Raw genomic sequence first — 57,671 nt, 5'->3', positions numbered from 1 at the left:
CCGCGACCTCTTCCAGCGCCCGTGCCGGGCCGGAGACCATCGACACCGCCACCGTGCGGTTCAACGCCACCACCGGTGACGGCCACACCGAGAGCAGCTCGTCGTACAGGATCACGATCTGTGGCCAGTCCGTACGGTCGTAGGACGGCGCCTCGGCGTAGAGCGAGGCGATCGCCGCCTGCAGGACGTAGCGGCCCGGTCGCCCACCGCGCAGCCCGTCCACGATCAGGTCGTGCGCCTCGGCCATCGCGGAGCGGTCCCAGAGCGATCGATCCTGGTCCTCCAGCTGCAGCAGACGGCCGTTCGCGTCGACCCTAGTGGCCCGCCGGGCGTCCGTGACCAGCAGCAGGGCGAGCAGCCCCCGCACCTCCAGCTCGTCGGGCATCAGCTCCCGGAGCATCCGGGTCAGCCGCAGCGACTGGTCCACCAGATCCGTACGCACCAACGCCGCGCCGGACGGTGCGGTGTGCCCGGCGGTGAACAGCAGATGGATCACGCCGAGCACCGCGCGCAGCCGGTCCGGCAGTTCACTCGCTCCGGGGAGCCGGAAGGGGATCCGCGCAGCCGAGATCTTCTTCTTCGCCCGGGTCATCCGGGCGGCCATCGTCGAATCCGACACCAGAAGAGCCCGGGCGATATCGATGGTCGCCACACCGCACACCAGTCGCAACGTGAGTCCCAGCTGCGCCTCCTGCGCCAACGCCGGATGGCAGCACATGAAGATCAGCCGCAACCGCTCGTCCGGTACCAAGTCCTCCGGCTCGACGGAGGACGATTCGTCGACAGCCACCTCATGTTGTGCCTCCTCGGCTTCCACCAACAGCGGGAGTTTCGAGCGGAACGTGCGCTCGCGCCGCACCGCGTCCATCGCGCGGCGCTTGGCCGCGGTGGTGAGCCAGGCCGCCGGTTCGTCCGGGATCCCGTCGCGGCCCCAGCTCGCCAGGGCCGCGGCGTACGCCTCCTGCACGCACTCCTCGGCCAGGTCCAGGTCGCGTGCGACGCGCGCCGTCGCGGCGAGCACCATGGCCCACCCGCGACGGTGCGCGTCCGCGACCGCCGTCTCCACGTCTGCCGGGGGCGTCATGCCGTAGCGGACCGATCCGCGATGAAGCCGCCGTCTACGGGCCGCACTTCGACACCGCCGCCCTGCCGGGTGGCCGGATTGGCATGGGCGATCTTCAGAGCGGCGTCCAGGTCGGGTGCCTCGATGACGGCGAAGCCCGCGATGACCTCCTTGGCATCGACGAACGGACCGTCCGTCACCACGTCGCCGTGGATCGAAGTAGCCGTGTCGGCGGCGGGCTGCAGGGCGAATGCCGCGACCAGGGCCCCGGACTTCACCAAGTCCTCGAAGTGGCGGTCATGGGCCTCACGCGCCCCGGGAATGACCTCGGCTTCGTCAGCGTGGGCCTTCGCGTAGATCAGGATCGCGTACTGAGCCATGGTGGCTGTCCTTTCAGGTGGTTGTTGCCTCACGCCCCTACGTCGAACGGCCGGCCCGGATTCGACAGCACTCCTCGCACATTCTTCGGCCGATACCCCGCTACGTAACAATCACCCAAGGAGACGCACCGGGACGAGTGGACGGTTGGACCGCGTCGCCGTCGACGCGACCGCTCTCTCGGACAACGGGCTCTGGGAGACCTTCTGCGACGACGTGTTGATCGGGGACAATGCGGTCGGGCTCGCCTTTCAGGTCGCGAACGGCAGGCTGTGCTCGGACGGCCTGGACTTGGCGATCTTCCTGATCTCCCGGTGTTCGGGCAAGGTGAAGGTCGTTGGGGCCGCCGCCTTCGTACTTCGGGCAGAGCGAGTCGATGCCGTCGGCGGTGAGGTTGTGAAGCATGTCCCGGACCCGCACACGTTCAGCCCCTTGGTCATTCTGACCGTCCGCCGCTGCCCGGCGCAGCGACCGGGCGCTACCTCACCACAGGGCGAACGTTGCCGAGTGTCCTGCGCCGGAGATCCGTTGGCAGAAGCGGGCGAGTGAGTCGAGGATCTCTTCGGCTGTTTTGGTCCAGGTGAACGGGGTCGGGTTCTCGTTCCACTGTTTGACCCAGGCTCGGATGTCGGCTTCGAGGGAGCGCACGCTTTTGTGTGCGCCGCGGCGGATCTTCTGGTCTGCGAGGAAGCCGAACCATCGCTCGACCTGGTTGATCCAGGAGGAGCCGGTGGGGGTGAAGTGCAGGTGGAACCGCGGGTGTTTGGCAAGCCATGCCTTGATGGCCGGGGTCTTGTGGGTGCCGTAGTTGTCGCAGATCAGATGAACTTGCAGGTGCTCAGGGACCTCACTGTCGATCTTGATGAGGAACTTCTTGAACTCCGCGGCCCGATGCCGGCGGTGCAGGGATGTGATGACTTCGCCGGTCGCGACATCGAAGGCCGCGAACAAGGTGGTCAGGCCGTTACGGACATAGTCGTGAGTGCGGCGTTCAGGCATGCCGGGCATCATCGGCAGGACGGGCTGCGAGCGGTCCAGGGCCTGGATCTGGGACTTCTCGTCCACCGACAGGACCACCGCACCCTCTGGCGGATTGAAATACAGGCCCACCACGTCGTAGACCTTCTCCACGAACAGCGGATCCGTCGACAGCTTGAACGTGTCGCTCAGGTGCGGCTTGAGCTGGAACCTGCGCCAGATCCGGCCCACCGTGGACTTTGACAGGCCGCTGCGGTCCGCCATCGAGGAACGCGACCAGTGCGTGGCGTTCTTCGGAATCTCCTCCAGCGTGCTGACCACGACGGCCTCCACCTGGTCGACGCTGATGGTGGGCGGCCGGCCCGGCCGGGTTTCGTCCACCAGCCCGTCCAGGCGGGCGGCCAGAAACCGGCGACGCCACTTGCGGACCGTGTCCGCCGCGATGTGTAACTCGCGTGCCACCACAACAATCGGCGGGACATCAGAACCATCACATGCCAACACGATGCGAGCCCGTAAAGCCACTGCCTGCGCAGATGACGCCCTACGGGCCCAGCGCTCCAACACCACACGCTCATCAGGCGACAACAACAACGGTTCCAGCTTCGGACCGCGACGTGGCACCGGAACATCCGCAGAAGCACTCATAAACAAATTAACGACGGATCTCCGGCGCAGGACACTAGTACTCCAGTGTGACTTCGTGATTGACGGAGGATCGTGCTGGTCAGTGAGCCGTTGCGTCGAGACGAAGCCGTGCGGGGATGACGGGGCGCTCGCCGGGTCCGAGGTTGCGATTGGCGTTCCCTGGGGTCCGGGGCGCTTCGAAGGAGAACCCGAGTTCGGCCAGGAACCCTGTGCCTGGCTGCCAGCCTTCAACTGCCGAAGCAACCACTTGGGTGTAGTCCTGTGCGGCGAGTTCACGGAGGAGGGCGGAGGCCACCAGACGGCCCAGCCCCTGGCGCCGATATGCAGGGTGGATGAGGAACAGGCCGAGCGAGCAACCGTCTGGCGTCGGATACCGGAGCACGGCGTCGATCACGCCGACGATTCGGCCGTCGACGGTGATGACGATGAGAGCCTTGTCCTGGAAGGCCGCACCCTCAGGCAAGGCGTAGTACAGGCTTTGGACATCGCCGGGCGCGGCAGGTTGGCTCGTGGTGGCCGTGAACCAGTCTTCAGCCCCGTCGAACAGTGCGAGCACGTCCTGCTCGTCAGCCGGTTCCAGATCTCTGATTTGGACTTTTCGGTCACCGAGTGCAAGGTCCAGCAACATGGCGGCAGCCTAATTCCAGCGTCGCCGTCTGCGCTGGGCCCGGTGGCAACAGGAACGGCCACCGCGTGATCATCGGGGGTTGTGTGGGCTCCTGAAGATCGTGCGGTGGCCGCTGGCCATAGCGTAGACCCTGCCCGCTGGCGGGCGATGTTCGACCAGGTCACGGCCAGAATCGCGGGCCACTTCCGGAGAGTCGAACCCCGCGCCACCGCCCGCGCCTATCTCCTTGGACTGCTCTCCGGCGTCGAGCGCAAAAACTGCTGGCGCCTGGCCGAACACGCCGGCCACGCCCGCCCGGGACCGATGCAACGCCTGCTGCGAAGCGCCCGCTGGGACGCCGCCGCGATGCGCGACGACGTCCGTACCTACGTCCAGGAACACCTCGGCGCCGACGAAGGCGTGCTCATCGTCGACGAAACCGGCTTCCTGAAGAAGGGCCGCGCCTCCGCGGGAGTGCAGCGGCAGTACACCGGCACGGCAGGACGGATCGAGAACAGCCAGGTCGGCGTCTTCCTCGCCTACGCCTCCAGCTGCGGACGGGCCCTGATCGACCGTCGCCTCTACCTGCCCGAACACACCTGGTGCCACGACCAAGAACGCCGGACCCAGGCCGGCATCCCCGACGAGCTGGAGTTCGCGACCAAGCCCCGCCTGGCCGCCCAGACGATCGCCGCGGCTCTCGACGCCGGGGTCACCGCCTCCTGGGTCACCGGCGACGAGGCCTACGGCCAGGACCCGCACCTGCGCGCGGTCCTGGAGGCCCGCAAGGTCGGCTACGTCCTCGCGGTCGCATGCACCACGAGGGTACGCATCAACCACGGCCGCACTCCGGTCCAGGCACAGGTCGTTGCCGATCGGCTGCCTGCCTCTGCCTGGCACCGGCAATCCGCGGGAGCAGGCGCGAAAGGCCCGCGCTACTACGACTGGGTCTGGATCCACATCGGCGAGGACGATCACCGCTACCTGCTCATCCGCCGCAACCCCAGCACCCGTGAACTGGCCTTCTACCTATGCTGGTCACCGACCCCGGTGGCGCTGTCCGAGCTGGTCCGCGTCGCCGGCATCCGCTGGAGCATAGAGGAATGCTTCCAGGCCGCCAAAGGCCAGACCGGCCTGGACCACTACCAGGTCAGGCACTGGACCGCCTGGCACCGGCACATCACCCTCGGCATGCTCGCCCTCGCCTTCCTCGCCGCAGTCGCCGCTGTCGCGGCTCCACGTCGCCCTGCCGACGCCAACCGCCACGCCCGCAAAAGCGACCCGATCAGCCTGACCGTCCCGGAGATCCGCCACCTACTCGCAGCGATCCTCAGGCCACTACTGCCCTCACCCGGTCTCCTGCTGCACTGGTCGGCCTGGCGGAGACAGCATCAAGCAACTGCACGCCGCAGCCACTACCGACGACGACTCCTCAAACACATAGATCACGAAGTCGCACTGGAGTACTAGTGCGGCACTAAAGGGAGACCGACGGCGCCGGCGAACTCGTGCGTGAAGACGGCCATAACGTCGTCGGTTCCGAGGTGGGAACGCCCGTCCGGTGGCCACTGGGCCGGACGGCCCGCGACAAGCCACACTGTGGCAGCAGGCGCACGAAGCTTGACAGCGACCGGCAATCGGAGTCCACCGTCACCCTCGGACCAGAGGATGTCGGCACCCATGAGCGGAACCCCGACGAGCCCTGACCAGGGGGGATGGTCCGTCACAACCACGGCTGTCGTCCCTCCGGGCTGTCCGATCATGGTCATCGGAGGGTTGTCAGGTTTTGCCTCACCGGCTTGGGGCTTGAGCCCTCGCGTGCTGGGTATCGCAGGCGCATGCAGGTATGGGGAAAGGCCGTGTGGACGGAACCCCAGGTGGAGACTTTTCTGCGGGGCGTGTCGCGGCGGATGCTGGCGAGAGATGCGCCGCACCCGTGGTGGATCCCGCGGCGCCTGCTGACCGTGGTGTCGGCAGACGTCGACACCACGGCCGGTGTCGGGGCGGTGTGGATCGTGTGGCGTCCGAAGTCACCGCGCACGCGTGAGCACATTGCGCTCCTGGAGTGGTATGCCGACAAGTGGCGGTACGTGGGGGGCGGCAGCGGCTCCGGAGACGATCCTGTCAACGTCGATGTGCTCGACGTTCGCAACGGCGGGGGCGTTCTCAGCCTCACCCGCAGCATTGACCCTCCACGCTCCATCACCGCAGCCCCATGGATCAGTTGCGTCAAAGTGAGCCTCGGGCGGGACGTGGGTCACGTTCTCATCGGTGCCCGCCGGATCGACAATCCCGAGCACCGCGAACTCATCGCTGTCTGGACGTCCCCCTACATCAGCCGCGGAGCCCGTCCCGCCATCGTGGCCCTGGGACGCGACGGCGCCGAGCTCTCCCGCATTGGCCCCCATGACAGCCTGGACACTCATACCTGGGCGCGGTTGAGGGAGGAGCTGTAACCAGCCTGCTCGCTGGGTCTTTGTCAGGACGTGACCACTGTCCTGCGCGGCGAGCATGGGCATGATGCCGAGGAACTGGCCCTGGAAGCCGGCCGCGTACGTGCCGGTGACGATCGCGATGCCCTCGGCCGCGCAGAGTGCGCCGAAGACGCGGCCTCGGGCGCATGCCGATCTCCTTCCGGTGATCGGCCAGTTGGCCGGGCGGGTGCCGTAGCGTCCGGTTGGACAGGCCGATCGGCGACGGACAGTTGAGCACGGAGTTCGTGGCGGACACGGGTGCTCCTGGTCGAGAACCGTCGACCAGGAGCTTCGTTGTTCCGTGAGGCGTATGAGGAGGCAGGCGGGGTGCTGGCCGAGGCCGCGAGCGAGCGGCTGCACTGGCAGGTCCGGGACGGGCTGGCGTTCTCAGAAGACGTGCGGTTGGCGGCGCGTCCATGGCGGGAGGCAGGGAGGACAGAGCTGACGACACGGGCCGTGGAGGAGCGGCTGGATGCCTATGTCACCGGCCTGATGGACACGCTGGGCTGAGCCAGGGCGGTCCGGGGCGCGCCCCGGACTCATCGTGCACCGAAAGGCCAAGGCGTACGGCATTACACCCGCGCGGTGTCAGGGCAGACCAGGCTTCACGAGACTTTCACCAGGTCGTCATACTGTGCCCATGAGCACACCCGCCAGACCGCAGGTCCCCACTCAGCCTCCTCTCTCACCGTCGCCGTCCGCGGCCGGATCCCTCCCCGCCGACCGGGCGCAGCCCCGGCGGAAGTGGTGGATCGCCCCGTTGGTCGGGGTGCTGGTGGCGCTTGCGGTCCAACTCGTCGCCGCCCTCCTGCTGCTGGTGTCCCCCATGGCGTTGGACTCGTGCACCGCAGCCAACCCCTGCGGAAGCACGGAGGCCGCGATCGGCACTGCCCTGGTGCTGCTCCTGCTGGCGGTGCTCTCCCTGGGCGTGCCGTGGTACCCGGCGAAGAGGAAGAGCCTCGGCGTGGGAATCGCGGTGAGCCTGATCCCGCTGGGCCTCACGCTGGCGTCCATCGGCACGCTGCTCTTCGGGATCGGGTTCGGCTGACACGACGGCCGCGCGACCGGGCGGCCCGAATCGCGAAACACCCCACGGAGCCGGCCCGAGCCCGCGCGCTCCGTGGGGTGTTCGACACTTCCGCGCCGGGCAGCCCCGGCCCGCCGCCCGACTGACCGATCAGGGCGCTCGGCGGCACGCGTTGAAGCCGCTCCGGCGCGATCCCGTGGTCGGCGTCGCGGACCGTCCGCCGAGTCCGCGCAGCGTCCTGCGATGCGGGCGAGAGCTGAACGTGGTGACGAGCGGGCCGGCGTGGTGTAGAGAGGTGCCACAGTCGACTCTACGAGCGCGGCGAAGTTCTCACGGCATGCCTGACCGTGGAGAGCACATCAGGTGCCTGACACTGCCGACCGCTCACGATCACCTGCCGGGAGGCTCCGATGGAGTTAACGCTGCGAGACGTGAGAGACACCGACCTGCCCGTCTTCTTCTCTCAGACGAACGACCCCGAAGGGCTTCGGATGGCGGCGTTCACCGCCAAGGACCCATCGGACACCGCGCTGTTCCACGCTCACTGGGCACGGAACCGACAGGACCCAGCGATCATTATGCGCACCGTGGTTGGCGACAGCGACGAGGTCGTCGGGCACGTTGCCGTGTTCGGACCTCCCGAGGAACGCGAGGTCACGTACTGGATCGGGCGGCAGTACTGGGGGCGGGGAGCGGCAACTGCCGCGCTGCGCGAGCTTCTTGTGATCGCGGCGGAGCGCCCGGTGCACGCCCGCGCCGCGGCGGACAACCTCGCCTCGATCCAGGTCCTGAAGAAGTGCGGGTTCGTGGTGACCGGCAGCGCGCGGGACTTCGCGAACGCACGAGGCGAGGAAGTCGACGAAGTCCTCCTCACCTTGGTCGACTGAGCCCACACCGCCCACCCGCTCAAGCCGTGTGCCGTGCCCGACGCCGAGTGGAGATCTGGAACCATGCGATCGGCGGCCGCGCCGACTCAACGGTGTGGTCACCGGCGCGTCGGCCGCGCTCTGCGGGAGGCGGGCACCGGCCGCACAGGTGCGGGTCTTCCGTCTCCGCGGCTCCGTCATGGCGCCGCTTCCTCCCTTCTGGCCTCTGGGCCACACCCTCGGGCTCGTCGGCCACCCCGGCGGCCGAGGTCGCTTCTGGCGTGGCAGAGTGTGCGTGTGCCAACCACTGATGCCGTCCGTGCCACCGACGCCTTCGACGTCTCCCGTGCCGTGGACAGGACCGATGCGGCCCACGAAGAGCCCGGCCACCTCATCGACCTGCGGAGCGACACCGTCACCCGGCCCGGCGAGGCGATGCGCCGGGCGATGGCCGAGGCCGAGGTGGGTGACGACGTCTTCGGTGACGATCCCACCGTCAACGCGCTCCAGGAGCGGATCGCCGGGCTGCTCGGATTCGAGTCCGCGCTGTTCGTCCCCTCGGGGACGCAGAGCAATCTGTGCGCGCTGCTGACCCACTGCGGCCGAGGGGACGAGTACATCGCCGGCCAGATGGCCCACCTGTACCGGTGGGAGGGCGGCGGCGCCGCCGTGCTCGGAGGCATTCAGCCCCAGCCGCTGGCGCATCGGGCGGACGGGACGCTGGACCCGCTGGACATCGCGGCGGCGGTGAAGGCGGACGACCCGCACTTCGCGCGCACGCGGCTGCTCTGCCTGGAAAACACCATCGGTGGCCGGGCCGTGTCACTGGACTACCTGAAGACCGCCACACAGGTCGCCCGCGACCACGAACTCGCCACGCACCTTGACGGGGCGCGGCTGTTCAACGCCGCGGCGGCCGGCGGGGGCGACCCGTACGAGCAGGCACGGCTGATCGCCGGCCACTTCGACAGTGTCTCCGTCTGCTTCAGCAAGGGCCTGGGCGCGCCGGTCGGCTCGGCGCTCGTGGGGTCACGGGAGTTCGTGGCCGGTGCCCGGCGCTGGCGCAAGGTTCTGGGTGGCGGAATGCGGCAGGCCGGCGTGCTGGCGGCCGCGGCTCTGTACGCGCTCGACCACCATGTGACACGGCTCGCGGACGACCATGCGCACGCCGCGCTGTTCGCCGAGGGCCTGAAGGACGTGGAGGGTCTGACCGTCGAGCCCAGCGGGACCAACATGGTCTTCGCGAGGTCCGCTCCCGGCATCGAGGCGGACGAGGTGCGCGACCGGCTGGCGCGTCGTGGCCTGCTGTGTGCGGGATACCCGGGCCGGCTGCGCTTCGTGTTCCACCTGGACGTGACGCGCGCCGACGCGGAACGCGCGGTGCGGATCGTACGCGAGACCATGGCCGAGACAGTAAGTCGCTGAGCCTGCAGGGACGTTGGTCCTACGTTCGTCACGCCTCTCCGCACGGATGCCCGCACCGGAGAAGCGCACTCACGGCCGAAGAGGCTCGCCGAAGCACGGTGGGCCTACCGGCGATCCTGCCCTGGCGGGGGAGCCCAGGGCCGAAGCTGATCCTCGCCCTGCGTGTCGCGGACCGGCCGCCCGGATGCCGGGCAGGTGCCGCACGTGGTGAGAGTCGGACGGGCTCTCGACGTGAGCGGCGAAGTCAAGGCACGGCTGGGTGGGTCCTTTGGGGACATCACCACAGCCCGCGCCACCGAGGCGCGTAGCGGGCTTTCGTCAGTCCACCGGCCAGGTGTGGACCGGCGCGTTGAGGTGCATGTAGTCGATGTACTGGCGCGTCATGCGCCGCAGGGCCTCGTGACGGCCGCAGTGCTCCGACGCTTCGAAGCGGTGCAGCATCTCCTTCTGCCAGACCGCGCCGTTGCGCGCGGTGACGCACCGCTGCTCGATGATGCCGAGCAGCGGTTCCCGCCATGCGGCGTCCATGCCCGAGCGCTCCAGGCCCTCGTGCGCCAGCGGCAGCAGCCGGCGCAGGACGAGTTCGGGCACCGGCACCTCACCTGTTCCGGGCCAGTACAGGAGGGCGTCGATGCCGTTCCGCGCCGCGGCGTGCAGGTTGTCCTCGGCGGCCGAGAAGGACATCCGGGACCACACCGGCCGGTCCTCGTGCACCAGTGCCCGGGTGAGGCCGTAGTAGAAGGCGCCGTTGGCGAGGGTGTCGGCGACCGTCGGGCCCGCGGGCAGCACGCGGTTCTCCACTCTCAGGTGCGGTCTGCCCTGGGCGACGGCGTAGACCGGACGGTTCCATCGGTAGATCGTGCCGTTGTGCAGGGTGAGTTCGGCCAGGTCCGGTGTGTCGCCGCGGTCCAGCGTCTGTGTGGGGTCCTGGTCCTCGCACAGGGGCAGCAGTGCCGGAAAGTAGCGGAGGTTCTCCTCGAAGAGATCGAAGACGCTGGTGATCCACCGCTCCCCGAACCAGACCCGGGGCCGTACTCCCTGCGCCTTGATCTCCTGCGGGCGGGTGTCCGTAGCCTGCTCGAAGAGCGGGATGCGCGTCTCGTGCGCCAGCTCCTTGCCGAACAGGAACGGCGAGTTGGCCGCCAGCGCGACCTGGACCCCGGCGATCGCCTGCGCCGCGTTCCAGTAGTCGGCGAACTCCTCCGGAGACACCTGGAGATGGAACTGCGTGCTCGTGCACGCGGCCTCCGGCGTGATGGTCTCCGCGTAGGTCCGCAGCCGGTCGACTCCGTCCACCTCGATGAGCAGATCCTCGCCGCGCGCCGCGAAGACCTGCTCGTTGATCAGCTGGTAGCGGGCGTTCTCCGACAGGGCCTTCGGGCCGACGTCCGTCTCCCGCAGGGTGGGCAGGATGCCGATCATGATCAGATGGACACCGATCGTCCTGGCGCGCTCGTCGGCGTGGTTCAGGGCGGCGCGGATCTCCTCCTCCCAGGCGTCGGGGCCACCCGAGATCAGCTGGCGGGGCGGAACGTTGATCTCCAGGTTGAACCGGCCCAGCTCGGTGTCCCAGGCGGGATCCGCGATGGCGTCGAGCACGTCGGCGTTCCGCATCGTCGGCTCGCCCTCGGCATCGGTCAGGTTCAGCTCGATCTCCAGGCCCACCTGAGGGCGCTCCGCGTCGAACCGTGACTCGCGCAGCATCTGCGCGAAGGCGTCGAGACATTCCTGCATCTTGATCCGGTACCGGCGACGGTCCTCGCGAGTGAAGACCAGTGCCGGAACGTCGCGTCCCATCGGCCCTCCTGGGTGGCCCCACGAATACCTCTTCCCTCCAGCGTCGCACCACTGGGCGGGTCTGACCATGCGGGACGGGCTCCACGCCGTGGCCGGGGTCGGCGACGGCCACGGTGTAGAGCCCCGGCCACGGTGTAGAGCCCCGTGGCCGGCGACCGGGGCCAGAGACCGGGGGTCCGCCTCAGCCGTCCCCGGCCCGTGTCCGGCGTCCGGTCATCGCCACCGCGGTGATCGCGCAGAGTCCGTATACGGCGCACAGCTGCCAGACCGCCGCGGAGCCGGTCCGTGTTTTGGTGGTCAGTCCGGCCCGGGAGCGACCGAGGGCGTGATCGTCCGGTGCGTCCGGGCGGTGGATCCCCGGAATATCCCGTCCCCGCCCAGGCTCCCGTCCAGCCGGGCAGGTCTCTCGTCCACTACGGGCAGTCGTAGCGGTGGGTGAAGGGACGCCCCGGGCAGATGTGGCACTCGAAGAGGTACACACCACCCAGGTCACCCAGTACCAGGCCCGGCCCCTCGAAAGGCGTGTGGCTCTCTTCGACCGGGGTCCAGGCATGCCGGGACACGGAGTCGGCTTCGGTGCTCGCCACTGTCAGCAGGTGTTCCATGCGATTCCCGCATCCGGTGCATTCCGGCCACTCTGGGTCCTGGCACCAGCCGGGGTATCCGACCAGCTTTGTGCCGGGCGCGGTGGAGAGGTGGCTCTGGTAATCCCAGCCCGTCTCGTCCTCCAGTGCCAGGAATCGGAACTCCAACTCGTCCCACATGTCGTCATGCGGGTCCCAGTAGGGGTACTCCTTCACCAGCTCCGGATGTACTACGCAAGGACGTGCGACGTAGTTCTCCCACCTCTCAGCTGGGCTCGGCGGTGCCTCCAGCGATTTCCGGACCGATCCGGCCGTCCGCCATCTGACGTGCGGAACGACCCAGCGATGGCCGCTGTGTTTTCTTGGGCACCACAGGACTTGGAGCAGATCGCATCCGTCGGGAAACGGGACGATGTCAGGAACGCCGGCGCGATAGATCTGCACGACCGGCACCATCGGCGCCCCTTCGTGCTCGGGACACAGCGGCCACGCTTCCTCGGCAGGCCACAACAGAGGGCCGCCCACCGAGCTGTCCCGGCAGGTCGGTTCGCCCGCGCGAGGGTGAAGCCTCACGGTCTCCCTCAGCAGGGGCACCAACTCGGGAAACAGTTTCTCGACGTCCACCGGGCGCGGCGGCGTATGGCGGGTCACGTCGACAGACTACGAGAGGACGGCCACGCGCGAGACGGACGCTGAGGGCGACGACGGGGTGACCCGACGAGCGCCGGTGGACCAGGTGTCCGAGCGCTCACGAGGGCGGTTCCGTCCCGGCCTGCTCGCTCACCATGTACCGCGCGTACCAGTCCGGCCAGTCCGGGTCCTCCGCGCCCAGGCGCGCCTCGTGCTCACCGTGCGCCGCCGCGGCCCGACGCAGTGCGCTCGCCAGGTCCTCGGCCGAGGCGAACGAGGTGGTCGCGGGGTCCAGCCGTCCCGGAAGCCGTTTGGTGATCTCCTGTAGGAACCAGCCGTTGCCGTCCGGGTCACTGAACGACAGGAAGGAGCCGTAACTGCCGCGTTGAGGATCAGGGCCGGACACCCGGGCATCCGTGCCGGCGTGGTGGAAGACGCCGCCGGCGTCGTGAAACACGTCGCTCGGGTCGGCGCCGCCCCGTCTCAGCTCGTCGCGGGCGGCCTCGATGTCGTCGACGACCAGGTGCAGTCCGCGAGCTGAGCCCGGGGCCTGATCGGTGACGGATCTGCCGAAGATGACCGAAGCCGGGGAACCCGGAGGGGTCATCTGCACCACCCGGAAGTCCCCGTCGGTGGCGACGTCCGCGTCGAGTCTCCAACCCAGCGCCGTGTAGAAGTCCTTGGCCCGGTCGACGTCGGACACCGGCACCACGACGACCTCGAGTTTCATGTCCATGGCTTGCTCCTCTCGTCTCGGACCCGGACGGGACACCGGCGACGACCTGATCCGCGAGCGGCGTCGGACCGCCCTCGACGGCCGACCGCGGTTTGGGCCTGGGGCGGTGAACGGTCAGTGCGCGACGAGCTGTTGGCCGCCGTCGATGTCGTATGTGGCGCCGGTGAGGGCGCCGTTGGCCATGATGTGCAGTGCGAGGGCGGCGACATCCTCAGGTCCGACCACCCGGCCTATGGGCAGCGTCTTCCTCAACTCCTCGCGCCGCGCGTCGAGTTGGTCACCGAGGAGGGAGGCCGACAGCGGTGTGTCCACGAATCCGGCCGCGATGAGGTTGACCCGGACAGGGGCGACCTCCAGTGCCAGGTTGGCTGTCAGAGCCGGGAGTGCCGCGGTGAGAGCGCCCGTCACGGCCATTCCGAGCGCGGGCCGCCGGCCGCCGGTGCCTCCGATGAACAGCAGTGTTCCCCCGGCTCTGACCTTCCCCCGGCTCGCCCGCGCCACCGCCAGCATCATCGCGATACGCCCGCCGAAGTCGTACCCGGCCCTGGCCAGGTCGAGTTCGGCGATGGGGGTGTACGACGGGCTGCCCGCCGTGACCATCACGTGGTCGACCTGCCCGGGCAGCTCTGCGATGAAGCGCTCCAGGCGTTCGACGTCCCGGGCGTCGAACGTGGCCGTGCTCAGCGGGTTCAGTTCGGCCGCTGCTCGCTCGAGGCGTCCGGCGTCACGCGCCACGAGAACCAGGTCGCCGCCGGCCGCACGCACCTGTCGCGCGGTCTCCAGACCGATGCCCGCGCTGCCTCCCACCACCACGACCGTCTGCCCGGCGAATCCTCCACGGGCTCCACCGGCTTCTCCATCGGTCCCACTCACAGGGGGTCACCACCCTCAGAACACGGATTCCGTACGTTCCCCGCTCGCGTCTACGAAACACGATCCCCGCTCGCGCCCGCGAACGTCGGCTTCGGCCCCTGCCAACGGAGGTGATGGAAGGCGCCCGACGAGGTGGTGGAAGGCACCAGCCGGCTCGATCAGGTGCGCACCGCGCTCGCCACACCCCTGGGCTGGGCGTTTTCGCCGGCCGCGTCATGCCCCATGCCCTCCGGCGCGGACCGCCGATTCGACCTTCAGTCTGTCACCCGTTCGACTGGACGGCATCCGCGCCGCGGGTCGAGAGGCGATACCTCGGGCGGTCCGCCGCGTCGCCGGGGTCCGCGGGTTCTTTGCCGCGGCCGTGGACCCCTGTGTCAGGGCCGCATCTCGTAGGCGCCGGACAGCGCCTCGACCTGGGACCAGACACGGGCCAAGCGCTCCGGGTCGGAGACCGGGCGGCGGATGTGGGCCAGTGCCCAGGCCGCCTGGGCCTCGGTGGCGGCGGCCTTGCCGTGCAGATCGGTGGCGTAGCCGGAGAAGTCGCGGACCAGGACGGCGAAGATCTCGTCCAGCAGGTCCTCGTCCAGGCCGGTCAACTCGGCCTGCTCCAGCACCAGTTGCCCGTAGACCACCAGGGCGAAGAGGTGGCCGAGGGCGAGGGAGAAGTCGAGGTCCCGCAGCTGGGCCTTGTCCGGGGCGTGCCGGGAGAGCAGCTCGCACAGCCCGTCGGCCTGCTCGCGGAAGCGGGCCACGTTGGGCAGCGCGGCGAACCGGTCGTAGGCGATGCGCCAGTCCTGGAAACGGATGGCACCCAGGCCGCGCGCCGGGCCCTGCGCGAACAGGAACGTGTCGTCGGCCGCGTCGAGGCGGGTGGGCACGGGCGCGTAATCGGCGGGCTGGAAAAGGTAGTTGCCCATGAACTTCTGGATGAGGGCGAGGTTGACGTGGACCGTGCCCTCCAGCTTGGGCAGGCCGCGGATGTCCCGGCACGCCTTGTCGAAGTAGGTGTCCTTCTCGAAGCCCTTGGCCGCGATGACGTCCCACAGCAGGTCGATGACCTTCTCGCTCTCGGTGGTGACCTTCATCTTGGTCATCGGGTTGAAGAGCAGGTACCGGCGGTCGTCGGGACCGGCCGAGCGGAAGTAGTCGGCGGCCCGGTCGCTGAAGAGCTTCATGGCGGCCAGTCGGACGTAGGCGTCGGTGAACTCGCGGCGCACGTGCGGGAAGTCGGTGACCGGGTTGCCGTACAGGGTGCGGTTGTGGGCGTGGGTGACCGCCTCGTACATGGCGTGCTCGCAGATGCCGACGCCCACCGTGCACAGGTTGAACTTGCCGATGTTGACCGTGTTGAGAGCGGCGTCGAAGGCCGCCTGGCCGGTGTGCATCACGTCCTCGGCGCGCACCGGGTAGTCCTCCAGGCGGAACTCGCTGACGAACATCTGGGAGTTCACGACGTTCTGTGCCAGGTGGTAGTCCGGGTGCCGGCTGTCGGCCGCGAAGAAGACGTAGCCCTCGGGGCCCTCGATGTCGGAGCGGCGGCCGAAGACGGAGACGAGTCCGGCGACGTTGCCGTTGCCGATGTAGTACTTGGAGCCGTTGGCGCGGAAGCCCCCCTCGCCGTCGGGGGTGAGGACCATGTCCGTCCGGTAGATGTCGGCGCCGTGGCTCTTCTCGGACAGGGCGAAGGCCATCACGTGCCCCTCGGAGAGCAGTTGCGCCGCACGGGCGCGCGTCTCGGGGTTCGGGCTCTGCCACACCGGGCCGAGGCCGAGGATGGTGACCTGCCAGGTGTACCAGTAGTTGAGACCGTAGAAGCCGAAGATCTCGTTCAGGGCGGCGTTGCGGGCGGTGTCCCAGCGCTTGTTGCCGTCGCCCGCGGCATCGGCGGACGGAGTGAGGAAGGTGGCGAAGAGGCCCTCCTTGGCGGCGAACTCCAGGAAGTCCGCGTACCAGGTACGGTCGATGTAGTCGCGCAGCAGTGCCTTCTTGCCGCGGGTCTCGAACCAGTCGACGGTGGCTCTCAGCAGGCGGCGGGTCTCCGGGTCGAAGTGCGCCGGGTCATAGGTGCGCGGGTTGAAGAGCAAGCTGTCCGACATGGCAAGTTTCCTTCTCGAATACGGGGTTGGGGCATCCGCCGGTGGTCCGGCGCAGGCGGGGGACATGATCGAACCACGCGAACTCCGTCAGCTCGTACGCGATGGCGCGCCGCAGCACTGCGCGCGGCAGCGGGCGGCCCACGTCCAGCGTCTCGGGATCGGGGAGGTCTCAGCGATCGGCCGGCTGGAGCGGTGTCGGGCCGTGGCCGGTCGATACGACCCGCAGGGTGCGGGGTTGCCGCTCGTGCCGACGACCTCGGAGCTGGTGGCCAGGTTCACCCACACCATGATGCCCTGATCGTGAGCACGACACTGAACTGCCACTCCTCCAACCTCATCGCGGTCTCCCGAACGCCGGTACGCCAGTACGCCCTTCGTCCATCTTGTATCGAGCAGTTGACACAAGGTTTCGACCAGGGCATCTTGTACCCACTGCTTGATACAAGATGATCCGGGGGATCTCCGTATGCTCGACCCCGTCCCGCTCCAGTCCCGGTTCCTCGACCACGCCGACCACTACGCCCGCTGGTCCGGTCTGGCCATCGGCATCGTGGCCGCACAGCAGTTGGTCACGATGGACAGCGACGACATCACGATGCCCCTCGTGTTCGCCATCACCGCGTTCGGCCTGTGCGCGGTGGGCGGAGTACTGCTCGGCGACGCGTTGACCCTGCGTCCCCAGGAGGCGGTACGCACCGCGAGCCTCGCCCCGCGCCTGATCCGAGACCAAGTGCCGCCCCGTATGGCGCCCTTGCTCCTTCTGCAGGCGGCATCTCTCGTCACCCTGCTGCTGATGGGTGCGGTCACGGCCTCCTCCGACTTCGACCGGACCGGCAGAGCGGGGCGTGTCATCACGATCACCTGCGAAGGGATGCGCACATCCCTCGGTCCCTGGCCCGGCCTGTACTACAGCGGCCCGATGGTCGCCGCCCTCGCGGTCGGAACCCCCGTCTGCGTCTGGGCCCTGCGCCGCATCGCCCACGGCCCGGGCGACGACCAGCAGCGCCGCGACCGCGCGTGGGCGATCACCGGAGCCTGGGGGCTGCTGGTGTCGAGCCAGGTGCTGCTCGTCGTACTGATGCTCTTCGTCGCGCTCACGGACAGGGCTTGCGCCGGCCCCCTGGGCGCCGCCACCATCGTCGCGATCTGCCCTCTGGGCCTGCTGGGCCTGTTCACCTTCGGATGGTCCCTGGTCACCGTGGTCGTGCCCCGGGCGGTCGACGACGAGGCAGCCGACGACGGGGCTTTCGACGATGAGTGATCCCGCCGTCCGTGTCGACACCACCAGCCAGGTACCGCCGTACGAGCAGATCCGCGCCCAACTGGCCGCGCTGATCCGCACCGGCCGGCTGGCCGAGGGCGAGCGCCTGCCGACCGTGCGCCAGCTCGCCGCCGACCTCGGTCTTGCGCCGGGCACCGTGGCCCGCGCCTACCGCGAACTGGAGAGCACCGAGCTGATCCGCACCCGCCGAGGGGCGGGCACCCGGGTCGCGGCGCTCCCGTCCGAGTCGCACGCGCACGATGCCGACCAACTCGCGACTTTGGTACGGGACTTCACGTCCGCCGCCCGAGCGCTCGGCGCCGGCACCGAGGACATCCTGACCGCCGTCCGCGACACCCTGGCGCCCGGGCCCTCCTCCTCGACGGCCGCCGACAGCGGTGCGGGTGGCCCCAAGGCGCCAGGCGTCTTCATCGCCGACGGTGACCTGAGCGACCACAGCGAGGGAGACGACGTCACGGCGAACTCGAGGCCGCCATCCCAGAGTTAGGCCGACCGCGTCATCGCGGTGGGCGAAACAGCTGCTGCCCGGCCGGGCAGCAGCTGCCGGACCGGACGGGCTCTGGGTTCTGTCGATCACTGCGTATCGGTCGACCGTTTGCGGCTGACCACAATGAGTCCTGCTCCCGCGATGACCATTCCCCCGGCGGCTGCGGTGCCGACGAGACCGAGAGTGGTGAGTCCCGTTTCGGCGAGGGTCGGTGTGGGGGACTGCGTGCGGGCGGCGTCGCGAATGAGATCGGTGATGGCGTCGGGGTGGGAGATCATCACGCTGTGGGAGGCGGCGATCTCGACGGTGTGGGAGCCGGCGCGCTTGGCTTGGAAGCGCTCCAGGTCGGGCGCTATGGCTTTGTCGTTGGTGGCGACGGCGGCCCAGGACGGGATGGTCCTCCACGCGGCGGAAGTCGCTTTGTCGGTGAAGGCCGTGGCTGAGACGGGACGTTGGGCTGCGGCCGCCACCGATGTGGCCATCTGCGGGAGGTCCGCGGCAGCGACGGCGCGGAACTTGTCCGGGGAGACGTAGAGATCTGTTCCTCTGGAGCCGTCCGCGTTCTCGAACGGCACCGGTACCAAGGCGGGGTTGAGCTCGCTGCCTGGGAATTCGGCGGCGAGTCGGCCGACGACCTCGCCCCTGTCGGGCATGAAGGCGGCGACATACACGAGTGCCTTGACATGGGGGTTGCCGGCCGCCGCCTCGCTGATCACCGCGCCGCCGTACGAGTGGCCGACCAGGACGATGGGGCCCTTGACGCTCCGTAGAACGCCGGCGATGTAGGCGGAGTCGGTAGGCAGACCACGCAGCGGATTGGCGGGAGCGATGACACGGTAGCCCTCGCCCTGCAGGCGTGCCACGACGCCGTTCCAACTGGACGCGTCGACGAACGCGCCGTGCACCAGCACGACGGTCGGTTTGCCACCGGCAGCACCAGTACCGCTGCTGGGGGACGTGGCCCCTCCGTCGGCGACGGCCGGCGCCGACGCCGACAAAGCTGCCGCGGTCACCAACGCGGCAACGGCTGCGGCCGTGTGTATTCGGCGCCGACGAGGCCGCGGCACAGGGGACGACGTCATGGTTGCTCTCCTTCGGAGGACGGACGGGATGCTCGTCAGCCTGTCCGCCCTGTGCCGAGCGCGCATTCGCGGCGAACCACCTGAGCGAATTGCCTCGCCCAATCAGGTCGACTCGATAGATTTCCGGTTCGGCGATGGGTCACCCACTGAGGTCAGCCGCTTGGGCCCAGGAGCCCTTGCCCGACCTCCAGCAACACTCGGCCGGGAAGCCACGCGCCGTCCGCTGCCGGCCGGTAACGGTGGCGGACGGCCAGCGGCGGCGGCCGCCGCTCAAAGCTGGCGAATGACGTCATCACCAGCGAGGGGGCGGTGACAAGGCCACCGTGACCCTCACCGCGTGAGCCCATCCCGGAGCACCGCGCAAAGCACCTGACGTGAAGGGACAATGGGCAAAGGGGCAGCCTGCTGGGATCGGTCCTCAGCTGTCTCGACATGCGTGATCGGGTCGGTGTTGGTGTGCTGGTAGCGAGGGGTCGGTGCAACCGGGTCCGAGCCGGCGGCGGGCAGGACTGTTCTGGCCCTGCTCTGGCCCCACCGTGGAGCTTTCCGCCGGGGAGAGCCGGTCATGGTCGGCGTTGGCGCCGAGCCGCTGGGCAGCAGACCCGCTCAGCTGGTCACGCGCTGTGTGACGAACCGAGGCCGCTCACCACCTCCCGTGAACCAATTCCCGTGAACCTCCAGGAGTCCGTTGATCGCCGACTGCCGCTGAAGCCCATCGACGAGCGCCGTCCTGTAGGTGGACAGGGCAGGTGTGTCACTCCGGCGAAGCCGCACCGACTTCGGCCGGCACACGCGCGAACGTCTCAGACGAGGGAGACACAATGTCCGTGTCCATCGATGTCTTCAACAGTGGCTACAAGCCCATTCCCAATCCACCCGGGTGGACCGCACCGCAGCAGGCCACATGGCCGGCCACCACGGCGACCCTCATCGCCGGGAGCACGGACGCCTTGCTGGTCGACGCCCTGATCACCACGTCCGAGGGCGAGCGGCTGGCCGCCTGGGTACAGGCCTCGGGCAAGAACCTCTCGACGGTCTACATCACTCACGGGCACCCGGACCACTTCTTCGGCGCCGGGCCCACACTGGCGGCGTTTCCTCGGGCACGGTTGGTGGCCCTCCCCGAGGTGGTGAGCGACGCGCAGCGGTCAGCCCGATCGCTGGACAACTGGCGAGTGTGGCTCGGGGGGCAGTTCGACGAGAAGGCAGCCATTCCCACGCCCCTCACCGCCAGCGAACTGGAGATCGACGGCCATGTCGTACGCCCGCTCGCCCTCGGGCGGAGCGACGGTGTCCTCAACAGCGTGGTCCATGTTCCGGACCTGGCCACGGTCGTCTCCGGCGACGTCGCCTACAACAACATCCACATGTGGCTGTGGCGCTCCACACCGGAAACCCGAACCGAGTGGCTGGCCACGCTCGACGCTCTCGCGGCTCTCCGACCGGAAACAATCATCGCCGGTCACAGGGACCCGGACGCACCCGACGACGACGCACAACGCGTTCTCGACCAGAGTCGGCACTACATCGAGGACTTCGACAAGGCGGTGGCCGCCGGCGGTTCCGTCGCTGACCTTGTCGGCCGGATGATGGAACGGTACGCAGCGTATGGCAACCCCTACACACTGCTGGCCGCCGCTGCGAGCCAGTTCGACAATTCCTGAGCTCTTCAGGTTGGCGTCGGTCGGTGTGAGGTGATGGCCGGTCCGGTCTCGGTGAGGCAGCCGTCGATCAGCTCGGGATGGTGCTGGACGTGGGCAAGCCCTCGGCGGACGGCGAGGCGGTCGGTGGCGGACGCGGGTGCCGGCCAGGTCATCGACGTCAGCCAGTAGTCCCGTACGGCGAGGGTATCCGGCGGACCGCTCACCGCCGCTGTCCGCCTCGCTCGTGCCCGCATGCGGGCGGCACCGGACGTCGGGGGAGTGACCGGGTGGCTCGAACGCTGTTCGGAGCGCGTGACGCGGCACACACGTTCTCCGCGGCGGCCCGCGTACCAGCCACTTCACCCGGTTCACGGGTGGTGACCGACTGTCAGAACGGCCAATTCCGCATTTAGTACCCGGGGTTACATCTGTGGGGCCGGTCGGACTTGCTACTGTGTTACTCGTTGGTAGCAATCCGTAGGGGGCCACGGGGAGCCGGCGCGAGCATCGCCGCCGCTTCCCGGGCGGATTGGTCGAGAAGGACGTTCTGGCAAGGGGGCCAGGCGGACACGGCATCCGCGCGTACCTATGACGCGGCCTCTGAATTCCCGTCTTCTCGCTCACTTATCCGAACAGGTGAGACTCGTCTTATGGCTCGTTCCCTGGTCGATCTGCTGACCACGCACGCCTCCCGACAGCCCGACCGGACCGCCTACCGGTACCTCGTCACGGGTGACTGCGACGGAGAGATCCAGGACATCTCCTACGGGCGGCTCGCCGAGCGGTCCCGGGCCGTCGCGGCCTGGCTGCAGGAGCGCGGCCTGGCCGGTTCCCGCGCCATGCTGCTGTATCCGCCCGGCATCGAGTTCGTCATCGGTTATCTCGGCTGTCTTTCGGCCGGGGTCGTCGCCGTGCCTGGCCTGCCCCCGCAGGGGCGGTCGCAGAACCACCGCGCCCTACTCCGGATGAAGCGCCTGATCGCCGACGCGGACGCCAAGGTGATCCTGGGCGGCCGCGAGGTGATCGCGGCCCTCGCCACCATGTCGGAACACCTGCCGGAACTGGCCGAGATCACCTGCGTCGTCACCGAGGACATCCCCGACGCGGCGGCAGGCTCCTGGCGCGAACCCGACCTCACCGCCGACTCCGTCGCCTTCCTCCAGTACACCTCCGGGTCCACCTCCGCCCCGCGCGGGGTGATGGTGACCCACGGGAACCTGCTGGACAACGAGCGGGTCATCACGGAACGGATGGGCCACACTCCCGACGTGATCGAGGAGTACGACCATGAACTCTTCGTCAGCTGGCTGCCCGTCTACCACGACATGGGCCTCATCGGCCCGGTCCTGAACGCGGTCTACCTCGGCGTGACCGCCACGCTCTTCTCCCCGCTGCACTTCCTGCAGCGGCCCGAGCGCTGGCTGACCGCCATCGACCGGTACCGCCCGCATACCAGCGGCGGCCCCAACTTCGCCTACGAACTGTGCCTGAAGCACGCCACGCCGGAGCTTCTCGACGGCCTCGACCTGAGCCCGTGGAAGGTCGCCTTCAACGGCGCCGAACCGGTACGGGCCGCGACCCTGCGCCGGTTCACCGAGACCTTCGGCGCGGCCGGCTTCCGCCGCGAGGCCCTGTATCCGTGCTACGGCCTGGCCGAGGCCACGCTGATCGTCACCGGCAGTTCGGTGCACGCCCCGCCCACCCTGGCCACCGCCACCGACGGGGCCGGGGGCGGGCCGCACACCGGCGCGGCGGAGGCCAGGTCGGCGGACGCGGCGGCGGTCGGCTCCGGCCGGCCCGGCCCCGGTATCACCGTGGTGATCGCCGACCCCGAACAGCAGGAGGAGCTGCCCGAGGGCGAGGTCGGCGAGATCTGGGTCTCCGGCGCGAGTGTCGCCAAGGGCTACTGGCGCAACGCGCTCGCCACCCGGCAGACCTTCCGGGCCACCCTCAAGGGGCGCGAGGGCCGTTTCCTGCGTACCGGCGACCTCGGATTCCTGCGGGACGGCGAACTCTTCGTCACCGGCCGTCTCAAGGACCTGATGGTCATCGACGGACGCAACCACTACCCGCAGGACCTGGAACTGTCCGCCGAGATGTCCCACTGGGCGCTGCGGCCCGGCTGCACCGCCGCCTTCTCCGTGGACGACGGAGGGGAGGGCGAGCAGCCCGTCGTCGTCGCCGAGACGGCCCCCGAGGCGGCGGGCGAGTCCGAGAAGATCATCGATCTGATCCGCGGCGCGATCGGCGAGGCGCACGGCCTGCCGGTGCGCGACGTCGTGCTCGTCCACCCCGGCACCATCCCCAAGACGTCCAGCGGGAAGATCCAGCGCCGCGCATCCCGGGCGGCGTATCTCGACGGCACTCTCTCCCTGGTCGGCGGCCCCGCGGCGAGATGACCTCCCCCTCCGGCGGCGTCCCCACACGCCGTCGGCGGGTCAACGGCGGGCTCGGGTGAGCCTGTTCCTCGGTGGACAGGCCGTAGGCCGTCGGTACGGCGGTCGTGCGTCAGCGCCATGGCGGTCGTACCGCCCTCGTACAGCCGCCGGAATCCGCCGCACGCCAACCGAATCCACCTTCTGCACCCTGCCGTCTGCCGTCCGTCGCATCGGTCGTACGCCGTCCGCCGTCAGCCGTGCGTCGGCCGCATCAGTCGTACGCCGTACGCACCCGTCGCGTCGGCCGTACGGAATCCACCTGAGCCCAAGTTCACGAGGACACCAGCCCAGATGCCTGCGAACGAGTCTCCGAAGCAGTTCCCCGAGACGTCCCCGACGACCTCCGAGGGGGTGCGGGCCTGGTTGACGTCGGCCGTCGCCGAAGTGGCCGGGCTTGCCCCGTCGGCCGTCGCACCGGAGCGCCCGATCGCCGAATTCGGTCTGGGATCACGGCAGTTGGTGGCCCTGGCCGCAGGCCTGTCCAAGTGGACCGGGCGGCCCGTTGAGCCGTCCCTCGTCTTCGACCACCCCACGATCGCGGGGATCGCCGAGGCCATCTTCGACGAACAGCCCCTGGGCGCGGCCGATGTGACCCCGGCCTCCGCGCCCGCCGGCTCGTCCGCGCGGGGGGACGACGACATCGCGATCATCTCCATGGCCTGCCGGTTCCCCGGCGGCGCCGACGACCCGGAGGCCCTCTGGCGGCTGCTGGCCGCGGGCGAGGACGCCGTCGGCGAGGTACCCGCGGGCCGCTGGGACACCCAGGGGCTCTACGACCCCGACCCGGAGGCCACCGGCAAGGCGTACACCCTGCGCGGCGGATTTCTGACCGGCATCGACCGATTCGACGCGGCCTTCTTCGGGATCTCGCCGCGCGAGGCCGCGGCCATGGACCCGCAGCAACGGCTGCTCCTGCAGACCGGCTGGGAGGCGATCGAGCGCGCCGGGACCGTCCCGGAGACGCTGAACGGCAGCCGGACGGGCGTCTACGTCGGCCTGTACGACAGCGGATACCTCGCCTCGGCCCCGCTGGACCGGCTCGACGGGCACGTCGGCACGGGCTCGGCGTCCAGCGTGGCGTCCGGGCGCATCGCCTACACCCTCGGACTCCAGGGGCCGGCCGTCACGGTCGACACCGCCTGCTCCTCCTCTCTGGTGGCCCTGCACCTGGCGGCGCGGGCACTGGCCGGCGGCGAGTGCGACCTCGCGCTGGCCGGTGGCGCGACGCTCCTCGTGACACCGCGCGGGCACGTCGAGTTCAGCAGGCTGCGCGGGCTGTCGCCGTCCGGGCGGTGCAGCCCGTTCTCCACCGAGGCGGACGGGGTGGTGTGGGCCGAGGGCTGCGGTCTGGTGCTCCTCAAGCGGCTCGCGGACGCGCGCCGGGACGGCGACCGGGTCCTCGCGGTCGTCAAAGGGTCGGCGATCAACCAGGACGGCCGCAGTCAGGGCCTGAGCGCGCCGAACGGTCCGGCGCAGGAACGGGTGCTGCGCGCCGCCCTCGACGACGCCGGGCTCCGGCCGGGCGACCTGGACTACGTCGAGGCGCACGGCACGGGCACGCCGCTCGGCGACCCCATCGAGGGCCGCGCGCTCGCGTCGGTCTTCGGACCGGGACGTCCGGCGGACCGGCCGCTCGGCGTCGGCTCCCTGAAGTCCAACATCGGTCACACACAGGCCGCTGCGGGCATCGGCGGCGTCATCAAGACGGTCCTGTCGCTCGGCCACGAACGGCTCCCGGCGTCCCTGCACGCCGAGACCCCGACCGAGCACGTCGACTGGGCGCACGGCGGCCTGCGCGTGCACGGCGCCGCCGAGGCGTGGCCGCGGCGCGGTGACCGGGTGCGGCGGGCCGGGGTGAGCGCGTTCGGGATCAGCGGCACCAACGCGCATGTGGTGCTTGAGGAGTCACCGGAGGATCTGGCACGACCGGCAGCGATGCCGGCGCCGACACCGGCTCCCACGCCGACGCCCGCCCGGCGCCCCCGTACCGGGCCGACGCCGGCTCCCGCTCCCAGGACCGCCCGGCACTCCGGTACCGCCGAGCCCGCCCTCTTCCCGCTGTCCGCCCGCACCCTCCCGGCCCTGCGGGGGCAGGCGGCCCGCCTGCTCGACGCGCTCGCCGCACAACCGCGGCCGGCACTGCCCGATGTCGCCGGAACGCTGACCCACCACCGCACACACTTCGAGCACCGAGCCGTCGTCCGGGCGGGCGACCACGACGAACTGCTCAGCGCGCTCCGCGGCCTCGCCGAGGGGAAGCCGGACTCCGACCTGGTCGTGGGGCCGCAACAGACGCTCCCGCCGGGCAAGTTGGCGTTCGTCTTCCCCGGCCAGGGTGCCCAGTGGTCCGGCATGGCCCGTGAACTCCTCGACCGGTCACCGGTGTTCGCCGACGAACTCGACCGCTGCGACGCCGCGCTGCGCCCGTTCACCGTCTGGTCGGTGGCGGCCGTCCTGCGCGGCGACGAGGGCGCCCCCTCCCTGGAACGGGTGGACGTCGTCCAGCCGGTTCTCTTCGCCGTGATGGTCTCCCTGGCAGCGGTGTGGCGGGCCCGTGGCGTACGCCCGGACGGGGTGATCGGGCACAGCCAGGGCGAGGTCGCCGCGGCCTGCGTCGCCGGGGCACTGAGCCTCAACGACGCCGCCGCGGTGGTCGCCCTGCGCAGCCAGGCCCTGACCGAGCTGTCCGGCACCGGGACCATGGCCGTCGTCGCCCTGCCGCACACCGAGGTCGAGGCGCGCCTCGCCGACCTCGGCGGCCGGGTGTCCGTCGCCGCCGTGAACAGCGGTCGCTCGACCGTGGTCGCCGGTGGCGTGGAGCCGCTCGCCGCCCTGCTCGCCGATCTCGACCGGGAGCAGGTGTTCGTCCGCCGCCTCGACGTCGACTACGCCTCCCACAGCGCCCGGGTCGAGCCACTGCGCGCGACGATCCTCGACGAACTCGACGGCGTCACCACCTCCCCGAGCACCGTGGCCTGGTACTCCACGGTCACCGGCGAGCCGGTCACGGAGGAGCTGGAGGCCGACTACTGGTACACGAACCTGCGTGAACCCGTGCGCTTCGCGCCCGCCGTGGAACGTATGACGGCCGACGGCTACCGCTACTTCGTCGAACTCAGCCCCCACCCCTCACTCGTCACCGCCGTGCGCACGGTCGCCGAGGACCGCGGCCACGAGGACCTGGTCGCCGTCGGATCGCTGCGCCGCGACGAGGACGGACCCGCCTGTCTGGACCGGGCCGCCGCCGAACTCCACGTCCATGGACGGCGGATCGACTGGCGCCGCGTCGTTCCCGACACGGAGGCGGCCGACCTGCCCACGTACGCCTGGGATCCTCAGTCCTACTGGATCGACCCCGAACCCCGGTCCGGGGCCGTGGCCTCCGGTCTCTTCGACCGCGCCGCGCACCCGTTGCTGGGCGTCCAGTTGCAGTCGGCGGACGAGACCCGCTGGACCTTCCGCAACGAATGGTCCCCGGCCACCGCCGACTGGCTGCCCGACCACGCCGTGTTCGGGCGGACCGTGGTGTCGGGCACGACCGTGATGGAGCTGTGCCGTGCCGCGCTCGCCGTGGCCCGCCCGGACGTGCCCGGCGACGTGACCGATCTGCTCCTGCTCGCGCCCCTCGTACTGCCGGAGACCGGCACGGTCGAGGTGTCGGTCGAAGTGGTCACCACCGGATCCGCGCCGGAGGTCACCGTGCACAGCCGCCCGCGCGGCCAGGAGGCCCCGGGCTGGACCCTGCACGCCACCGCGTCGGCGGCCGCCCCCGCCCCGGTGGCGGCGGCACGGCCGCCGGTGTGGCCGGAGGCCGCCGAATCCGCCTGGAGCGCGGACACGTACGAACGGCTGGCCGCGCTCGGTCTCGGCTACGGTCCCTCCTTCCAGGGCGTCCGGTCGGCGGTCACGACCACCGCCGACGGCGAGCTGCTGGCCAAGCTGTCCCTGCCCGCCATGGCCCGCGACGCGAGCGATCCCTACCCCGTCCACCCGGCGCTGCTGGACGCCGCACTGCACGTGGCCGCCGCGCTGGACGCGTCCGACGGCCGGGTGCTGCTGCCGGTCGCGGTGGGCCGCTGCGTCCTGCCGCCCGGCGGCGCGAGCGACCTCACGGCGCTGGTACGGCGGTCGGGCGGCTCGGGCACGGACCTCACCCTCGACGTGACCCTGTGGGACACCGACGGCCTCCCTGCGGGCCGGCTGGAGGACGTACGGCTGCGGGCCGCCGACCCGGCGGACCTGAACAGCGCCTCGGAGAACGGCCGTCACCTGTACGAAGTGGCGTGGACGGCCGTGACCGAACAGCCCGCGGCGGTACCGGGCGCCGCGTGGGCCGTCCACGGCGACCGCTCGGACCCGGAGGTCGCGGCAGCCCTGCGCGGCCTGGCGGCGGCAGGCGTCCAGGTGCGTCAGACGGGCGCCGACATCGTCGTACGATTCTGGCCGCGTCCGGCGGTCGATGCCGAACCGGCTGCCGCCGCCCAGGAGTTGGCCGCTGTGGCGCTGGCCGAACTGCACGCCCTGATCGCGCTCGCGGACGACCGGCAGCCCGCCCGGACCGTCTGGGTGACCCGCGACGCGGTCGCGACCGGTCCCGGGGACACCGTGCCCGGCCTGGCCCAGTCCGTGCTGTGGGGCCTCGCCCGCAGCGCCCGGACCGAACACCCGCACCTCGGGCTGACCCTGCTCGACCTCGGGGGCTCCCCTCCCGCCGACGTCCTGCCGACCGCGCTAGCCCATGCCGGCGAGCCCGAACTCGCCTTCCGGGACGGCTTCTTGCTCGTTCCACGGCTGGTGCGTGCCCGCGCGGCCGACGCGCTGCGGATCCCGGCCGGTGACAGTTACGAACTGGCCGGTCCCGCGGCCGACCCGACCCTGCGCGCGGTGGTGCCCCCGGCGCTGACCCCGGGCCGGGTGAGGATCCAGGTGCACGCCGTGGCGGTTCCCGGGCCCGGCGGGGAGCGGCCGCGTACCGCCCGCGCCGGTGTGGTCACCGAGACCGCCGCCGACGTGACGGACCTGAGCCCTGGCCTGAGGGTCGTCGCCCTCGCCGACACCCCGCCCGGCTCCATGGCGGTCGCCGACGCACGGCTGGTCGCGGTGCTCCCGGACGACATGCCGTTCACCACCGCGGCCGCCCTGCCCCTCGCGCCCGACGGCGCCACCGGTACCGAAGAGGCGGCCCGGGCGCTGCACGAGACCGTCGCCGGGCGGACGCGCCCGGCCCGCCCCCACGTCCTGCCCGTCACCGCCGCACGCGAGGCGATACGGCGGGGCAGCGCGTCGGGCGCCCCTGTCGTCCTCGACCTCGTCGGCCGTGCTTCCCTGGCGCCCACCGACGGCACGGTGCTGATCACCGGCGGACTCGGTGCCGTCGGCCGGCACATCGCCCGGCTCCTCGCCGAACACGGCGTCCCCCGGCTCCTTCTGACCTCACGTCAGGGAGCGGCGGATCCGCGTGCCGCCGAGGCCACCGCCGAACTGGCCGTGCTCGGCGCCGAGGTCGAGATCGCGGAGTGCGACGTCGCGGACGCCGCAGCCCTGGCCGGCGTACTCGCCGCCGTCGGCGACGAGTTGCCGCTGCGCGGAGTCGTGCACTGCGCCGGAATCCTGGACGACGGAGTGGTCGCCGAGCTGACGCCCGAACGCCTCGCGCGGGTGCTGCGCCCCAAGGTGGACGGCGCCGCCCATCTGCACCGGCTCACCGCCGGCACACCGCTCGACCTGTTCCTGCTGATCTCCTCGGCGGCCGGCGTGCTCGGCAGTCCGGGCCAGGGCAACTACGCGGCTGCCAACGTCTTCCTCGACCAACTGGCCCACCACCGGCGGGCGCTGGGCCTGCCCGGAGTCTCGGTCTCCTTCGGCGCCTGGGCGGGCGAAGGTCTCGCCGCCGAACACGCTGACCTGGACCGGATGGCCCGGCTGGGCCACCGCGCCCTCACCCCCGACCAGGGCCGCGAACTCGTCGAACTCGCCCTGCGCCGGGGCGCTCCGCACCTGGTCGCCTGGTCCCTGGACCTGCCCCGCCTGCGCGAGTCCGCGGCTGCCACGGACGACGGCACGGCGGCCCTGTGGCGCTCGCTCCTGCCCGCGCCCCGCACCGGTCAGGACGGCGGTGCCGGTCTGGCGGACCGGCTGGCCCGGCTCCCGGAGGCCGACCGCGCCGCACGTGTCCTCGCCCTGGTCCGTGAGGAGACGTCCCGGGCACTCGGCCTGCGCTCGGCGGACTCCGTCCGCCCCGATCAGCCGCTGCGTGACCTCGGCATGGACTCGGTGACGGCGGTGGAGCTCCGCAACCGCATCGGCACCCGCATCGGCGCCAGGCTCCCCGCCACCCTGCTGTTCGACCACCCCACCGCGGCCCGGCTCTCCGCCCACCTGCTGACCACCGCACTCGCCACCGACGGCCGCACCACCCGGCGCGGCGCACCCGATCCGCGGTCCCCTCGCACCCCGGCGCCGGACGAGCCGCTGGCCCTGGTGGGCATGGCCTGCCGTCTGCCCGGCGGAGTGAGCGACCCCGAGGGCCTGTGGCAACTCGTCGCCGAGGGTCGCGACGCGGTGGGCCCGTTCCCGGCGGACCGCTGGGACGTGGAGTCGCTGCACGACCCCGACCCGGAGGCACTGGGCAAGTCCTACGCCAAGGAAGGCGGCTTCCTCGACGACCTGGAGTCCTTCGACGCGGGCTTCTTCGGTATCACCGCGAAGGAAGCGGCGGCCATGGACCCGCAGCAGCGGCTGCTGCTGGAGACGGCCTGGGAGGCACTGGAGCGCGCCGGGATCGTGCCGGCCGAGCTGGCGGGCAGCAGCACCGGCGTGTACGTCGGCATGTTCGGCAGCGACTACCTCGCGGGCTCCCGGCTGGATGAGCTGGACGGGTACGTCGGCACAGGATCGGCGCCGAGCGTGGCCTCGGGCCGGCTCGCGTACACGCTGGGCCTGACCGGACCGGCGCTGACGGTGGACACCGCGTGCTCGTCGTCCCTGGTGGCGCTGCACCTGGCGGCGCGGGCGCTGCGGTCGGGCGAATGCGACCTGGCGCTCGCCGGCGGGGTGACGCTGATCGTGACGCCGGGAACCTTCGTCGAGTTCAGCCGTCTGCGGGGGCTGTCCCCGACCGGCCGCTGCCGCTCCTTCTCCGACGACGCCGACGGTGCCATCTGGGCCGAGGGCGCGGGCATGGTCGTACTGAAGCGGCTCTGCGACGCACGGCGCGACGGCGACGAGGTGCTGGCCGTGCTGCGCGGTACGGCGGTCAACCAGGACGGCCGCAGCCAGGGCCTCTCCGCGCCGAACGGTCCGGCCCAGGAACAGGTGATCCGGCGGGCGTTGGAGCAGTCCGGCCTTGAACCCGCCGACATCGACTACGTCGAGGCGCACGGGACCGGCACCACCCTCGGCGACCCGATCGAGGCGAACGCCCTCGCGGGGGTCTTCGGCCCCTCGCGCCCCCAGGGCCGCCCCCTGCATCTCGGCTCGCTCAAGTCCAACATCGGTCACGCGCAGGCGGCTTCGGGCGTGGCCGGTCTCATCAAGGTCGTGCAGTCCTTGCGGCACCGGTCCCTGCCGCGCACCCTGCACGCCGGCACGCCCAGCCGCCATGTCGACTGGGACGACAGCGGGTTGCACCTGCTGCGGGAGACGGTCGCCTGGCCGTCGTCGCGCGAACGTGTACGGCGGGCCGGTGTGAGCGCCTTCGGGATCAGCGGAACCAACGCCCACCTGATCGTGGAGGAGGCCGAGCCGGCCGATGTCCCGCCGGAGGACGAAACCACCCCCGGGAAAAGGCTGTTCGCGCTGTCCGGGCGCGGTGAGGCCGCCGTGCGCGGGCAGGCCGCACGGCTGGCCCGGTACCTGGACGAGGATGTCGCCCTGCCCGACGTCGCCCACACCCTGGCGCGACACCGCAGCCACTTCGAGCGGCGAGCGGGGATCGTGGCAGGCGACCGGGACGAACTGCGCTCACGGCTCGACGCGTTGGCGACCGGACGGATGCAACTGACCCCGCCCCGCGAGGAGCAGGCGGGCAAGGTGGCCTTCGTCTTCGCCGGGCACGGCGGCCAGTGGCCGGGCATGGGAATGGAGTTGGCGGCCGAGTCGGAGGCCTTCCGCGAGGAGCTGGCCCGAATCGACGAGGCGGTGCACCGACAGGTGGGCTGGTCGGTGCTCAACGTGCTCTCCGCGCCCGAGGAGTTCGCCCCGCTCGACCGCACCGAGTACCTGCAGCCGGTGCTGTTCGCGGTCAACGCGGCCCTGGCCGCCGCCTGGCGCGCGCTCGGCGTCCGCCCGGACGCCGTGATCGGGCACAGCCTGGGCGAGATCGCCGCCGCGTACAGCGCGGGCGCCCTCACCCTGGACGACGCCGTGACCGTGGTGACCGGGCGCGCCCGAGCGGTCGCTCCGCTGGTCGGACAGGGCGGCATGCTGGCCCTGGAGCTGCCGCGCACGGAGGCCGAGAAGCTGCTCGCGCACCACCCGGACCGGCTGTTCGTCGCGGCGGTCAACAGCGCGCACTCCACGGCCGTCTCCGGCGACACCGCAGCGCTGGCCGAACTGCGCGAGCAACTCGAAGCGCGGGACATCCCGGTACGGCGGCTGTCGACGCCGTTCGCCTCCCACACCCCCCTGATGGACCCGGTCCGCGCGGATCTGCTGGACCGGCTCTCCGGCATCCGGGGCACCCGCACGCCGACCCCGCTGTACTCGACCGTGCTGGCCGAACCGGTGCCCGGCGACCGGCTGGACGCCGACCACTGGTACGCGAACCTCGGGCGCCCCGTCCGTTTCGCGGACACGATCCGGCGGATGCTGGACGACGGCCACCGCTACTTCGTCGAGCTGAGCCCGCACCCCTCACTCACCGCGTCCATCGAGGCGGTGGCGGCCGAGGCGGGGATCGACGCGGTCGCGGTCGGCTCGCTGAGCCGTGGGCGGGACGGACAGGGTGTTCTGCTGGGCCGGCTGGGGGAGTTGTACGAGGGAGGGCACACGCCCGACTGGCCAGTGCTGCTCCCCGAGGGCCGCCGGATCGACCTGCCCACGTACGCCTTCGCCCGCGAACGCCACTGGCGTACACCCGCCCCGGCCACCGGGACGGGCGGGGGTTCACCGCTCCTCGGCACGCATGTCGAGGCCAGCGACACACCCGGCCGGCACATCTTCCAGAGCGCCATCGACCTGCGCGACAGCCGCTTCGCCTACCTCACCGACCACCGGGTCACCGGCGAGGTCTGGCTGCCCGGCGCCGCCTTCCTCGACCTGGCGCTGGAGGGCGCGTCCGCGCTGCGGGACGGCGGCGAGGTACGACTGGCCGACGTGAGGTTCGTGCGGCCCCTGGTGCTGGACGCGGACAAGCCCGTACGGCTGCAACTGGTGCTGCATCCCGCCGGGGAGGACGGCTCACGGGACTTCGCGATCGCCTCGGCGGCCACCGGGGAGCGGCGCGCGGCGTGGGAGCGGCACGTCACCGGACGGGTCGTCGACACCGTCGTCGAACCCGCGCCCGCCGCGCCGGACGCGGGCGAGGAGCGCGCCGCGCTGCGCGAGCGGTGCGAGGAAGAGGCAGACCTGCCCGCCGTCTACGCGGGGCTCACGGCCCTTGGCATCGACTACGGCCCCGCCTTCCGGATCCTGGAGCAGGGCCACCGCACGGACACCGCGGCGGTCGGCCGACTCGCCCGGCGGCCCGCCGCCGGTCATCTGCTCCACCCCGCGGTCCTCGACGCCGCCTTCCACACGGCGGCCCTGCCGGCCGACGCGCCCGCGGGTCGGCCCTTCGTGCCCGCCGGTGTCGGACGGCTGCGCTACACGGGCCTGCGCACCGCGCCCGCGTGGGCGACCTGCCGGCTGCGCTCCGTGGACGGGGACACCGCGCTCCTGGATCTGCGGCTCTGGGACGAGACGGACCAACTGGTCCTGGAAGCGACGGAGTTCGAACTCGCCGCGCTCTCGCCGCTGGACGGCGCGCTCTTCGAGACCCGCTGGCAGCCGCGCCCGGCCGCACAGGAGCGGCCCGTCGACGGCAGTTGGCTCGTCCTGGCCGACGAGACCGGTGTGGCCGACGCACTGGCGGAACGGTTGGCCTTGGCCGCCGTGCCCCATGTGATCGTGCGCAGAGGCGCGGCGTTCGGCGCCGAGGGCTCCGACCGCTATGTGCTCGATCCCTCCGATCCACGGCAGTTGACCCGTCTGCTCGACGAGGCCTTCGCCGACGGGCCGCCGGAGCGGGTGGTGCAGCTGTCCGCCCTCGACGCGCCGGCCGTCGAGGACACCGCCACGGCCGAAGAGGCCGCGCGGCACTGCTGCCTGAGCACCCTGCACCTGGTACGGGCGCTCGCCGACCGTCCGAGGGGCCGGACCCCGCGCTTGTTCGTGGTCGTACGGGGCAGCCAGGCCGCCGGTGACAGCACACAGGTGACACGCCCTCAGCAGGCGCTCGCCTGGGGCTTCGGACTCTCGGTGGCCCAGGAGTACCCGGAACTGCTCACCACGCTGATCGACCTGCCGGCCACGGACGGCGACGCCGACCTGTGGACACAGCTGCGGCACGCGGACGACGAACGGCTCGTCGCGCTAAGGGAATCGGGCCGGCTGGTGCCACGGCTGGCCCGCACCCGCCCGGACGACGGCGGCCACGGCGGGATCACCGCGGACGGCGTGCACCTCATCACGGGCGGTCTGGGCGGCCTCGGCCGGGTGGCCGCCGAGCGGCTGGTCCGCCGGGGTGCCCGCCGACTGGCCCTGCTCAGCAGGGGCGGACCCGACGCGGCCGCGGAGAGCTGGATCAAGGGGATCGAAGCACGCGGTGTCACCGTGCACCTCGCCCGCGCGGACGTCGCCGACCGCGCCGCGCTCACGACCGCCCTGGACGCCGTACGACGAGAGGCCGGACCGATCGCCACGGTCGTCCACGCGGCAGGGGTCCTCGACGACGCCACGGTGGCGAACCTGACCGACGAACGCGTCCTGCGCGTGCTCGCCCCCAAGGTCCTGGGCACCACCCTGCTCACCGAACTGGCCCCGGAGGCCGAGAGGTTCGTCCTCTTCGCCTCGGCAGCCGGTGTCCTCGGCTCGGCCGGCCAGAGCCCGTACGCGGCGGCGAACGCCTTCCTCGACGCCTGGGCACACCACCTCTCCCGCACCGACCGCCGGGCGCTGAGCCTGGACTGGGGCGCCTGGACGGAGGTCGGCATGGTCGCCGGTTCCGGCACCCGGGGCGCCGAGATGAGCCGTTCGGGTCTGGTCGCCTTCACCCCGGCGGAAGGCGGCGACCTGTTCGAACGGGTGCTCGCCACCTCCCGCCGCCAGCTCGCCCCCCTCGCCCTGGACCGGGAGTCACTGGAGCTCGACCCGGACGCGGCGCGCACCCGCCCGATCCTGGGCGACCTGATCACCACCGCCGCGGACACGGCGGGCACGGACGACCTCGTCGCACGGGTCTTCGCGGCGACGACCGCCCAGGAGCGGGCCGCACGGCTCGAAGCGTATGTACGGACCAAGGTCGGCCAGGTCTCCGGCGGTGCCGTGGAGCTGTCCGCGACCACGCCCCTCAAGGAACTGGGCCTGGACTCGCTCATGCTGGTCCGGCTGCGCAACGCCTTCACCCGCGAGCTGGGCGCCGAACTCCCGGCCGCCGCCGTCTTCTCGGCGTCCGACATCCGCGGCCTCGCGCGAGCCCTGGGCGAGGTGCTGCCCGAACGCGCCGCCGGGGCACGGAGGGAGGAGCCCCAGCCCGACGTCACGCCCGAGGTGCCCGAGAGCGAGCTGCGGCCCGCGACCCGCGACGTCGTACGGCTGTTGCGCAGCGCCCAGCCGGGCATGCCGGACGCGGCGCACGCGGTCGGCCTGGCCGTCCGGCTCACCGCTCCGACCACCCGCGAGGCGCTCACCGACATCGTCACCCGGCTCGCCGGACGGCACGCGGCCCTGCGCACGGCGATGGCCGCAGGCGGCGGACGGAACCGACAGCTGCGTGTGGAGCGGGAGTTGACGGAGCCGTCGCTGCGCTGGACGGACGTGCCCGCCGATGCCGTACTCGACGCCGGCGACCGGTTGTCCCGGCTCCTTGAGCCACCGTTCGACCTGGCGAGGGCGCCGCTGTGGCGGTTCGAGCTGCTCGACGCCGGTCCGCGTGGCCAGCTCCTGGTGTTCGGCGCGCACCACGCGGTGAGCGATCTGCAGTCGCTGCTGCTCGTCGCGGGAGAGATCGACGCCGAACTGTCCGGCACCTCGCTCGGCGGCGCCGTCACCAACCGTGACATCGACCTGCTGATCGAGGCCCAGCGGACCGGCGACGCATCCGGCGCCGCCACCGCCGAGTGGCGCGAGGCCTTCCACGGCAGCGAGCGTCTCGACCTGACGCTCGCCCGGTCGCGCCCGGCGACGCGCTCGTACCGGGCCGGCAGCGTGACCGTGGAGATACCCGACGGGCTGATGGAGCGGGTGTCGGCGGCCGCGAGCAGGCTCGCCGTCACGCCGGCCGCCTTCTGTCTCGGCACCCTGACCGTACTGCTGGCCAGGATGCGGGAGCGGGAGCGCTTCGTGCTCGCCGTGCCCGTCGACACACGCATCCACGCCGACGCGTACGACGCGGTGGGCTTCTTCGGCGTACCGGTGCCGTTCCCGGCACAAGCGGGGGCGGGGGAGCGGATCGAGGAGGTACTGCGCCGGACGGACGCGCGTCTGGACCGGGTCCTCGCGAAGGGCGCCATGTTCTCGGACGTGCTGTCGACACTGGCCAGGCAGGGGCTTCACCGGGCGAACGCCCCGCTGGTGGAGGTGTACTTCAACTACGTGCGCTCCTCGGCGGCGGCCCGCCTCGGCCGGCTGGAGGTGCTGCCGGCCGGAACGGGATACTCCGACCTCGACCTCATGGTCACCATGACCCCGGACGCGGGCCGCGTACGGCTCGACCACAACCTCGACATCCTGGACGCGGTGACCTCCACCGAACTGGCGGAGGCGTTCCTGCGGCTGCTCGCCGAGACGGCCGACGACCCGACCGCGGCGGTCCGTACGACGGGTGCGACGGCGACTCCGTTCGAGCGGGAGCCCGCCGCCCACCCGCGCCGCTCGCTCGCGCTCGCCGCCACCTTCGCGCTCGGCAACCTGCCGCTGCTGTGCGAGGCGGCGCTCCAGGACGGTACGCGGGAAGGAGCGCGGGAGCGGGCGCGGGACAGGGGTCCGACGGTCGCCGAAGCTCCGTACCACCAGGTGCTCGCCGCCTTGCGCGATCCCTCGGGCGTCTTCACCGACCCCGCGACAGCGGTGGGCGTGGTGCTGCTGCGGGCGGCGGACCTGGAACGCTTCGGCCCGGTGACCGACACGGTGCTGACCGAACTGCGCACCGCCTACCCGGCCGCGCTGCGGGCCCTGTCCGAGCGGACCCGCCGACCACTGATCGTCGGCGTCCTGCCCTCGGCGCGGCAGGACGACCGCTTCGCGCGATGGGAGAGCGACCTCGTCGCCGAGCTGACCGATGCGCCCGGCATCGCGGTGCTGGGCCCGGACGACTGGACGCGGCACCACGCCGTCGCGGAACGCTTCGACGAACGGACCGAACGGCTGGCCCATCTCCCCTTCACCCCGCACTTCCAGGCGGCGGTGGCCCTGCGGCTGGCCCAACTGGTACGAGCAGTGCTGCGTCCCGCGCCGAAGGTGATCGCGGTCGACGGCGACGAGACCCTGTGGGGCGGGGTCGCCGGGGAGATCGGCCCCGAGTCGGTGGATCTGAGCGGACCGCGCGCCCTGCTGGCACGGAGGCTGTTGCGGTGGCGTGCCGCGGGCGCGCTGCTCGCGCTGGTCAGCAACAACGACGAGGACACCGTACGGGCGGTCCTGGACCGTCCGGACAGCACGCTGAAGGCGGAGCATTTCAGCGTGCTCTCCGCGGGCTGGGGTCCGAAGCCGGGCCGTCTCACGGAGGTGGCGCGCACCCTGAACCTGGGACCGGACAGCTTCCTCTTCCTCGACGACAACCCGGTCGAGATCGCGGGAGTGCGGTCGGCGCTGCCGGAGGTGCTGTCGGTGACCTGCCCTCCCGCGGCCGAACTGGAGGAATTCCTCGGCCGGTTGTGGCCACTGGTCCCGGCGGCGGCGACGGCCGAGGACGGACTGCGGGCAGGGTTCTACACGCAGGAGCGGGAACGGGACGCGGTGCGCGAGCAGGCCGGATTCGAGGAGTTCCTCGCCCAGTTGGAACTGGAGGTCGACATCCGGGCGCTGTCCGGGGCCGACGTCGAGCGGGCCGAGCAACTCGTCCGCCGCACCAATCAGTTCACCCTCCATCCCCGGTCCGCCGACGGCGGTGATCTGGCGCGGTGGCGCGAGCACGGCGAGGTGTGGACGGCCGCGGCGCGGGACCGCTTCGGCGACTACGGCCAGATCGGCCTGCTCGCCCTGCGCGCGGACGGCGATCGACTCGACGTCCTCGCCTGGGTGTTGAGCTGCCGCGCGCTCGGCCGAGGCGTCGAGGAACGGCTGCTGGGCTGGCTGGCGGACCGCGCCGACCGACTGGGCTGCGTGAAGGTCCGGCTGACGGCGGAGCGCACCGACCGCAACGTACCGGCCCGGCGTCTGCTGGCCGCGCTCGGTGGCGGCGACCAGGACGACGAGCACCTGGAGAGCGTGGTCACGCCGGAGCAGCTGCGGGCCTTCCGCTCCTGGCGGCGGCAGTGAGCGGGGCAGCGGGCTCGGCCCGCGGAGGCAGTGCCCAAAAGGACAGTGCACAGGGGGAAGGGCTCTCATGAGTGAAGTGAACGAGGACGCGTCGCCGCACGCTGGACAGCGGGCGACCGGTGAGGCGATCGAGCGGGGTGACGGCGGCCCGAGCGTGGAGGCCCTGCTGGCCAGGATCAGACAGGCCCCCACACCCACGTCCACAGCGACCGGAACCGGCACGGAGTCGGGTGCGGGTAGGGGAGCTGGAGTGCGGGCGGACACCTCCGCGTCCCCTGCCGGTGAGGACGCGGACGCGGGTGCGACAGCCGTGGCGTCCGGTGCGGGTGAGGACGTGGGCGCGTCTGACGGTTCGTCCCGCGCCGGTGCGGCCATCGGGCTGTCCGGTGCCGGTACGGATCTGGACGCGAACGCGCCCGCCGTGTCGTCTGGTGACGACGCGGGTGTCGTCGCGTCCCGTACCCGCACGGACGCCGTGCCGTTCGGTGCGCTTGCTGGTGGCGACACCGGTACCGGGACGGACCGCGGTGCCGGCGGCCTGGCCGCCCCCGCCGCACCCGACGCGGACGCCCTGGCCGCCGTCGTCGCCGTGGCGGCCGCTCCCTTCGTACCCGGAGGGCACCTGTCGCCCGACACCGACTTCTTCGACGCCGGGGGCACCTCGGTGGGCGCCGTGGAACTCGTCGCGGCGCTGGAGGACGAGCTGGGTATGGAGATCGACCTCGACGAGGTGTTCGCCGACGCCCGGCCGCGCAGCCTCGCCCTGCGCTGGCTGGCGACCGCGGGTGCCACGGCCGCCGTCTCGGCCCCGATCGCGTCGGCAACCCCGACGGCCGCACGAACCCCGACCCCGGCGACCAACGCGATCCGGACCACACAGGCCCAGGACACCCTTGCGGTCCCCGCCCCGGCTCCCGCCCCGGGATTCAGTCCTGCTCTCGCCCCGGGTTCCAGCCCGGCCCCCGTCACGGACACCCCATCGATCCCGTCGCCCCGGATCCCGCCCGGGGCGACGGTCGGCGTCCGGACCACCCGCGCCGGCACCCCGTACGCCACAGCCCGTCCCGAAGACCTCGACCAGATCCTGGCCGACCTCTCCCTGGCCGACCGCCTGCCCTGGACCGGCTCGCCCGAGCCGCTGCCGCCCCGCCGGATCCTGCTCACCGGGGCCACCGGCTTCCTCGGCAGCCATCTGCTCCTCGATCTGCTCAGGCACAGTGACGCGCATGTCCACTGCCTCGTTCGCGCGGCCGACGAGGAGGCGGCCACGGCCCGCCTCGGCGAGGCGCTGAAGAGCCACCGGCTGCCCTGGTCGGCGGAGATCCGCCGCCGGATAACGGTGCTCCCCGGTGACATCAGGCGTCCGCACCTCGGCCTGTCCGACGGCGTCTGGAACAAGCTCGCCCACGAACTGGACAGCGTCGTGGGCGTGGCGGCGGCCGTCGACTTCCTGCGCGGCTACCAGTCGCTGCGCCAGAGCAATGTCATCGGCGCGCTGACCCTGGCCGAACTCGCGGCGACCGGCCCGCCCAAGCCGCTGCACCACATCTCCTCGATCGCGGTCTTCAACGAGGTCGGCATCGCCTCCATGGGCGAGGACGACCCGCTCGCCCACGTCGACCGCCTCGTCGCGGGCTACGACCAGACGAAGTGGGCCGCCGAGGTCGCCCTGCGGCGGGCCCGCGACCACGGCCTGATCGTCACCGCGATGCGCCCGGGAGGCATCGGAGGCCACACCCGGACGGGCGCCCACAACCCGCAGGACCTGAGCAGCGGCCTCATCTCGGCCTTCGGCCGCTTCCGCACCGTGCCCGCCTTCCACTGTCTGAACGCGGCCCCGGTGGACTGGGTGAGCCGGGTCGCGGCCGGCGTCATCTGCGAACCCGACGCCTGGGGATTCGACTACAACCTGACCGGCGTACCCAACACCCTCGACGACGTCGTACGGGACATGGCGTTCGGCGGGATGCACGTGCGCGTACAGGACTGGGACGAGTGGCGCACCGACGCCCTGGCCCGCCTGGAGGCCGACCCCGTTCCCGAACTCGGCTTCCTCGCAAGGGTGTTGCGAAGTCCCACCGCCCTCAAGCTGTGCGAGGCGACCCTGAAGGGGCCGGCGGCCACCGGCGAACGCACCGCCGCGCTCGTCGAGGCGCTCGGACTGCGCCCGGCGGCCCGCTACGACGCCCAGGCCCAGCTGAGGACGTTCGAGGCGCTCGCCCAGGACGGTCTGGCCCGGCTGCCGCACAAGGGCGACCAGCCGTACCTGTGGTTCTCCGAGACGACCGAGGGCGCCGTGGGCCCGGTCGGCGCCGGAGCCGACACCCCCTGCTCGATGGCGCTCACCCTCTCCATCGCGAGCATGTACCAACTGGTGAAGGAGCGCCGGGTGGACGTCGGCGGCGAACTGGTGTGCGCCGCGGCCCATCCCGCGCCGCTGCTCGTGGAACGCGGCGACGCCTGGATCCGCCCCGAGGAGGGCATCCCGCAGCGGCACGGGACGCGCCACCAACTCCTGCGCTACCGACTGACGTTGCGCGACGCCGACGGAGGCCGCTGGTGGCTGGAGGGCCACAAGTACGCCCGTGCCCGCCGTGACGTATGGCGGCAGACCCGCGCTCTGAGTGTCGAGATCGGCCGCGAGGGCGAACCGGCCGGCCTCGCGGGCGAGTTGCTCGTGCCCGCGGACAGCTACGTACGCGACCAGATCGACGGCGTCAAGGTGGACCCGCGTCTGACCGGCCAGGAGAAGCGCGCCGCCAAGCTCACCTGGCTCGCCTGGTTCGGCGCGGAGATGGGCCGCGGACTGCTCGGCCCCTTCGCCCGCGCCGCCGCGGACCTCCTCGACCTGCGCCGCACCCGCACCCCCTCGGAGCGCCACCGATGATCCTCAGAACCCCCAACTCCCGCACCAGGCCGACGATCCGCAAGGTCAGGACCGGCACGGCCCTGCGGCCGCTGCGCCACCGCCTCGACCCGGCACGGGTCGAGGAGATCCCCTTCCGAGCCGGGGACGGCGTACGCCTCGGCCTCACCCGCATCGACAGCGGCGAGCGGGACCGGCCCGCAGTGCTGCTCCTGCACGGGCACACCGCGTCCGCCGACATGTTCCTGCTCCCCGAGACCCGCAACCTGGTCGACGTCCTGCTCGACGACGGCTACGAGCCCTGGCTGCTCGACTGGCGGGGCAGTTGCCGGCTTCCCTACAACGAGACCGGCCAGAGGTACACGTACGACGACGTCGCTCTCCACGACATCCCCGAAGCCGTCTCCCGCGTCCGCGAAGGCATCGGCGACCGGCCACTGTTCGTGGTCGCCCACTGCGTCGGCTCCCTCACCCTGTCGCTGAGCATGACGGCGGGGCTGGTGCCCGGGCTCGCGGGCGTCGTCTCCCAGGGCGTGTTCCTGACGCCGAAGCTCGCGGGGCGCACCTCGCTGCGGATGACGGTGGCGGGTGAGCTGCTGAAGAACCGGATCGACCACATTCCGGTCGACTTCCGCAAGGTGGGTCTCCGGTCGAAGTACACGCCCCTGTTCGCGCTGGCCTCCCGCGGGGCGGGCTGCCCTGACCCGACCTGCCAGATCCTCCACAACTCGGCCTGGGGTTCGGGCGCTTCGCTCTTCCTGCACGAGAACCTGTCCGACGCCACCCACGACCGGCTCGCCGAGCTCCTCGGGCCCGCGCCCCTGTGGATCCTGCCGCACCTGCGCCGTATCGAACTGGCCCGCAGCGTCGTCCGCTGGCACGACACCGACCACCGGTACCGGGCGCTGCCGCCCAACGCGCTGGACGCGGCCGCCCGCATCGACACCCCGGTGCTGCTGCTCGCGGGCAGCGAGAACGGACTGTGGCTGGACTCGCAGAAGCTCTGCCACGAGGTGCTGGCACACCGCCAGCCCCAGCTGGACGTGTCGTACACCGAGATCCCCGCCTACGGCCACCTGGACACGTTCCTGGGCCGGGGCGCCGCCCTCGACGTGTTCGGGCACATCCTCGAATTCCTCGGCGAACGACGGTGACGGCGGCCCCGCGCCCGGATACCGTACCGACCAGTAACCACACCGACGAGTAACCAGACCGCACTACAGGAGGCCCCATGCCGCAGCTCGAAGTCGACGGCGCCGCGCTGACGTACGACGACGAGGGCCCCCGCGACGGTGACGGCGTGCCCCTGGTGTTCATCCACGGCTGGACGGCCAACCGGCACCGCTGGGACCACCAGATGGACCACTTCGCCCAGAAGCGGCGGGTCGTACGGCTGGACCTGCGCGGGCACGGGGAGAGCGCCGGGTCGGGACGGCGGACCGTGGCGGAGCTGGCCGGTGACGTTCTCGCCGTCCTCGACCACTTGGAGATCGACCGGTTCGTCCTCGTCGGCCACTCGATGGGCGGGATGATCGCGCAGACCCTGACGCTCGACCATCCCGAGCGGGTCGAGCGGCTGGTGCTGGTGAACTCGATCAGCAGGATGACGTACAGCCGGGGGAGAGGTCTGCTGATGGCGGTCTCGACCCTGGTGCCGTTCAAGCTGTTCGTGGCCGCCAACATCCAGCGGGCCTTCGCCCCCGGCTACCCGCGCGAGAAGATCCGCGAGCACGTCCGGGCCTCTGCGGACACACCCCGCGAGGTGGTCATGACGTGCTACGGCGCCATGCGGTCCTTCGACGTCCTCGACCGGCTCGGGGAGATCCGCACCCCCACCCTGCTGGTCCACGGCTACCACGACATCCAACTGCCCGTCCCGCAGATGCTGCGGATGGCGAAGGCCTACCCGGACGCCGTGGTGCGGATCGTGGACGCCGGCCACGAACTGCCCGTGGAGAAGCCGGCCGAACTCACCTCCGTGCTCGACCGGTTCGTGACCGACCAGCCGTAGCCGCCCCTTTGGTGCGGGCCGGGCGGACACCCGCTGCCGATCGGCCCGCACGACGGCGCACGGGCACCGGGCAACGTCTCGGAAGCCCTGATCGTGCAAGGCGCCGTCATCGCCCACCACCACGTGGTGGGCCGGGACCGCCGGCCTTGGTACGACCGGCAGCGCCCCGACCCCTTCGCCGCCTTGTGAGCCGGCAACGCTGTGCTGGAGGCGTCCGGGATCCTCAGTCCCGGCGTCGTGATCGATCCCCTGCGCTGGCACGACGGTGTCGAGCCGGCGCGGCCCCCGCGGTCCGGGACGCGGCTACCAGCCGACGGCGACCAGCAGCCACTGGGGGTTGCCGTGGGAGATGAAGGAGGACTGACCCGCGACGTCGTCGTAGGGGAAACCGTAGGCCAGGTGGTTGATGGCGTTGTCGTGCCAGAACTTGGCGTAGTAGTTCGCGGGCGCCGCCTTGTAGTACTGGGCCGGATCGCCCTGTTGGGAGGCCGGCAGGGTGGCTACATGGCGGTTGAGGGCGGCGCACATGTCGGGGTTGCCGGCGAGAGCCGCCGCGCAGCCGAAGATGTCGGAGGTGGCCGCGCTGACGCCCACGGACTGGGCGTAGGCGGTGAAGTAGTTCGCGTTGGCTCCGCCGGCCCGGAAGCTCGGGTCGCTGCCGGGCGCGATGATCCGGTACGGGGCCTGGCTCTGGGCCAGCACCTTGAACTGGTCGGGAACGGCGGCGGTGAACCGCTGGAAGGTGGTCGCGCGGTCCTCGGCGAAGGTTGCCCGGTCCTCACCGACCTCGGCGTCGTACCCGTCCTTGGTGTGCAGGCGCATGGCCAGTTTGAGGCCGAAGGCGTCGACCCTGGTGGTGTTGCCGTTGAAGACGTTGTCGCCGACGGTGAACTCGATGAAGTCGTAGTAGGGACCGTTCGGCGAACCGAGGTAGAAGTACATGCGGCCCGCGGAGTTCGCCGGCATGTCGAGGTACGGCTGCTCGGCTATGGAGTGGACCTGTCCGTTGAAGCTCCAGTACACCTGGCTGTCGGGGTACTTGCCGTTGGTGCGGTTGAGGATCTTCACTTCGACGGCGTTGTTCGCGGCGGGTATGTCGCTGGTCGTGCCCCAGAAGGTGTCCGGCGGGGTGGTGCTTCCGGGCCCGTACACCTGGAACTCCCACAGGGAGTAGCCGTAGGGGGTGGCTCGCGCCGTTCCGAGGACGCGCACGTATCGGGCGCTGCCGGAGACGGCGATGTTCTGGGTGCCGCCGGTGCCGGTTGTCGTCGAGAACGCCGTGGCCCAGGTGTTCGCGTCGGTGGAGGTCTGGATCTGGAAGGCCGTGGCGTAGGCGGCCTCCCAGTTCAGGGTGACGCGGGTGAGCTGCTGGACGGAGCCGAGGTCGACACGCAGCCATTGCGGGTCGGAGAAGGCCGAGGACCACCGGGTCCCGGTATTGCCGTCGACCGCGTCCCCTGCCGGGAAGGAGCCGTTCTCGACCGACGACGCCGTGGCGGGCCGTCCCTGGGAGAGCAGTTGGTCGGCGGCGTGCGCGGGTGACGGGGTCAGGAAGGCGACGCAGGCGGCGAGCAGGACGACGACCAGACCGAGAGCCGTACGGGCCCGTGCGGTCAGGCCTGCCCGTTCTGTCATGCCTGACGGTCCATGGGGCGGGGCGCTGGCTAAGGACTGCATGCGGAGTCTCCTCGTGCCGGATCGGCGTGTGTGGGGGTGGAGCAACAGCAGACGGAGAGCGCTCTCTCCGGGTTGTATCCCCACCCGTTCCAGACGTCAACAACTGAAGCCGAAACGAAGGGAGTTCGGGTGTCCGGCGCAGCCGAGCACCACCTGGTGCCTTCTGTGCCGCGTCCGATCGCCCGACGCCTTCGGACCCCGACGGCTCGACCGGCCCGTGTCGTGCCACGCATTCAAGACTTGGCTTCTTCGGCCGGCGGGCGCCCCGATCGGCGCACCGTCCGTGGAGCGGTCTCCGAGCCTGAACCGGGCGGTCGCCTTCGGTTCGGCTTCGGGCGGGACGGGCCCGTGATGCCTCGGTGACTGCTGTGGTGTGAACCGCGGCCGCCGCGAACCGGCCCCGCCCGGCCCGCGGCGTTTTCCTGCCACCGCCGTCAGGCACTGACTGGTCTACACCCTTGACTGGTACAGACCAAAGCGGTTGAGTGTGGCCCCACACCCCCCACCGCGGCCGCCCGGACTCCGCGGCGTCGGCCCTCCGTCGGCGTGCGCGCACGGCTCTGCCTGCCTCCGGCGCTGCCTTGCTCCGCAAAGGACTGATCCTGTGTCACAACGCCGCGCCGCTTCCCTGCTGGCCGCGATTCTGATCGGAACCTCCGCACCGGCGCTGCTGCCGGCCGCGAGCGCGTCCGCCGCATCCTGTTCGAGCTACCCGAACTGGGTGGCGGGAAAGTCCTACGCCACCGGCGACATAGTCCGGTACACAGACGGCCAGGCCTACATAGCCGAGCACGACAACCCGGGCTACGACCCGGTCATCAGCACCTGGTACTGGGATCCCTACGCCTGCGACGGCGGCTCGACGAACCCCTCCGACGGATTCGTCGTCTCCGAGGCGCAGTTCAACCAGATGTTCCCGAACCGGAACTCCTTCTACACCTACAACGGTCTCAAGGCCGCCCTGAGTTCCTACCCCGGATTCGCCAACAGCGGCAGCGACACGGTCAGGAAGCAGGAGGCCGCCGCGTTCCTCGCCAACGTCAGCCACGAGACCGGCGGACTCGTCTACGTCGTGGAGCAGAACACCGCCAACTACCCGACCTACTGCGACTGGAGCCAGTCCTACGGCTGCCCGGCCGGCCAGGCGGCGTACTACGGGCGGGGCCCGATCCAGCTCAGCTGGAACTTCAACTACAAGGCCGCGGGTGACGCGCTCGGCATCGACCTGCTGGGCAATCCCTGGCTCGTCCAGAACGACGCGGCGGTGGCCTGGAAGACCGGCCTCTGGTACTGGAACACCCAGTCGGGCCCCGGCTCCATGACCCCGCACAACGCGATGGTCAACAGCGCGGGCTTCGGCCAGACCATCCGCAGCATCAACGGCTCGCTGGAGTGCGACGGCAGGAACCCCGCACAGGTGCAGAGCCGCGTGGACGCCTACCAGCGCTTCACATCGATCCTCGGCGTCGCGCAGGGAGCCAACCTCTACTGCTGACCGCCCGACGACGGCACGTCTCGGCGCGCCACCCCGGACAGGTTCCTGTTGCCGCCGTCCGCAACAGGCCTGCCCGGGCTTGCCGGATTCCGGGCCGGGCAGGTTCGTACGGACACAACTCGGCCCGGACGAACGGCCGGTACCCACTCTGCCGCCGGACCCGACGTCCGGCCGGAGATTCCGCACCGCCGGCCGATATCACGAGCGCGGTGAACACCGTCACGTATCCCCGCCTCTCGGGGGAACCTCAGGGGGCGAAGACGGGTGCGGAATCGGAGGGGCCGGAGCGTACTGGGCGGCCTGGGCGTCGAACATCGCGGCGTAGCGGCCCTGAGCCGCCACCAACTCGTCGTGGCTTCCCTGCTCGGCCAGCCGGCCCTGGTGCAGGACGTAGATGCGGTCGGCACGACGGACGCCGGACATGCGGTGGGTGACCAGGACAACGGCCCTGTTGGGGGCGGCGAGGCGGCGGATGCGGTTGAAGGCGGCGATCTCGGCTTCGGGGTCGAGCGCGGAGGTGGGCTCGTCCACGATGAGGACGCCGTCCGCCGTGGACGTGGCACTGCGCCAGTGCGTGCGGGCCAGGCCGACCTTCTGCCATTCCCCGCCCGAGAGTTCGCTGGCTCCGCGGAACATCCGTGCCAGCAGGCTCTGCAAGCCGTCCGGCAGTTTCGCGATGACCGTGTCGGCTCCCGCGTAGTCGACGGACGGTTGCAGTTCTTCCTCGGTGGCCCTGTGGGCGGGCCGGCCGATCCGGATGTTCAACGCGGCTGTCACGGGCCAGCGTTGAAAATCCTGGGTGAGCAGCGCGACCCGGTCGAAGACCTGGGAGCGGTCCAAGGTGGTCACGTCGGCATCGCCCCACAGCACGCTCCCGCTCTGCGGCAGCAGCAGTCCCGACAGCACCTTCATCAAGGTGCTCTTGCCCGAGCCGTTCTCGCCCACCACGGCCGTGATCGAGCCCATGGGCAGGGTGAGCGACACCCTGTCCAGGGCCGCGCTTTCGCGGTCGGGATAGCGGTAGGTCACCTGGTCGAGGACGACCTGCTTGACCTGCGGCGGAACGGCATCGCCCCCGCGGGGGATGGCACGTCGCGCCGCCTCGTCCAGAAAACGAGAGTGATCGCGAATGTAGAGGGATTCCTCGTGCAGCTGGTTCACGTTCATCACCAGCGCGCCCAGGCTCGCCGAGCCGGAACGGACGGCGATGACCGCGGTGCCTGCCACCGCCAGGCTCATGCGCCCACTCGTGACCAGCCAGAACATCGTTCCGTACGTGGCGGCCAGGGCGAGCCCCGACAGCGCGGCGGCAACCCACTCGGTCACGGCCTTGCTGGACGCCAGGCGTCCCTGCTCGGCCTCGGCACTCTCGGCCATGCGCCGGTACCGGCTGAGCAGGAACGGGCCCACGGCGTGGATGCGCACCTCCTGGGCGGCGGTGCGCTCGGTCAGCAGGTTGCCGATGAGGCGGCTGGCCCGCACGTGCTCGATCCAGCTCATCACCGACACATAGCGCTCCTGCGCCACCCGCATCGCACCCCAGCCACGCGGCGCCGCGATCAGGATCAGCATCGGCAGCAGAGCCGGGTGCAGGACGGTGAGGACACCGGCCGTGGCGATCAGGGAGATGGTGCCGTTCATAGCGGCCACGCAGGCACCGATCATATGGCGAGAGGATTGGGCACCGTACTGGGCGACGTCGATCAGCCGCCGGAAGTCCGGGTCCTCGATGGCCTCCAGCTCGACCGCCGTGGCCGCGGTCAGATACTGAGTGGTGGCGATCCGCTCGACCAGCGGCTCAAGACGGCCCGCCCGTGAGGTGGACCATCCGGACAGAGCGGAGTTGACCACCGCGATTCCGGCCGCGGTCAGCAGGCCGGGCAGGACCGCGTGCAGGCGCTCCACCGGCGTGCCCGAGCCGAGCAGCGCGTGCATGACGGCGTTCACCGCGAGCAGGCTGACCGCAGCGGCGACGCCTTGCCCGATCTCACTGATCGCGACAGCCGACAACGCTCGCCGGTCCGCGTTCCACGCCATCCGCAGGGTGGCACCGACCAGAGCCGGCATGGAGCGCAGAGCGGACATCATGGTCAAGTCGAGTCGTGCACGCTCGTGTTCGGACCAGCCCATGTCGTAACGCAGCGGACCGCCGAACAACTCCCTCTCCGCATCGGAGACTTTCGGCTCGGCCATCCGTATGCGACCCAGAATCCTCATGCTCGTCTCTCACAAAGGCAGTAGGCGGATCGGCGGAGTCGTTCCTGGGGTCAGACACCGGACACGAGGTAAGCCGGGCCCTGGCCGTGGCGCGCCCGTTCGACGGCTTCCAGACGCGCGAAGGGTCCCGGACCCATCAACCGCCGCCACTCGTCAAGGGCGTGGACGGCCCACATGTCGTGCTCGTCCGGGTCGAGACAGATCCGGCGCAACTGATCGGAGTTGAGCCGGCCGCCGTCGAAGATGAACCCGATCTTGCCCAGGGGCCAACCGGGATGGGGACGGAGGTAGTCCGTCAGCAGCAAGGGGGGCCCGCCCGCGCCGAGTTCGAGCCCGGTCTCCTCGGCCGCTTCTCGACGTGCCGTCTCCAGGGGGTCCTCCCCGGCGTCCGCGTCGCCGCCCGGGAACTGCCACGGACGGTCGTCGTACACGGACCGCAGCAGAATGGGCCGATCGTGCTCGTCGCGTACGTAGAGGCCGCCGCACACCGTGTGATGCGGCACCGTCCGTACGTACTCCGCCGCAGTCATGGGCATCGGACGCCCGGGCCGTCCTGGGCGATGGTCGAACTCGAAGGCCACAGGCCCGAACGCCTCCTGTTCGGGCGGGTAGATGCGGCGCAGGCTCACGAGTTGCTCCGCGCGCGAGGAGTCAGGATCGATGCGTGCCGGATCCTCCGCGTCGAGAAGCTCCTCGAACGACGCGTACGCAGTCATCCGCTTCACGATGATGTCGAGGGCCCGGCCGGTTCCCTGCTCGTGGAAGACGATCGTGTCGCCCGCTTCGACGCTCGCCTTCTTCGGCGTGGCGATGCGCACTTCGATCGTCTTGCGGCCCGACGCCACCTGAACGTAGTAGCGCTCCCGCAGGTGAAAGTCGTGCAGCCGCGGCGCCGTTGCCGCGGCGCGGACGCTCACCCCGGTGTGGGCAGCGGTGTCCTGTGTACCGGCGGCCGGCCACTCGGGATCCGTTGGGTTCTCGTTCACGTGCGGGCCTCGCAGCGACACGAACGACAGCCCCTCGCAGTCGTGGCGTTCCGCGGTGGACCAGCCGAGTCGCAGTCGGGCGATCTCCTCCTCGTCGAGCGCGATGCCACGCCGTTCGGCCGGGGTGTCGGCGGCGAGAGGCGTGATGACCACGATCGCGCCGCCAGGTCGCAGGCGACGGCCGAGGGTGTGCAGGGTGCGTTGCCGGTTCTGCAGGAACGGATAGACGAACCGAAGGGTGATCAAGTCGTAGGCGTCAGCGCGCAGGGCCGCCCAGGCGTCACTCTCGATGTCGAGGCGCAGCCACCGGGCCGCGTCGCCGTGATGGACGGCGGCCTCGGCGAGGGCGTTGTCGGACCAGTCGACAGCGTCGACACGGTAGCCCAGCGCGGACAGATGGGCCGCCAGTTCACCGACTCCGCACCCGACGTCGAGGGCCCTGCCCTCAGCCGGGACAGGGACATGGACGGCGAGCAAGGACCGTTCGGCATCGCTGAGTTGGCTGTAGCGCCGGCCGTCGGCGTAACTGGAGTTCCAGTCGTCCTGCGTCGTGAACACGTGCAGGCCCGTCCTTCCTGGGAGCGATGGACTTCAAGGAAGCAGTACGAAGGGGGGCGCGCGGTAGGGTGCATCACCGCTGCCCCTGCCCTCCCCGCGCGCGGAGCCACACGGGGAGAGCGAGGTTGTTCTCGGTACGACGACCGCGCTTGATGCGGGGTGGCAGTCGGGCCGAGCGGCCCGGGCACCCCGAACCGTGCGCGTGCACCCGACGATGCCTGGTGGCGAGTAAGGAGACCTCGGAGTGGGCGAGATCGTGGTCCGGAAGATCGTTCGGCCCGAGCGCACGGTATCGGGCCCGTGGCTGGAGGTGATCGCCTCGAACCTGGAGTACCACCGGGCGACGTTCCTCTGGAAGTGCGAGGGCCTCTCGGACGCGGAACTGCGGCAACGGCCCCTACGGTCGTCGGAGTTGACCCTGCTGGGACTCATGCGCCATCTGCAGGGGGTCGAGCGTGCCTGGTTCCAGCGGACGCTGGCCGGCACAACCCCTCGGTTCTTCCCCTACCGGACCTACGTCACTGCTGCCGGCGACGAGTGGTACGACGAGTCGGACCCCACGCCGGCAAGGGACGTCTACGAGGACTACTTGACGGCGTGCGAGGAGTCGCGGCAGGTCTTCGCGCAGGTGACCGGCGACCTTGCGCGCATCGTGCCGAACCCGGAGTTCGGTGACACCGATGTGCGGTTCGTGCTCGAGCACACGATCGAGGAGTACGCCCGCCACGTCGGCCACGCGGACCTCCTGCGCGAAGCCATTGACGGCGCCACCGGCGAGTAGCCCGTCCTCTCGCCGCCGCGCGACCGGTGCCGGGTATGGCGGCGGAGCATCGATTGCTCGGGCGTGGAACGAGCTCTTTCATCCGTAGGCGCGGTGCCGGCACTCGGCCCGGCTGGGTGATACATACCGGTCACCAATACGTGACAGTTGCTCACTTGTGACTGAATCAGACCAAAACGGTGTACGGTCTTTACGCTTCCCGTGCTTGGATGACACCAACGCGACGGGGGTACGCGTGAGTTGGCGTTGTGCCTCCGTTGGCTGAGACCACCAACCGGGGGTACAACGTGAAATCGAGAAAGCTCCTCACGACAGGGGCCGTGGCGCTGGGGCTGCTGGTGACGGCCGCCGCCCCGTCAGCGTTAGCTGCGGCCGGACAGTCGGATGCCGGACAACTGCGTGTCACCATCGGCCGGCCCGGGTCCCGGGCGAGCGCTTTGGCCAGTGCGGCCGTGAACGCGTCCTGCACCGTCAACCGCGTCACCGTCAACCGCTTCAGCGAGTGCGAATGGGTCACCGTCCATCTTGACGTCGTGAAGGTCGTCAACGGGAGCCCGGTCCTTGAGGGCACCGCCGACTTCAGCGTCAAGCACCAGATGACGCTGAAGACCAACTCCGCCAACTGGAGTGAGAAGTTCACCATCTCCAAGGCGGCGACCACCGGCCAAGGCAGGGGCGTGGCCGTCCGGTTCTCCGCCACCTCCGGCGGCGGCACCCGGGCCACGGTCCACTTCCAGCAGGGCCACACGCTCGACAGCGCGGCCGGCGGCACGGTCGACTACAAGACCGCGGCCATCGCCCCGAAGAAGATCAACCCCAAGGTGAAGACCACCTACGGCTACACCTTCACCAAGGCCGGCTACAGCCCCGGCAGCGTCTCCTACGCCTCCGCCGTCTACCGGTGCGACAACTACTACGGCAGCACCCGGGCCAGCCGGTCCGGATGCGCCGTCCCGGACGCGCCCACCGGGGTGAGTATGGTCGGCCTGGCCCGCATCGACGAGGGCATCCGCAAGCTCCGCTCCCACGGTGGCCACTACGGTGACCCGAACGGTGGCAAGCCCCTGCGCTGGATGATCAACAAGGCGCAGGAGGGCCGGAACCGGGCCGCGGTGTGCCCGCGGACCGCGCCCGCCGACATGCGGCGCGCCGGCCGCACCTCATGTGACGAGTACCCGTTCGCTTCCACCTACGAGGGCGGCACCGCCCTTCCCGCCGCCCAGCGGGAGATCACCTGGGTCAAGGTGAACGAGAACAAGTCCCAGGGCGGACGAATAACCGCATGGCGCGGTCAGATGCACGTCATGGATCACGACCCGTTCTACGTGATCGCCTGAGCACGGCTACAGTCCCCGCAAGACCGGGTGCCCCTTCCCGCATCGTCCGGGAAGGGGCACCCCGCCCCGTTCAAGGAGGCTCCCCATGCTGGTCCGTGCGTCCTCGTTCACCGTCGATCTCGGCGAAGGCGGCTACCTGATCGGCTTCACCGACGACTACGAGTACCCCGAAGAGATGCCTTTCGGCTGGCGCTGCGGCCCGGCCGGCGACGCGGGCGCCGTGGTCCTCACCACCACTGACACCGGCCCCCTCCAGCTGACCGTCCAGGTCCACGACGCCTCGCCGGCGCCCGAGTCGGGCGGCGAGTGGGAGCCTGCCGAGGAGATCAGTCTGCGGGCCGACATCCCCGCCCTCTACGTCGCGACCCTCGAGCAGGGCGATCTCCTGGACGCGTGGCCGGACGAGGAACCCTCTCTGCGCCTCCCGTACTCTCCCGACGGTCACGACTGGGTGCGGATGCGCCTGTACTGCCACGCCGACGACCCCGAACCCGGCATCGGGGATCACGGGGAACGTCACCTGGTCCAACTCTGGCCCGCGCCCCACACGCCCCCCGTACACCCCGAAATCACCGAGGCGAACCGCCAGGCACGCGCCGACTACGCCGCGGACGTGGCCACGCCCGTGGAGGACTACACCACCACATACACCTACACGGAGACGCACCGCGGCGAACAGGACTGACACCTGCTCCCACGCCAGCGCCGGCGCCCGGGTGGTTGTCGGCCTGCCGAGGGCGCCGACCTGGCGCGGAAGCTCGCCGCCGTACATGGCGCGGGCCGGGAGCATCGGCCCGACGGAGACGATGAGCGACGCCGTCGGGCGGGCCATTTTGTTAGGAGTCTGAAGCGGCACCGCGGACCGGAAGGCGCCCCATTCCATGAGCAGGGACAGACATCCCGTGAACACGACGACGCCTGCCGGCCACGGAACGTCCCGCCATGGGAGACCCCTGCGGGAGCCCTCGGAAAGGGAGGGTGTCGCGACTACCGGCGCTGGAAGTCGCCTGGTTCCCCAAGCGTTCTTGCTATCAGGTCCGTATCGCAGTACTCCGTCAGTGCTTGCAGTTTTCCGTCCCTGATATGGCAAACCCAGCAGTACGTGTTGTGATACGGCTTTCCCGCCTTGGTCGTGACGCGACCTCTGCATTCCACGACGACGTGGTCTCCGGCAGCGATGAATCGTTGCGGGGTGTTCGTGTAGGTATCCGCGAACTGGGCGGTCAGGGGCCCAAGTAGCTCGTTGAGGACGGTCTGCTTACCCTCGTAGGTCCCGGACCACGGCGTCGTTCCGATGATCGTCCAGCGGAAATCGTCGGCGAGGCTGTCGACGAGAGGCCGGCCGTTCCCTTCCGCCAGTCCGGCGAAGACGCGCTGCATCAACTGCGTGTTCTCGGTCTCGCTCATGGCTCCTCCATCATCTCATCGAAGAGTCTGACTGCCATTCAACGGCCAGTTGGACCTTGCCAGTGGTCAAGCCCTCCCGGGATCGGGAGTGAACTGGCGTCAAATGTAAGGGAATCGCAATCGGTTCTGTCGAGGCCGTGGTGGCCGGTGACACGCAACGCCCTTTCGTAGCCCATGTCGTGCAGCCGCGCGGCGGCGACCAGAAGATCCCGGTAGGGACGGGCGGTCCGCGAGTCGAGCTCGGGGGAGTGTCAGGTCCATCATGCCTGCTCGGAGGCCATTTGCGGTAGGACGGAGCGCACGTCCGTTCGGGCTTGTCGCAGGTGGTGGTCCGCCCGCAGACTCGTCGTCATCCACTCTCCGGCGTTCGTGTCGGCATCCGTTCTCGGCTGCCGGCGCGTTCGCTGTGCTGTCTCGTCGTGGGACGGGCGCGGGCCGGGAGTGAGGGAACGAAGGGGGATCGGTGGATCAGGACATGGTCGTACTGGCGAGGGTCAAGCTGCTCAGCGCCAACCGACGGGTGGTGCGCGGCGCGGAGGGACTGTGGATCTACCGCCTACTGACACAGGTGGAGCCGGAGGTGTACGGGTCGAAGCTGACGTACGTCCTGGTGGAGGCGAGCGCCTCGCCCCTGGTAAGGGAGTTGCCTGAGCGACGGTTGGCCCTGCTGGAGGAGGCGGTGACTGTGGCGACGGCCCTCGGCACCGCGAACCCCTACCGGGCGAAGGTACTGGCGAGGGCATTGGCCGCCAGGCGGCGGGAGTTGGCGGGCCGCCCGGCGGCGTAACGGGCTCACGCGGCCTCCAGGTGGCCGAGCCCCTTACGCAACCTCCCATTTGGGCGCGGTTCGTTTCGAGGGAAGAGCGCGATCGAGCGGTCACGCGGTAGTGCTGCCGGACGGGTGCGGGGTAGAGGCGCTGGTGCTCGCGGGCGGCGTGGTGGCATCAGTAGCGTCGAGGTTGAGATGCCGGGCAGGGGCGTGAGGGAGACCGTGTTTCCTCACGCCCCTGACGGCCTTGGCGGCCTTGCTTTCTGGTGGGTCTAGTTCTGGTAGATCTTGTCGGTGCCCGGGCCGCCGGAGAGCGTGTCCGTGCCCGCGCCGCCGTGCAGCAGGTCGTTGCCGCTGTTGCCGTAGATCTTGTCGTTGCCGTTGTCGCCGTACAGCTTGTCGTTGCCCTTGCCGCCGTAGACGAGGTCGGCACCGGAGCCGCCGTGGATGACGTCGTTGCCGTCGTCCCCGTACATGCCCAGGTCCTGCCCCGAGGCGGTGCCTGTGAGGGTGTCGTTGCCGGGACCGCCGTGGCACTCGGCGTCGCAGTTGGTGATCGTGTCGTTGCCCGCGCCGCCGAACGGGCCAACGGCCCAGACGCCTCCGCCGCCGTCGAGGCGGTCGTTGCCGTCGTCCCCGTAGAACACGGCGGCACTGCTGCCCTTGAGGACGTCGTTGCCCTTGCCGCCGTGGATCGAGGTGTACGCGGAGCCGGTGACCGTCGCGGTGTCGTTGCCGTCACCGAGGTCGACGTCGTAGTCGTCCGAGTCGTCGGATCCCAGAGGGATGGCCACCGTGCACTGGGCGACCTTGTGGTTGGCCGCCGACGGGTAGCTGCACGCGTCTGTGGAGATGGTGATGTCGAACTTGTCGCGGAAGGTGAGGAGGTAGTCCTCGCCGAACTGGGAGGGGTCGACGTCGACGACCTTCGCGGTGACCGTCAGGTTGTTGGTCTGTCCGGCGCCGGCCTTGTACCAGAGCTCTCCGTCGGCGTGGACGAGCGAGGCCGAACTCGCCGTGGCCGCCTGGGCGGTGGACGCCGCGAACACGCCTCCGCCGATGGCGAGAGCGAGAGAGGCGGTGGCGGCAATGGTTCTTAACGTGCGCATGCGGAAATAACCCTTCGGGGAATCAGTGATGATCAGGCCCGACGAAGAAAGGCGCCGGTGAATTCGTCGTCACCGCCGCCACCGTCGTCACGGCGGCCGACGAGCGGCGATCGAGTCGTGAGTCCGCACCCACGTGCGGGGTGGTGGTTTCCGATCACACGTTTAGACACCGCATCCCGGACGGAGGTTGTACCGGAACTTCATTCCGTTCTCGCAGGCAATTTTGATTCCCTTTGGTTAACCCGTAGGGCGCCGGAATTTGGCCTCTCCTTCGCTCTGGGTGCGGGCGGGGTGTTCCGCTTCAACGGTGGCGGTGGCAGGGGCCTCGTGCTGCCACCGGCCCGGCGAACGGCCCCGGCTGATCCACCGGCCGCACTTCCACCTGTTCCTCAAGGCGCACGCAAGAGTTTTGCCTGGCAGGACGACCGCGACCTCCTGCTCCGCGCGCACCTGCAACCCGGCGCCCCGATCGTGGCCGGCGGGGACAGTTCGAACACCCACCGTGCTGCCGGGATGCGCAAGCACGTAGCCGACCACGAATGGCGCACCCGTCATCCGACTGCCCGCCCTCCTGCAGTCCGGACTTGCATCCCGTGGAAGGCATCTGGCCTCTGCTGCGGCGCGGGCCGATGGCCAACACCACGAACGGCACGACCACTCCGCATGCGCTTGGCCGCCCAGGCCCGCACGCTGAACACATGGCCAGTGATCAGCCCGTCGTTGTCTACCCGCCGGCTACGGACGGCGGTCGCAGAGTCCGTGTCGCTGCCGGGTTCGTCGGCATGGCCTATACCCTGGTCGACATCGCCGAATTCCTGCGCCGAGCTGGTATGGACGACATCGAAGCATCGGACATCAGGACCGCGGACTGGATCGAATGGCGCGGCAGTGGCCCTGAGATATGGGACCACTAGTGGACGGTCTCCCGCCGGCTCGGCCACGCACACACGCAGGCCACGCTCGACCTACACGGCTGGGTTCGTGAGGACGAGGCCCTGCGGGCCGCGGCGAACTGGAAGTCGTACATCTCCGTCTGGCAGGTCGACGATGGTCGGTGAACAGCGGCATCTGCACGCGGCCAGTGACGAGGATCCGTTCTGGCGGCTCGGGTGGGAGCTGCCCGCACCACCGGATCCAGGCCCCACCACCCATCCGGCCGACTCCCCGACGATCGAGAACGTCGAGTCGAGAGGTCAGGAGGTGCGGAGTGTGTGGAGTTCGGCGGCTGTTTCGTGCCGGCGGGGGCTGTTGAGGGCACGGAGAGCGTGGTGGGCGGTGGTGAGGGCCTGCCGGGCTTCGTGGTGCCGGCCGAGGCGGGCGAGGACGCGTCCCAGGTCGAGGTGTGCGGGTTCGGTCCAGGCGGCCGCTGTCTGTGCCTCGAAGGTGTCCAGGGCGCGGCGCGGGGCGGCGAGCCAGTTGTCCCGTTCGGCTTCGAGCCAGGCCCGGGCCGCATCCCGGTCGGCGGGGGCGGAGTGCGGTTCGGGGTCGCCGCACGGGGTGTCCTGGTGGCGGTCGGCGTCGAACCGCAGTGCGGTGGCGCGCCGCAGGATCCACCGGTCGGCCTGCTCCTGGGCCTCGCTGGTGCCCGCGGGCCCGTCCTCGGCGGCCGGCTGCTCGGCGGCGAAGACCTTCAGGAGGTCGTGGTAGCGGTACCGTTCGGCGACCGGGTGGGTCTTGCAGGAGGCCGACGTCGGCCAGGTCCTCGGCATACCGGATGGCCTGGCCCATCGGCAGGCCGGCCAGCAGGGCCCCGACTTCCGGGCTGAAGTCGGGGCCGGCCGCCAGGGACGCCCGCCGGAACAGCAGGCGTGCCGCGGGGGCCGGCTGCTGGTAGGAGAGCGTGAACACCGGTCCCCGGCCGGTGTGTCGGCAAGGCTTCTTCCGTATGTGCGGTGCACCCGGTTGGACACCCCCGCACACATCCGGGGCAGGTCGCCTCGGCCTCCCGGGTTCTCGCCACCAGGCGAATCGCTCCGCCCTCGAAGGGCACGCGCTCCACCGGCAACTCGCTGAGGTGCGGAAACAGGTCACCGATGAACTCATCACACCGCACCACAGTCCCAGATGACGCCATGCCGCCGAGCCGGAACCCCGTTGATCGCGGTCGGAGGTCGCAGCGATCACTCGAACACCGTTGGCGCGTGGACTCTCCGTGCCATCGGGGGAGGCGCCTGATCGGCGCCTCAGGTCGAACCCGGCTGTCCGGACCGGCGCCTCAGCTTGGCTGTCCGCGGCATCCACGGATTCGGGGTTCGCGGCACAGGCCCCATGAAGGGATGTGCCACCGCCCGGCTGCGGACAAGGCCCGCACCGGGCCGCCCCTGTCCTCGGGGCATGCTGTGGCACATTTACTAAGGCAGATTGATAAAGTAGCCTTAGTATATGAGTAACGACCTGGACCCTGATGGAGTCGCCGCGGCGCTGCTGGCGAGTCTCAGCGTGCTGGTACGGCGGGTGCGCCAAGTGCCGATCGACGGCGGGCTCACGATGCCCGAGCGCACCGCTCTGTCTCAGCTGGACCGCTCGGGTCCCACCACCTCCTCGGCGCTGGCCCGGGAAGTGCAGATCACCGCACAGGCCATGGGAGCGACGCTCAGTGCGCTACGGGCCCGTGGCCTGGTCGAACGCCGCCCCGATCCGCAAGACGGCAGGCGTGTCGTGCTGACGG

Annotated in this window: 37 protein-coding genes and 3 pseudogenes (2 of these 40 cut by a window edge); 22 read left to right on the top strand and 18 right to left on the bottom strand. The window is 70.7% G+C overall.

Going from position 1 to position 57,671, the window contains the following annotated elements; genetic code table 11:
• From ACZ6KY_RS15000 to ACZ6KY_RS14980, 5 genes and pseudogenes are all read right to left on the bottom strand, one after another.
• Window positions 1–1,084, bottom strand: the 5' portion of a protein-coding gene (locus tag ACZ6KY_RS15000; protein WP_469310717.1) for an RNA polymerase sigma factor. The gene continues 203 nt to the left of window position 1, outside the view; only the first 1,084 of its 1,287 coding nucleotides appear in the window; the start codon lies at window positions 1,082–1,084; its stop codon lies off the left edge, out of view.
• Complete coding sequence (locus ACZ6KY_RS14995; RefSeq protein ID WP_469310716.1) at window positions 1,081–1,443, bottom strand: YciI family protein; 363 nt, start codon at window positions 1,441–1,443, stop codon at window positions 1,081–1,083. The genes ACZ6KY_RS15000 and ACZ6KY_RS14995 overlap by 4 nt, the downstream gene beginning before the upstream one ends.
• Window positions 1,444–1,695: 252 nt before the next feature.
• Window positions 1,696–1,858: pseudogene (locus tag ACZ6KY_RS14990) on the bottom strand (IS630 family transposase); the annotation flags it as partial.
• A gap of 66 nt (window positions 1,859–1,924) precedes the next feature.
• Complete coding sequence (locus ACZ6KY_RS14985; protein WP_469310715.1) at window positions 1,925–3,067, bottom strand: IS630 family transposase; 1,143 nt, start codon at window positions 3,065–3,067, stop codon at window positions 1,925–1,927.
• A 79-nt stretch (window positions 3,068–3,146) separates the two neighbouring features.
• Window positions 3,147–3,695 (bottom strand): GNAT family N-acetyltransferase, encoded by a 549-nt coding sequence (locus ACZ6KY_RS14980; protein WP_469310714.1) that lies wholly within the window; start codon window positions 3,693–3,695, stop codon window positions 3,147–3,149.
• A 147-nt stretch (window positions 3,696–3,842) separates the two neighbouring features.
• Between ACZ6KY_RS14980 and ACZ6KY_RS14975 the strand changes: the two genes are divergently transcribed.
• The 6 genes and pseudogenes from ACZ6KY_RS14975 to ltaE all read left to right on the top strand — a co-directional run bounded on the left by ACZ6KY_RS14975 (window position 3,843) and on the right by ltaE (window position 9,466).
• Complete coding sequence (locus ACZ6KY_RS14975; protein WP_469310713.1) at window positions 3,843–5,144, top strand: IS701 family transposase; 1,302 nt, start codon at window positions 3,843–3,845, stop codon at window positions 5,142–5,144.
• Window positions 5,145–5,551: 407 nt separating this feature from the next.
• Complete coding sequence (locus ACZ6KY_RS14970; protein WP_469310712.1) at window positions 5,552–6,130, top strand: hypothetical protein; 579 nt, start codon at window positions 5,552–5,554, stop codon at window positions 6,128–6,130.
• Window positions 6,131–6,445: 315 nt separating this feature from the next.
• Window positions 6,446–6,658, top strand: a pseudogene (locus ACZ6KY_RS14965) (aminoglycoside phosphotransferase family protein); the annotation flags it as partial.
• A gap of 130 nt (window positions 6,659–6,788) precedes the next feature.
• The gene (locus ACZ6KY_RS14960) at window positions 6,789–7,196 is read left to right on the top strand and encodes a hypothetical protein (protein ID WP_469310711.1); all 408 of its coding nucleotides are present in this window, start codon (window positions 6,789–6,791) and stop codon (window positions 7,194–7,196) included.
• A 389-nt stretch (window positions 7,197–7,585) separates the two neighbouring features.
• Complete coding sequence (locus tag ACZ6KY_RS14955; protein WP_469310710.1) at window positions 7,586–8,062, top strand: GNAT family N-acetyltransferase; 477 nt, start codon at window positions 7,586–7,588, stop codon at window positions 8,060–8,062.
• A gap of 276 nt (window positions 8,063–8,338) precedes the next feature.
• The gene (gene ltaE, locus ACZ6KY_RS14950; protein ID WP_469310709.1) at window positions 8,339–9,466 is read left to right on the top strand and encodes a low-specificity L-threonine aldolase; all 1,128 of its coding nucleotides are present in this window, start codon (window positions 8,339–8,341) and stop codon (window positions 9,464–9,466) included.
• Window positions 9,467–9,784: 318 nt separating this feature from the next.
• Here the strand turns inward: ltaE and ACZ6KY_RS14945 are convergent, their stop codons facing one another.
• The 5 genes and pseudogenes from ACZ6KY_RS14945 to ACZ6KY_RS14925 form a co-directional block, all read right to left on the bottom strand.
• A complete protein-coding gene (locus tag ACZ6KY_RS14945) occupies window positions 9,785–11,263 on the bottom strand; it encodes a glutamate-cysteine ligase family protein (protein ID WP_469310708.1) in 1,479 nt (492 codons plus the stop codon).
• A gap of 413 nt (window positions 11,264–11,676) precedes the next feature.
• Complete coding sequence (locus ACZ6KY_RS14940) at window positions 11,677–12,063, bottom strand: hypothetical protein (RefSeq protein ID WP_469310707.1); 387 nt, start codon at window positions 12,061–12,063, stop codon at window positions 11,677–11,679.
• A 709-nt stretch (window positions 12,064–12,772) separates the two neighbouring features.
• Window positions 12,773–13,213, bottom strand: a pseudogene (locus ACZ6KY_RS14935) (VOC family protein); the annotation flags it as partial.
• Window positions 13,214–13,327: 114 nt separating this feature from the next.
• Entirely contained in the window at window positions 13,328–14,086 is a 759-nt protein-coding gene (locus ACZ6KY_RS14930; protein WP_469310706.1) for an SDR family oxidoreductase, read from the bottom strand.
• A gap of 374 nt (window positions 14,087–14,460) precedes the next feature.
• The gene (locus ACZ6KY_RS14925; protein WP_469310705.1) at window positions 14,461–16,182 is read right to left on the bottom strand and encodes an acyl-CoA dehydrogenase; all 1,722 of its coding nucleotides are present in this window, start codon (window positions 16,180–16,182) and stop codon (window positions 14,461–14,463) included.
• Window positions 16,183–16,246: 64 nt separating this feature from the next.
• Here ACZ6KY_RS14925 and ACZ6KY_RS14920 point away from each other — a divergent pair, with 64 nt between their 5' ends.
• The 3 genes from ACZ6KY_RS14920 to ACZ6KY_RS14910 all read left to right on the top strand — a co-directional run bounded on the left by ACZ6KY_RS14920 (window position 16,247) and on the right by ACZ6KY_RS14910 (window position 17,951).
• On the top strand, window positions 16,247–16,480 hold the full coding sequence (locus ACZ6KY_RS14920) for a hypothetical protein (RefSeq protein WP_469310704.1): 234 nt from the start codon (window positions 16,247–16,249) through the stop codon (window positions 16,478–16,480).
• Window positions 16,481–16,648: 168 nt separating this feature from the next.
• Window positions 16,649–17,443 (top strand): hypothetical protein, encoded by a 795-nt coding sequence (locus tag ACZ6KY_RS14915; RefSeq protein ID WP_469310703.1) that lies wholly within the window; start codon window positions 16,649–16,651, stop codon window positions 17,441–17,443.
• Window positions 17,436–17,951 carry a GntR family transcriptional regulator gene (locus ACZ6KY_RS14910; protein WP_469310702.1) on the top strand — a complete coding sequence of 172 codons (516 nt, stop codon included), beginning with the start codon at window positions 17,436–17,438 and terminating at the stop codon, window positions 17,949–17,951. The genes ACZ6KY_RS14915 and ACZ6KY_RS14910 overlap by 8 nt, the downstream gene beginning before the upstream one ends.
• Before the next feature lie 86 nt (window positions 17,952–18,037).
• Here ACZ6KY_RS14910 and ACZ6KY_RS14905 read toward each other — a convergent pair whose 3' ends face one another.
• Window positions 18,038–19,033, bottom strand: coding sequence for an alpha/beta fold hydrolase (locus tag ACZ6KY_RS14905; protein ID WP_469310701.1), 996 nt, complete (start codon window positions 19,031–19,033; stop codon window positions 18,038–18,040).
• An 821-nt stretch (window positions 19,034–19,854) separates the two neighbouring features.
• Here ACZ6KY_RS14905 and ACZ6KY_RS14900 point away from each other — a divergent pair.
• Window positions 19,855–20,697, top strand: coding sequence for an MBL fold metallo-hydrolase (locus ACZ6KY_RS14900; RefSeq protein ID WP_469310700.1), 843 nt, complete (start codon window positions 19,855–19,857; stop codon window positions 20,695–20,697).
• Window positions 20,698–20,702: 5 nt separating this feature from the next.
• Here the strand turns inward: ACZ6KY_RS14900 and ACZ6KY_RS14895 are convergent, their stop codons facing one another.
• Window positions 20,703–20,900 carry a hypothetical protein gene (locus ACZ6KY_RS14895; protein ID WP_469310699.1) on the bottom strand — a complete coding sequence of 66 codons (198 nt, stop codon included), beginning with the start codon at window positions 20,898–20,900 and terminating at the stop codon, window positions 20,703–20,705.
• A 426-nt stretch (window positions 20,901–21,326) separates the two neighbouring features.
• Between ACZ6KY_RS14895 and ACZ6KY_RS14890 the strand changes: the two genes are divergently transcribed.
• From ACZ6KY_RS14890 to ACZ6KY_RS14870, 5 genes are all read left to right on the top strand, one after another.
• Window positions 21,327–23,075 (top strand): fatty acyl-AMP ligase, encoded by a 1,749-nt coding sequence (locus ACZ6KY_RS14890; RefSeq protein WP_469310698.1) that lies wholly within the window; start codon window positions 21,327–21,329, stop codon window positions 23,073–23,075.
• 330 nt (window positions 23,076–23,405) lie between these two features.
• Window positions 23,406–37,790, top strand: a complete 14,385-nt coding sequence (locus ACZ6KY_RS14885) for an SDR family NAD(P)-dependent oxidoreductase (RefSeq protein WP_469310697.1) — start codon at window positions 23,406–23,408, stop codon at window positions 37,788–37,790.
• A gap of 67 nt (window positions 37,791–37,857) precedes the next feature.
• A complete protein-coding gene (locus ACZ6KY_RS14880) occupies window positions 37,858–40,677 on the top strand; it encodes a thioester reductase domain-containing protein (RefSeq protein WP_469310696.1) in 2,820 nt (939 codons plus the stop codon).
• Window positions 40,674–41,810 (top strand): alpha/beta hydrolase, encoded by a 1,137-nt coding sequence (locus ACZ6KY_RS14875; protein WP_469310695.1) that lies wholly within the window; start codon window positions 40,674–40,676, stop codon window positions 41,808–41,810. The genes ACZ6KY_RS14880 and ACZ6KY_RS14875 overlap by 4 nt, the downstream gene beginning before the upstream one ends.
• Window positions 41,811–41,887: 77 nt before the next feature.
• Entirely contained in the window at window positions 41,888–42,667 is a 780-nt protein-coding gene (locus ACZ6KY_RS14870; RefSeq protein ID WP_469310694.1) for an alpha/beta fold hydrolase, read from the top strand.
• A gap of 303 nt (window positions 42,668–42,970) precedes the next feature.
• Here the strand turns inward: ACZ6KY_RS14870 and ACZ6KY_RS14865 are convergent, their stop codons facing one another.
• Window positions 42,971–44,344: a beta-1,3-glucanase family protein gene (locus tag ACZ6KY_RS14865; protein ID WP_469310693.1), complete on the bottom strand. Its 1,374-nt coding sequence runs from the start codon at window positions 44,342–44,344 to the stop codon at window positions 42,971–42,973.
• Window positions 44,345–44,948: 604 nt separating this feature from the next.
• Here ACZ6KY_RS14865 and ACZ6KY_RS14860 point away from each other — a divergent pair.
• Window positions 44,949–45,839, top strand: a complete 891-nt coding sequence (locus tag ACZ6KY_RS14860) for a glycoside hydrolase family 19 protein (protein WP_469310692.1) — start codon at window positions 44,949–44,951, stop codon at window positions 45,837–45,839.
• A gap of 219 nt (window positions 45,840–46,058) precedes the next feature.
• On the opposite strand, the gene ACZ6KY_RS14855 is transcribed toward ACZ6KY_RS14860, so the two are convergent.
• Together ACZ6KY_RS14855 and ACZ6KY_RS14850 are read right to left on the bottom strand one after the other, a co-directional pair.
• On the bottom strand, window positions 46,059–48,032 hold the full coding sequence (locus ACZ6KY_RS14855) for an ABC transporter ATP-binding protein (RefSeq protein ID WP_469310691.1): 1,974 nt from the start codon (window positions 48,030–48,032) through the stop codon (window positions 46,059–46,061).
• 74 nt (window positions 48,033–48,106) lie between these two features.
• Window positions 48,107–49,600 (bottom strand): methyltransferase domain-containing protein, encoded by a 1,494-nt coding sequence (locus ACZ6KY_RS14850; RefSeq protein ID WP_469310690.1) that lies wholly within the window; start codon window positions 49,598–49,600, stop codon window positions 48,107–48,109.
• A gap of 244 nt (window positions 49,601–49,844) precedes the next feature.
• On the opposite strand from ACZ6KY_RS14850, the gene ACZ6KY_RS14845 reads away from it, so the two are divergent.
• The 3 genes from ACZ6KY_RS14845 to ACZ6KY_RS14835 all read left to right on the top strand — a co-directional run bounded on the left by ACZ6KY_RS14845 (window position 49,845) and on the right by ACZ6KY_RS14835 (window position 52,403).
• Complete coding sequence (locus ACZ6KY_RS14845) at window positions 49,845–50,381, top strand: DinB family protein (protein ID WP_469310689.1); 537 nt, start codon at window positions 49,845–49,847, stop codon at window positions 50,379–50,381.
• 452 nt (window positions 50,382–50,833) lie between these two features.
• Window positions 50,834–51,718 carry a NucA/NucB deoxyribonuclease domain-containing protein gene (locus tag ACZ6KY_RS14840; RefSeq protein ID WP_469310688.1) on the top strand — a complete coding sequence of 295 codons (885 nt, stop codon included), beginning with the start codon at window positions 50,834–50,836 and terminating at the stop codon, window positions 51,716–51,718.
• Between the two features lie 85 nt (window positions 51,719–51,803).
• Window positions 51,804–52,403, top strand: a complete 600-nt coding sequence (locus tag ACZ6KY_RS14835) for a hypothetical protein (RefSeq protein ID WP_469310687.1) — start codon at window positions 51,804–51,806, stop codon at window positions 52,401–52,403.
• Window positions 52,404–52,705: 302 nt separating this feature from the next.
• On the opposite strand, the gene ACZ6KY_RS14830 is transcribed toward ACZ6KY_RS14835, so the two are convergent.
• On the bottom strand, window positions 52,706–53,125 hold the full coding sequence (locus ACZ6KY_RS14830) for a nuclear transport factor 2 family protein (protein WP_469310686.1): 420 nt from the start codon (window positions 53,123–53,125) through the stop codon (window positions 52,706–52,708).
• Between the two features lie 463 nt (window positions 53,126–53,588).
• On the opposite strand from ACZ6KY_RS14830, the gene ACZ6KY_RS14825 reads away from it, so the two are divergent.
• Window positions 53,589–53,912: a hypothetical protein gene (locus ACZ6KY_RS14825; RefSeq protein WP_469310685.1), complete on the top strand. Its 324-nt coding sequence runs from the start codon at window positions 53,589–53,591 to the stop codon at window positions 53,910–53,912.
• Window positions 53,913–54,166: 254 nt separating this feature from the next.
• Here the strand turns inward: ACZ6KY_RS14825 and ACZ6KY_RS14820 are convergent, their stop codons facing one another.
• Entirely contained in the window at window positions 54,167–55,003 is an 837-nt protein-coding gene (locus ACZ6KY_RS14820; protein ID WP_469310684.1) for a calcium-binding protein, read from the bottom strand.
• 698 nt (window positions 55,004–55,701) lie between these two features.
• Here ACZ6KY_RS14820 and ACZ6KY_RS14815 point away from each other — a divergent pair.
• Window positions 55,702–55,917, top strand: a complete 216-nt coding sequence (locus ACZ6KY_RS14815) for a hypothetical protein (protein ID WP_469310683.1) — start codon at window positions 55,702–55,704, stop codon at window positions 55,915–55,917.
• 279 nt (window positions 55,918–56,196) lie between these two features.
• Here the strand turns inward: ACZ6KY_RS14815 and ACZ6KY_RS14810 are convergent, their stop codons facing one another.
• Window positions 56,197–56,712, bottom strand: coding sequence for a hypothetical protein (locus ACZ6KY_RS14810; protein ID WP_469310682.1), 516 nt, complete (start codon window positions 56,710–56,712; stop codon window positions 56,197–56,199).
• A gap of 673 nt (window positions 56,713–57,385) precedes the next feature.
• Here ACZ6KY_RS14810 and ACZ6KY_RS14805 point away from each other — a divergent pair.
• On the top strand, window positions 57,386–57,671 hold the 5' portion of the coding sequence (locus tag ACZ6KY_RS14805; protein ID WP_469310681.1) for a MarR family winged helix-turn-helix transcriptional regulator. The gene runs 155 nt beyond the window's last position; only the first 286 of its 441 coding nucleotides appear in the window; it begins with the start codon at window positions 57,386–57,388; the stop codon falls past the right edge of the window.

Source organism: Streptomyces sp. NPDC042002 (assembly GCF_055588305.1).
Note: the sequence above shows the minus strand (reverse complement) of the source record. Positions and strands in the feature narration are given on the sequence as shown.

What these genes read in the sequence shown, in the direction of transcription:
- ACZ6KY_RS14820 (WP_469310684.1), bottom strand. Translation starts at nt 55,003, where the DNA reads ATGCGCACGTTAAGAACCATTGCCGCCACCGCCTCTCTCGCTCTCGCC.
- ACZ6KY_RS14945 (WP_469310708.1), bottom strand. Translation starts at nt 11,263, where the DNA reads ATGGGACGCGACGTTCCGGCACTGGTCTTCACTCGCGAGGACCGTCGC.
- ACZ6KY_RS14910 (WP_469310702.1), top strand. Translation starts at nt 17,436, where the DNA reads ATGAGTGATCCCGCCGTCCGTGTCGACACCACCAGCCAGGTACCGCCG.
- ACZ6KY_RS14835 (WP_469310687.1), top strand. Translation starts at nt 51,804, where the DNA reads ATGCTGGTCCGTGCGTCCTCGTTCACCGTCGATCTCGGCGAAGGCGGC.
- ACZ6KY_RS14925 (WP_469310705.1), bottom strand. Translation starts at nt 16,182, where the DNA reads ATGTCGGACAGCTTGCTCTTCAACCCGCGCACCTATGACCCGGCGCAC.
- ACZ6KY_RS14890 (WP_469310698.1), top strand. Translation starts at nt 21,327, where the DNA reads ATGGCTCGTTCCCTGGTCGATCTGCTGACCACGCACGCCTCCCGACAG.
- ACZ6KY_RS14985 (WP_469310715.1), bottom strand. Translation starts at nt 3,067, where the DNA reads ATGAGTGCTTCTGCGGATGTTCCGGTGCCACGTCGCGGTCCGAAGCTG.
- ACZ6KY_RS14920 (WP_469310704.1), top strand. Translation starts at nt 16,247, where the DNA reads ATGATCGAACCACGCGAACTCCGTCAGCTCGTACGCGATGGCGCGCCG.
- ACZ6KY_RS14905 (WP_469310701.1), bottom strand. Translation starts at nt 19,033, where the DNA reads ATGACGTCGTCCCCTGTGCCGCGGCCTCGTCGGCGCCGAATACACACG.
- ACZ6KY_RS14855 (WP_469310691.1), bottom strand. Translation starts at nt 48,032, where the DNA reads ATGGCCGAGCCGAAAGTCTCCGATGCGGAGAGGGAGTTGTTCGGCGGT.
- ACZ6KY_RS14960 (WP_469310711.1), top strand. Translation starts at nt 6,789, where the DNA reads ATGAGCACACCCGCCAGACCGCAGGTCCCCACTCAGCCTCCTCTCTCA.
- ACZ6KY_RS14865 (WP_469310693.1), bottom strand. Translation starts at nt 44,344, where the DNA reads ATGCAGTCCTTAGCCAGCGCCCCGCCCCATGGACCGTCAGGCATGACA.
- ACZ6KY_RS14885 (WP_469310697.1), top strand. Translation starts at nt 23,406, where the DNA reads ATGCCTGCGAACGAGTCTCCGAAGCAGTTCCCCGAGACGTCCCCGACG.
- ACZ6KY_RS14880 (WP_469310696.1), top strand. Translation starts at nt 37,858, where the DNA reads ATGAGTGAAGTGAACGAGGACGCGTCGCCGCACGCTGGACAGCGGGCG.
- ACZ6KY_RS14980 (WP_469310714.1), bottom strand. Translation starts at nt 3,695, where the DNA reads ATGTTGCTGGACCTTGCACTCGGTGACCGAAAAGTCCAAATCAGAGAT.
- ACZ6KY_RS14900 (WP_469310700.1), top strand. Translation starts at nt 19,855, where the DNA reads ATGTCCGTGTCCATCGATGTCTTCAACAGTGGCTACAAGCCCATTCCC.
- ACZ6KY_RS14870 (WP_469310694.1), top strand. Translation starts at nt 41,888, where the DNA reads ATGCCGCAGCTCGAAGTCGACGGCGCCGCGCTGACGTACGACGACGAG.
- ACZ6KY_RS14810 (WP_469310682.1), bottom strand. Translation starts at nt 56,712, where the DNA reads ATGCCGAGGACCTGGCCGACGTCGGCCTCCTGCAAGACCCACCCGGTC.
- ACZ6KY_RS14995 (WP_469310716.1), bottom strand. Translation starts at nt 1,443, where the DNA reads ATGGCTCAGTACGCGATCCTGATCTACGCGAAGGCCCACGCTGACGAA.
- ACZ6KY_RS14815 (WP_469310683.1), top strand. Translation starts at nt 55,702, where the DNA reads ATGGCCAGTGATCAGCCCGTCGTTGTCTACCCGCCGGCTACGGACGGC.
- ACZ6KY_RS14875 (WP_469310695.1), top strand. Translation starts at nt 40,674, where the DNA reads ATGATCCTCAGAACCCCCAACTCCCGCACCAGGCCGACGATCCGCAAG.
- ACZ6KY_RS14915 (WP_469310703.1), top strand. Translation starts at nt 16,649, where the DNA reads ATGCTCGACCCCGTCCCGCTCCAGTCCCGGTTCCTCGACCACGCCGAC.
- ACZ6KY_RS14955 (WP_469310710.1), top strand. Translation starts at nt 7,586, where the DNA reads ATGGAGTTAACGCTGCGAGACGTGAGAGACACCGACCTGCCCGTCTTC.
- ACZ6KY_RS14830 (WP_469310686.1), bottom strand. Translation starts at nt 53,125, where the DNA reads ATGAGCGAGACCGAGAACACGCAGTTGATGCAGCGCGTCTTCGCCGGA.
- ACZ6KY_RS14975 (WP_469310713.1), top strand. Translation starts at nt 3,843, where the DNA reads ATGTTCGACCAGGTCACGGCCAGAATCGCGGGCCACTTCCGGAGAGTC.